Origin of the sequence: Pseudomonas sp. SWRI68, from assembly GCF_014269165.1 — a bacterium.
Lineage (GTDB): Bacteria > Pseudomonadota > Gammaproteobacteria > Pseudomonadales > Pseudomonadaceae > Aquipseudomonas > Aquipseudomonas capeferrum.
This window is the reverse complement of the sequence record NZ_JABWRU010000003.1, coordinates 224878-282045: the sequence shown is the minus strand read 5'-3', so window position 1 is coordinate 282045 and position 57168 is coordinate 224878. Positions and strand designations below refer to the sequence as shown.

At 63.2% G+C, this 57168-nt stretch carries 51 protein-coding genes and 2 pseudogenes (2 of these 53 cut by a window edge); 28 read left to right on the top strand and 25 right to left on the bottom strand.

Annotated elements, in window-relative coordinates:
- From bglX to HU770_RS07440, 7 genes and pseudogenes are all read left to right on the top strand, one after another.
- Positions 1–1338 carry the 3' portion of a beta-glucosidase BglX gene (bglX, locus tag HU770_RS07470; RefSeq protein ID WP_186663416.1) on the top strand. Its footprint begins 954 nt before the window's first position, so only the last 1338 of its 2292 coding nucleotides appear in the window; its start codon lies off the left edge, out of view; the stop codon is at positions 1336–1338.
- Positions 1339–1421: 83 nt separating this feature from the next.
- The gene (locus HU770_RS07465) at positions 1422–3179 is read left to right on the top strand and encodes an ATP-binding protein (RefSeq protein WP_186663415.1); all 1758 of its coding nucleotides are present in this window, start codon (positions 1422–1424) and stop codon (positions 3177–3179) included.
- Positions 3173–4504, top strand: coding sequence for a sigma-54 dependent transcriptional regulator (locus HU770_RS07460; RefSeq protein WP_047583609.1), 1332 nt, complete (start codon positions 3173–3175; stop codon positions 4502–4504). The genes HU770_RS07465 and HU770_RS07460 overlap by 7 nt, the downstream gene beginning before the upstream one ends.
- Positions 4505–4774: 270 nt before the next feature.
- Positions 4775–6076, top strand: a complete 1302-nt coding sequence (locus HU770_RS07455; RefSeq protein ID WP_167334471.1) for an MFS transporter — start codon at positions 4775–4777, stop codon at positions 6074–6076.
- Between the two features lie 159 nt (positions 6077–6235).
- Positions 6236–7111, top strand: a pseudogene (locus tag HU770_RS07450) (Fic family protein); the annotation flags it as partial.
- 277 nt (positions 7112–7388) lie between these two features.
- Positions 7389–7715, top strand: a complete 327-nt coding sequence (locus tag HU770_RS07445; RefSeq protein WP_047583608.1) for a hypothetical protein — start codon at positions 7389–7391, stop codon at positions 7713–7715.
- A gap of 118 nt (positions 7716–7833) precedes the next feature.
- Entirely contained in the window at positions 7834–8445 is a 612-nt protein-coding gene (locus HU770_RS07440) for a flavin reductase family protein (RefSeq protein WP_186656548.1), read from the top strand.
- On the opposite strand, the gene HU770_RS07435 is transcribed toward HU770_RS07440, so the two are convergent.
- Together HU770_RS07435 and HU770_RS07430 are read right to left on the bottom strand one after the other, a co-directional pair.
- Entirely contained in the window at positions 8446–8712 is a 267-nt protein-coding gene (locus HU770_RS07435; RefSeq protein WP_186656546.1) for a hypothetical protein, read from the bottom strand.
- A gap of 22 nt (positions 8713–8734) precedes the next feature.
- The gene (locus tag HU770_RS07430) at positions 8735–9028 is read right to left on the bottom strand and encodes an antibiotic biosynthesis monooxygenase family protein (protein ID WP_033702743.1); all 294 of its coding nucleotides are present in this window, start codon (positions 9026–9028) and stop codon (positions 8735–8737) included.
- 200 nt (positions 9029–9228) lie between these two features.
- Between HU770_RS07430 and HU770_RS07425 the strand changes: the two genes are divergently transcribed.
- Complete coding sequence (locus HU770_RS07425) at positions 9229–10149, top strand: AraC family transcriptional regulator (RefSeq protein ID WP_186656543.1); 921 nt, start codon at positions 9229–9231, stop codon at positions 10147–10149.
- Between the two features lie 50 nt (positions 10150–10199).
- Here the strand turns inward: HU770_RS07425 and HU770_RS07420 are convergent, their stop codons facing one another.
- Positions 10200–11837, bottom strand: coding sequence for a 5-guanidino-2-oxopentanoate decarboxylase (locus tag HU770_RS07420; RefSeq protein WP_033702745.1), 1638 nt, complete (start codon positions 11835–11837; stop codon positions 10200–10202).
- A 114-nt stretch (positions 11838–11951) separates the two neighbouring features.
- On the opposite strand from HU770_RS07420, the gene HU770_RS07415 reads away from it, so the two are divergent.
- Positions 11952–12836 (top strand): LysR substrate-binding domain-containing protein, encoded by an 885-nt coding sequence (locus tag HU770_RS07415; RefSeq protein WP_186656539.1) that lies wholly within the window; start codon positions 11952–11954, stop codon positions 12834–12836.
- 128 nt (positions 12837–12964) lie between these two features.
- Here the strand turns inward: HU770_RS07415 and HU770_RS07410 are convergent, their stop codons facing one another.
- Together HU770_RS07410 and HU770_RS07405 are read right to left on the bottom strand one after the other, a co-directional pair.
- Positions 12965–13579: an NAD(P)-dependent oxidoreductase gene (locus HU770_RS07410; protein WP_186663412.1), complete on the bottom strand. Its 615-nt coding sequence runs from the start codon at positions 13577–13579 to the stop codon at positions 12965–12967.
- Positions 13580–13606: 27 nt separating this feature from the next.
- Positions 13607–14482, bottom strand: coding sequence for an MBL fold metallo-hydrolase (locus HU770_RS07405; RefSeq protein WP_186663410.1), 876 nt, complete (start codon positions 14480–14482; stop codon positions 13607–13609).
- A gap of 103 nt (positions 14483–14585) precedes the next feature.
- Between HU770_RS07405 and HU770_RS07400 the strand changes: the two genes are divergently transcribed.
- Together HU770_RS07400 and HU770_RS07395 are read left to right on the top strand one after the other, a co-directional pair.
- On the top strand, positions 14586–15494 hold the full coding sequence (locus HU770_RS07400; protein ID WP_186659603.1) for a LysR family transcriptional regulator: 909 nt from the start codon (positions 14586–14588) through the stop codon (positions 15492–15494).
- A 68-nt stretch (positions 15495–15562) separates the two neighbouring features.
- Entirely contained in the window at positions 15563–15736 is a 174-nt protein-coding gene (locus HU770_RS07395; RefSeq protein ID WP_186659605.1) for a hypothetical protein, read from the top strand.
- A gap of 19 nt (positions 15737–15755) precedes the next feature.
- On the opposite strand, the gene HU770_RS07390 is transcribed toward HU770_RS07395, so the two are convergent.
- Positions 15756–16625, bottom strand: a complete 870-nt coding sequence (locus tag HU770_RS07390; protein WP_186663408.1) for an oxaloacetate decarboxylase — start codon at positions 16623–16625, stop codon at positions 15756–15758.
- Positions 16626–16972: 347 nt separating this feature from the next.
- Here HU770_RS07390 and HU770_RS07385 point away from each other — a divergent pair, with 347 nt between their 5' ends.
- Positions 16973–18424: a DHA2 family efflux MFS transporter permease subunit gene (locus tag HU770_RS07385; RefSeq protein WP_186663407.1), complete on the top strand. Its 1452-nt coding sequence runs from the start codon at positions 16973–16975 to the stop codon at positions 18422–18424.
- An 84-nt stretch (positions 18425–18508) separates the two neighbouring features.
- On the opposite strand, the gene ttgR is transcribed toward HU770_RS07385, so the two are convergent.
- Positions 18509–19141, bottom strand: coding sequence for an efflux transport transcriptional regulator TtgR (gene ttgR / locus HU770_RS07380; RefSeq protein ID WP_033702752.1), 633 nt, complete (start codon positions 19139–19141; stop codon positions 18509–18511).
- A gap of 254 nt (positions 19142–19395) precedes the next feature.
- Between ttgR and ttgA the strand changes: the two genes are divergently transcribed.
- The 6 genes and pseudogenes from ttgA (at position 19396) to HU770_RS07355 (ending at position 27496) form a co-directional block, all read left to right on the top strand.
- Complete coding sequence (gene ttgA / locus HU770_RS07375) at positions 19396–20550, top strand: toluene efflux RND transporter periplasmic adaptor subunit TtgA (RefSeq protein ID WP_033702753.1); 1155 nt, start codon at positions 19396–19398, stop codon at positions 20548–20550.
- A gap of 3 nt (positions 20551–20553) precedes the next feature.
- Positions 20554–23706, top strand: a complete 3153-nt coding sequence (gene ttgB, locus HU770_RS07370) for a multidrug efflux RND transporter permease subunit TtgB (protein ID WP_095064212.1) — start codon at positions 20554–20556, stop codon at positions 23704–23706.
- A complete protein-coding gene (locus HU770_RS07365) occupies positions 23703–25157 on the top strand; it encodes an AdeC/AdeK/OprM family multidrug efflux complex outer membrane factor (RefSeq protein WP_033702755.1) in 1455 nt (484 codons plus the stop codon). The genes ttgB and HU770_RS07365 overlap by 4 nt, the downstream gene beginning before the upstream one ends.
- A 256-nt stretch (positions 25158–25413) precedes the next feature.
- Positions 25414–26667, top strand: a complete 1254-nt coding sequence (locus HU770_RS07360) for an OprD family porin (protein WP_033702756.1) — start codon at positions 25414–25416, stop codon at positions 26665–26667.
- Between the two features lie 92 nt (positions 26668–26759).
- A pseudogene (locus tag HU770_RS27345) lies at positions 26760–26911 on the top strand (LysR family transcriptional regulator); the annotation flags it as partial.
- 75 nt (positions 26912–26986) lie between these two features.
- Positions 26987–27496, top strand: a complete 510-nt coding sequence (locus HU770_RS07355) for an Mpo1-like protein (protein ID WP_186663405.1) — start codon at positions 26987–26989, stop codon at positions 27494–27496.
- 128 nt (positions 27497–27624) lie between these two features.
- Here the strand turns inward: HU770_RS07355 and pcaC are convergent, their stop codons facing one another.
- The 7 genes from pcaC to pcaR form a co-directional block, all read right to left on the bottom strand.
- Entirely contained in the window at positions 27625–28017 is a 393-nt protein-coding gene (gene pcaC / locus HU770_RS07350; protein ID WP_047583944.1) for a 4-carboxymuconolactone decarboxylase, read from the bottom strand.
- A 10-nt stretch (positions 28018–28027) separates the two neighbouring features.
- A complete protein-coding gene (pcaD, locus tag HU770_RS07345; protein WP_033702760.1) occupies positions 28028–28819 on the bottom strand; it encodes a 3-oxoadipate enol-lactonase in 792 nt (263 codons plus the stop codon).
- Positions 28820–28830: 11 nt separating this feature from the next.
- Positions 28831–30195 carry a 3-carboxy-cis,cis-muconate cycloisomerase gene (locus tag HU770_RS07340; RefSeq protein WP_186663404.1) on the bottom strand — a complete coding sequence of 455 codons (1365 nt, stop codon included), beginning with the start codon at positions 30193–30195 and terminating at the stop codon, positions 28831–28833.
- Between the two features lie 9 nt (positions 30196–30204).
- On the bottom strand, positions 30205–31494 hold the full coding sequence (locus HU770_RS07335) for an MFS family transporter (protein WP_033702762.1): 1290 nt from the start codon (positions 31492–31494) through the stop codon (positions 30205–30207).
- Positions 31495–31712: 218 nt separating this feature from the next.
- Positions 31713–32918, bottom strand: a complete 1206-nt coding sequence (gene pcaF / locus HU770_RS07330) for a 3-oxoadipyl-CoA thiolase (protein WP_177326516.1) — start codon at positions 32916–32918, stop codon at positions 31713–31715.
- Positions 32919–33052: 134 nt separating this feature from the next.
- On the bottom strand, positions 33053–34399 hold the full coding sequence (locus HU770_RS07325) for an MFS transporter (protein WP_186663402.1): 1347 nt from the start codon (positions 34397–34399) through the stop codon (positions 33053–33055).
- A 325-nt stretch (positions 34400–34724) separates the two neighbouring features.
- Positions 34725–35600 carry a pca regulon transcriptional regulator PcaR gene (pcaR, locus tag HU770_RS07320; protein WP_186659612.1) on the bottom strand — a complete coding sequence of 292 codons (876 nt, stop codon included), beginning with the start codon at positions 35598–35600 and terminating at the stop codon, positions 34725–34727.
- A 547-nt stretch (positions 35601–36147) separates the two neighbouring features.
- Here pcaR and HU770_RS07315 point away from each other — a divergent pair.
- Both HU770_RS07315 and HU770_RS07310 read left to right on the top strand, forming a co-directional pair.
- Positions 36148–36348, top strand: a complete 201-nt coding sequence (locus tag HU770_RS07315; RefSeq protein ID WP_033702765.1) for a hypothetical protein — start codon at positions 36148–36150, stop codon at positions 36346–36348.
- Positions 36349–36662: 314 nt separating this feature from the next.
- Positions 36663–38135, top strand: a complete 1473-nt coding sequence (locus HU770_RS07310; protein WP_186659615.1) for an inorganic phosphate transporter — start codon at positions 36663–36665, stop codon at positions 38133–38135.
- Positions 38136–38187: 52 nt separating this feature from the next.
- Here HU770_RS07310 and HU770_RS07305 read toward each other — a convergent pair whose 3' ends face one another.
- The gene (locus tag HU770_RS07305; protein ID WP_186659618.1) at positions 38188–39663 is read right to left on the bottom strand and encodes a helicase HerA-like domain-containing protein; all 1476 of its coding nucleotides are present in this window, start codon (positions 39661–39663) and stop codon (positions 38188–38190) included.
- A gap of 167 nt (positions 39664–39830) precedes the next feature.
- Between HU770_RS07305 and HU770_RS07300 the strand changes: the two genes are divergently transcribed.
- From HU770_RS07300 to HU770_RS07285, 4 genes are all read left to right on the top strand, one after another.
- Positions 39831–41705, top strand: a complete 1875-nt coding sequence (locus HU770_RS07300) for a methyl-accepting chemotaxis protein (RefSeq protein WP_033702768.1) — start codon at positions 39831–39833, stop codon at positions 41703–41705.
- A 167-nt stretch (positions 41706–41872) separates the two neighbouring features.
- Positions 41873–42994, top strand: coding sequence for a glycosyltransferase family 1 protein (locus HU770_RS07295; RefSeq protein ID WP_033702769.1), 1122 nt, complete (start codon positions 41873–41875; stop codon positions 42992–42994).
- Positions 42987–43751: a DUF2334 domain-containing protein gene (locus tag HU770_RS07290; protein WP_186659620.1), complete on the top strand. Its 765-nt coding sequence runs from the start codon at positions 42987–42989 to the stop codon at positions 43749–43751. The genes HU770_RS07295 and HU770_RS07290 overlap by 8 nt, the downstream gene beginning before the upstream one ends.
- Complete coding sequence (locus HU770_RS07285) at positions 43748–44740, top strand: lysylphosphatidylglycerol synthase transmembrane domain-containing protein (protein ID WP_186659622.1); 993 nt, start codon at positions 43748–43750, stop codon at positions 44738–44740. The genes HU770_RS07290 and HU770_RS07285 overlap by 4 nt, the downstream gene beginning before the upstream one ends.
- Here HU770_RS07285 and HU770_RS27020 read toward each other — a convergent pair.
- On the bottom strand, positions 44646–44879 hold the full coding sequence (locus HU770_RS27020) for a hypothetical protein (RefSeq protein ID WP_077068743.1): 234 nt from the start codon (positions 44877–44879) through the stop codon (positions 44646–44648). The genes HU770_RS07285 and HU770_RS27020 overlap by 95 nt on opposite strands.
- 49 nt (positions 44880–44928) lie before the next feature.
- On the bottom strand, positions 44929–45780 hold the full coding sequence (gene purU / locus HU770_RS07280) for a formyltetrahydrofolate deformylase (RefSeq protein ID WP_033702772.1): 852 nt from the start codon (positions 45778–45780) through the stop codon (positions 44929–44931).
- Between the two features lie 284 nt (positions 45781–46064).
- Here purU and mvaT point away from each other — a divergent pair, with 284 nt between their 5' ends.
- The gene (mvaT, locus tag HU770_RS07275) at positions 46065–46442 is read left to right on the top strand and encodes a histone-like nucleoid-structuring protein MvaT (RefSeq protein ID WP_033702773.1); all 378 of its coding nucleotides are present in this window, start codon (positions 46065–46067) and stop codon (positions 46440–46442) included.
- A gap of 70 nt (positions 46443–46512) precedes the next feature.
- Here the strand turns inward: mvaT and sbcB are convergent, their stop codons facing one another.
- The 3 genes from sbcB to HU770_RS07260 form a co-directional block, all read right to left on the bottom strand.
- Positions 46513–47949 carry an exodeoxyribonuclease I gene (sbcB, locus tag HU770_RS07270; RefSeq protein WP_186663400.1) on the bottom strand — a complete coding sequence of 479 codons (1437 nt, stop codon included), beginning with the start codon at positions 47947–47949 and terminating at the stop codon, positions 46513–46515.
- A 68-nt stretch (positions 47950–48017) separates the two neighbouring features.
- Positions 48018–48377, bottom strand: coding sequence for a PilZ domain-containing protein (locus HU770_RS07265; RefSeq protein WP_033702999.1), 360 nt, complete (start codon positions 48375–48377; stop codon positions 48018–48020).
- A gap of 123 nt (positions 48378–48500) precedes the next feature.
- On the bottom strand, positions 48501–48887 hold the full coding sequence (locus HU770_RS07260; RefSeq protein ID WP_095064207.1) for a hypothetical protein: 387 nt from the start codon (positions 48885–48887) through the stop codon (positions 48501–48503).
- 180 nt (positions 48888–49067) lie between these two features.
- Here HU770_RS07260 and pyk point away from each other — a divergent pair, with 180 nt between their 5' ends.
- Positions 49068–50522: a pyruvate kinase gene (gene pyk / locus HU770_RS07255; protein WP_033702776.1), complete on the top strand. Its 1455-nt coding sequence runs from the start codon at positions 49068–49070 to the stop codon at positions 50520–50522.
- 143 nt (positions 50523–50665) lie between these two features.
- On the opposite strand, the gene HU770_RS07250 is transcribed toward pyk, so the two are convergent.
- Complete coding sequence (locus tag HU770_RS07250; RefSeq protein ID WP_156310244.1) at positions 50666–51586, bottom strand: iron-sulfur-binding ferredoxin reductase; 921 nt, start codon at positions 51584–51586, stop codon at positions 50666–50668.
- 249 nt (positions 51587–51835) lie between these two features.
- Between HU770_RS07250 and HU770_RS07245 the strand changes: the two genes are divergently transcribed.
- Positions 51836–53359: a fumarate hydratase gene (locus HU770_RS07245; RefSeq protein ID WP_033702778.1), complete on the top strand. Its 1524-nt coding sequence runs from the start codon at positions 51836–51838 to the stop codon at positions 53357–53359.
- A 51-nt stretch (positions 53360–53410) separates the two neighbouring features.
- Here HU770_RS07245 and HU770_RS07240 read toward each other — a convergent pair whose 3' ends face one another.
- On the bottom strand, positions 53411–54283 hold the full coding sequence (locus HU770_RS07240; RefSeq protein WP_186663398.1) for a carbon-nitrogen hydrolase family protein: 873 nt from the start codon (positions 54281–54283) through the stop codon (positions 53411–53413).
- On the bottom strand, positions 54280–54870 hold the full coding sequence (locus tag HU770_RS07235; protein ID WP_186659634.1) for a GNAT family N-acetyltransferase: 591 nt from the start codon (positions 54868–54870) through the stop codon (positions 54280–54282). Before HU770_RS07235 ends, HU770_RS07240 begins: the two co-directional genes overlap by 4 nt.
- Before the next feature lie 115 nt (positions 54871–54985).
- On the opposite strand from HU770_RS07235, the gene HU770_RS07230 reads away from it, so the two are divergent.
- Positions 54986–55384 (top strand): nuclear transport factor 2 family protein, encoded by a 399-nt coding sequence (locus HU770_RS07230; RefSeq protein WP_033702781.1) that lies wholly within the window; start codon positions 54986–54988, stop codon positions 55382–55384.
- A gap of 35 nt (positions 55385–55419) precedes the next feature.
- Here HU770_RS07230 and HU770_RS07225 read toward each other — a convergent pair whose 3' ends face one another.
- Positions 55420–55998: a DJ-1/PfpI family protein gene (locus HU770_RS07225; protein ID WP_033702782.1), complete on the bottom strand. Its 579-nt coding sequence runs from the start codon at positions 55996–55998 to the stop codon at positions 55420–55422.
- Positions 55999–56049: 51 nt separating this feature from the next.
- Positions 56050–57168: the 3' portion of a phosphatidylserine/phosphatidylglycerophosphate/cardiolipin synthase family protein gene (locus tag HU770_RS07220; RefSeq protein ID WP_186659636.1), read on the bottom strand. It continues 39 nt past the right edge of the window; the window shows 1119 of its 1158 coding nt (coding positions 40–1158); its start codon lies off the right edge, out of view; the stop codon is at positions 56050–56052.

Genomic DNA, 57168 nt, shown 5'->3' with positions numbered 1-57168 from the left:
TACGGCGAAGAGCTGCCAGGACTGCTGAAGGCCGGCGAAGTGACCCAGGGCGAGCTGGACCAGGCGGTGCGCGAAGTGCTGGGCGCCAAGTACGACATGGGCCTGTTCAAAGACCCGTACGTGCGAATCGGCAAGGCCGAAACCGACCTCAAGGACTACTACGGCAACGACCGCCTGCACCGCGACGCCGCGCGTGACGTGGCCCGCCGCAGCCTGGTCCTGCTGGAAAACCGCAACCAGACCCTGCCCCTGAAGAAGGCCGGCACCATCGCCCTCGTCGGCCCGCTGGCCGATGCACCGATCGACATGATGGGCAGCTGGGCCGCCGACGGCAAACCGGTGCATTCGGTGACCGTGCGCGAAGGCCTGCGCCGCGCCGTGGATGGCAAGGCCAAGCTGGTCTACGCCAAAGGCTCCAACATCACCGGCGACAAGGCGATCTTCGACTACCTGAACTTCCTCAACTTCGATGCCCCGGAAATCGTCGATGACCTGCGCCCAGCCGCCGTGCTGATCGATGAAGCGGTCAAGGCCGCCCAGCAGGCCGACGTGGTAGTGGCAGTGGTCGGCGAGTCGCGCGGCATGTCCCACGAGTCGTCGAGCCGCACCACCCTGGAGATCCCGGCCAGCCAGCGCGAGCTGATCAAGGCCCTGAAAGCCACCGGCAAACCGCTGGTACTGGTGCTGATGAATGGCCGGCCGCTGTCGATCGCCTGGGAGCGTGAGCAGGCCGACGCCCTGCTCGAAACCTGGTTCAGCGGCACCGAGGGCGGCAATGCCATCGCCGACGTGCTGTTCGGCGATTACAACCCGTCGGGCAAACTGGCCATCACCTTCCCGCGTTCGGTCGGGCAGATTCCGATGTACTACAACCACACACGCATTGGCCGGCCGTTCACCCCCGGCAAGCCTGGCAACTACACCTCGCAGTACTTCGAAGAGCCCAACGGCCCGTTGTATCCGTTTGGTTATGGTTTGAGCTACAGCAGCTTCGAACTGTCGGGCCTGACCCTGTCGGCCAAGGACCTCAAGCGTGGCGATACGCTGGAGGCCAAGGTCACGGTGAAGAACACCGGCAAACGCGACGGCGAAACCGTGGTGCAGCTGTATCTGCAGGACGTTTCGGCGTCCATGAGCCGCCCGGTCAAGGAGCTGAAGAACTTCCAGAAACTGCCGCTCAAGGCCGGCGAGTCACGGACATTGACCTTCCGCATCAGCGAAGAAGACCTGAAGTTCTACAATAGCCAACTGCAGCGGGTTGCCGAACCTGGCGAGTTCAACGTTCAGGTAGGGTTGGATTCCGAGTCGGTGCAACAGCAACGTTTCGAGTTGCTGTGACACGCCTGTGAACAGTACCGGCCCTTCGCGGGTTTACCCGCGAACAGGCCGGCCCTGCTATCCCTTTCATGCGGATCTGCCCCATGGCTTTTTCCTTTCGCGCCCTGCGTCTGGGGCTGATCATCCTGTTCATCCTGCTCGGCACTGCCCTCAGCGCGGGCTGGGCCATGCACCAGGCCAAGCGCCAGGCCATGGAGGACGACGCCCAGCGCGCCAGCCAGCAGCTCGGCCTCTATGCCAACGCACTGCACACCCTGATCGAACGCTACCGCGCCCTGCCTGCGGTGCTGGCGCTCGACCCGGAGCTGATCGAAGCTTTGCGCGGCCCGGTCAGCGAGCCGGTACAGGACGCCCTGAACCGTAAGCTCGAACGCATCAACGGTGCCGCCAACTCGTCCACCCTCGAACTGCTCGACCACACCGGGTTGGCCATCGCGGCCAGCAACTGGCGACTGCCGAGCAGCTACGTCGGCTCCAACTACGGCTTTCGCCCCTACTTCAAGCAGACCCGCAGCCAGGGCAGCGGGCGGTTCTACGCCGTCGGTGTGACCAGCGGCGTGCCGGGCTATTTCCTCGCCAGCGCGGTAACCGACGAGCATGGCCGCTTCCTCGGTGCCATGGTGGTCAAGCTCGAGTTCCCCGAGCTGGAACGCGAATGGCGCCAAGGCAGCGATATTCTGTTGGTCAGTGATGCCCGCGGTATCACCTTCATTGCCAACCAGGACGGTTGGCGCTACCGCGAGCTGCAGCCGCTCAGCGGCGCTGACCGTGCCGAACTGGCCGAGACTCGGCAATACGACAAACAGCCTCTGGTGCCTTTGCAGCACCAGGTGCTGACCCAGTTTGCCGACAACAGCCACCTGAGCCGCGTGCATGGCCCGCAGGGGGTCGCCGAATACCTGTGGGAAAGCCTGCCGTTGCACGGTGAGGACTGGACCTTGCACCTGTTGCGCAAACCGCAGGTCGCCGCCGACGGCCGCAATGCCGCCCTGGGGGCCGCCGCCGTGTGGCTGAGCCTGGTCTTCGCGGCGCTGTTCGTCAGCCAGCGGCTGCGCCTGGCACGCTTGCGCCAGCGCAGCCGCGAAGCCCTCAAACGCCAGGTCGAGGAGCGCACCCGTGAGCTGCGCACCGCACAGGAAGGCCTGGTGCAATCGGCCAAGCTGGCTGCACTGGGGCAGATGTCAGCCGCCATGGCCCACGAGATCAATCAGCCCCTGACCACCCAACGCATGCAACTGGAGACCCTGCGCCTGCTGCTCGACCATGGCCGCTACGACGAGGCCCGCCAAGCCCTGGAGCCGCTGGAGCAGATGCTCACGCGCATGGCCGCGCTCACCAGCCACCTGAAAACCTTTGCCCGCAACAGCCCGGTCGGGCTGCGCGAGCGGCTGGACCTGGCCTCTGTGGTCGACCAAGCACTGCACCTGCTGGACACGCGCATCCGCACCGAAGGCGTCGAGGTAGCGCTGTACCTGGCGCGCCCCGCCTGGGTCCGCGGTGATGCGATCCGCCTGGAGCAAGTGCTGATCAACCTGCTGCGCAACGCCCTCGACGCCATGGCCGACAAACGCTACAAGCGCCTGGAGGTCCGCATCGAGCGGGATAACGACCAGTGGCGCCTGAGCGTGCTCGATTCTGGGGGCGGTATAGGTGATGAGCACTTGGCCAAGGTCTTCGACCCGTTTTTCACCACCAAGCCGGTGGGTGAAGGGCTAGGCCTGGGCCTGGCCATTTCCTATGGCATCGTGCATGAGGCGGGCGGCCAATTGCAGGCCGACAACCTGCCTGGCGGCGCACGCCTGAGCCTTACCCTGCCCCGCGACCTGGAGCCTGTATGTTGAATTCAGTGATCGTTGTCGACGATGAAGCCAGTATCCGTACCGCCGTCGAGCAATGGCTGAGCCTGTCCGGCTTCAGCGTGCAACTGTTCGCCCACGCCGAAGCGTGCCTGGCGCAACTGCCAGAGCACTTTGCCGGGGTGATCATCAGCGATGTGCGCATGCCGGGCATCGATGGCCTGCAGTTGCTCGAACGCCTGCAAACGGCTGACCCCGACCTGCCGGTGATCCTGCTGACCGGCCACGGTGACGTACCGATGGCGGTGGAGGCCATGCGCAACGGTGCCTACGACTTCCTCGAAAAGCCCTTCACCCCGCAACACCTGCTGGGCAGCCTGCGCCGAGCCCTGGAAAAGCGCCAGCTGGTGCTGGAAAACCGCCGGCTGCACGAACAGGCAGACTTCAAGTCGCGCCTCGAAGGCACCCTGCTGGGCATGTCCCAAGGCCTGCAGCAACTGCGTCGGCAGGTACTGGACCTGGCCGGCTTGCCGGTCAATGTGCTGATCCGCGGCGAAACGGGCAGTGGCAAGGAGCGCGTGGCCCGCTGCCTGCACGATTTCGGCCCGCGGGCGGCTAAGCCCTTCGTTGCCCTCAACTGCGCGGCAATCCCCGAATCGCTGTTCGAGGCCGAGCTGTTCGGCCATGAGAGCGGTGCCTTCACTGGCGCCCAGGGCAAACGGATCGGCAAGTTGGAATATGCCAATGGTGGCACGGTGTTCCTCGATGAGATCGAGAGCATGCCCCTGGCCCAGCAGGCAAAACTGTTGCGCGTGATCCAGGAACAGAAGCTCGAACGGCTGGGCGCGAACCAGAGCATCAGCGTCGACTTGCGCATCATCGCCGCGACCAAACCCGACCTGCTGGAAGAAGCCCGTGCCGGGCGCTTTCGTGAAGACCTCGCCTACCGCCTGAACGTCGCCGAGCTGCGGCTGGCGCCGTTGCGTGAGCGGCGTGAAGACATCCCGTTGCTGTTCGAGCACTTTGCCCGTGCTGCCGCTGAGAAGCTGGGCCGAACAGCGCCGGTGCTCAGCGCCAGCCAGCTGGCGCAGCTGCTGTGCCATGACTGGCCGGGCAATGTGCGCGAGTTGGCCAACGCGGCAGAGCGGCACGCGCTGGGGCTGGGTTCGCCGAACAGTGAAGTGGTGCCGGCCGGGCAGTCGCTGGGCGAGCAGATGGAAGCGTTCGAAGCGCAGTGTTTGCGGGCGGCGTTGCGCCAGAGCAAGGGCGAGATCAAGGGGGTGATGGAGGCTTTGCAACTGCCGCGGCGGACGTTGAACGAGAAGATGCAGCGGCATGGGCTCGTGCGTGAGGATTATATCGAGCGGTAGGCGGTTTTCCGCTTATCTGATGTGCGGGGTAAGCGGATATTTGCTTATGGCGGCTCGTTTGGGGCTGCGCTGCAGCCCTTCGCGACGCAAGGCCGCTCCTGCACGGGCGCCTTGCCAGGCCTTGGTAAGCGGGCTGGGTGCCATGCGTGCCCGCAAATGAATCACTTCGCACCCGTTTGGCACACCTTCTGCAATCACCGTGGCAAGCAGCGCTCCGGCGCGCTCCACAAAAACAACGAGAAGGTATCCCTGATGGATAACGCCACCTCCCTGCCCACCGGGGCGGCCATTGCGCCGACCGCAGAAAAAACCACCGCCAGCCGCCTGAAGTCGATCTTCAGCGGGTCCATCGGCAACATGGTCGAATGGTACGACTGGTACGTCTACGCCGCATTCTCGCTGTACTTCGCCAAAGCGTTCTTCCCTGCCGGCGACACCACTGCACAACTGCTCAACACCGCCGCGATCTTCGCCGTGGGCTTCCTCATGCGCCCGATCGGTGGCTGGCTGATGGGCCTGTACGCCGACCGCAAAGGCCGCAAGGCCGCACTGATGGCCTCGGTGCTGCTGATGTGCGCAGGCTCCCTGGTCATTGCCCTGACCCCTGGCTATGAAACCATCGGCGTCGCCGCCCCAATTCTGCTGGTGCTTGCGCGCTTGCTGCAGGGCCTGTCGGTGGGCGGTGAGTACGGCACCTCGGCCACCTACCTCAGCGAGATGGCCAGCAAGGAACGCCGTGGCTTCTTCTCCAGCTTCCAGTACGTGACCCTGATCTCTGGCCAGCTCATCGCCCTGGCGGTGCTGATCATCCTGCAGCAGACGCTGACTACCGAGCAGCTGTATGCTTGGGGCTGGCGTGTGCCCTTCGTGATCGGCGCGCTGTGCGCGGTGGTTGCGCTGTACCTGCGTCGCGGCATGGAAGAGACCACCTCCTTCACCAAGAAGGAGAAGGCCAAGGAAAGCCTGATGCGCACCCTGATGCGTCATCCCAAAGAGCTGATGACCGTGGTCGGCCTGACCATGGGCGGCACCCTGGCCTTCTACACCTACACCACCTACATGCAGAAGTACCTGGTCAACACGGTGGGCATGAGCATCACCGACTCGACCACCATCTCGGCCGCCACGCTGTTCCTGTTCATGTGCCTGCAACCGCTGGTCGGCGGCTTGTCCGACAAGATCGGCCGACGCCCGATCCTGATCGCCTTCGGTGTGCTCGGCACCCTGTTCACCGTGCCGATCCTCAGCACCCTGCACACCGTGCAAAGCTGGTGGGGCGCGTTCTTCCTGATCATGGCTGCGCTGATCATCGTCAGCGGCTACACCTCGATCAACGCAGTGGTCAAAGCCGAGTTGTTCCCAACCGAAATCCGCGCCCTGGGCGTTGGCCTGCCATACGCCCTGACCGTATCGATCTTCGGTGGCACCGCCGAATACGTGGCCCTGTGGTTCAAGAGCAACGGCATGGAAACCGGCTTCTACTGGTACGTCACCGGCTGCATCGCCTGCTCGCTGCTGGTGTATGCCACCATGAAAGACACCAAGCAGCATTCGCGGATCACCACTGACTGATTCAGGTCCGCGGGTCTTGAACAGGGGCGCTCCTTCATGGGGGCGCCCCTTTTTTGCGGTGGGTCACCGTACGTGAGCCGAATAGCGCTATTATTCGGCTCACATAATGAGCCGAATAGACAGCTCATTCGGCTCACGGGTGGAGTGAAACGATCACATGAACAAGGCCCGACCACTGTCCGCAGCGAAGGGCTCGCGCAACTGATGCTGGATGCGACGCAAGGGTACGACCAGCCGCTGACCTTGCAGCGTCTGTTCACCTGGCATCACTGGTTGTTCCCTGCGGTGGAAGAAAGCCTGAGCAAAGCGATACGGGTGGGCCAGCTGCGTGCCGAGGCACCGATGCAGGTGATTTCAGGACGCCTCGACAAGCCCACGGTACATTTCCAGGCACCGCCCTGTGACAGCCTGGAAGGACAGGTCGATGCTTTTCTCGACTGGTTTGCCAGCAGCCGCCAAGCAACCAACCTGGACCCGCTGTTACGTGCAGGCATCGCGCATTTCTGGTTCGTCACGCTGCACCCTTTCGACGATGGCAATGGCCGCCTGACCCGGGCCATCACCGACTTGGCGCTGGCTCAGGCAGAGCGGCAGGCGATTCGTTTCTATGCCATGTCTGCAAGCATCCTCGAAGACCGGAATGGCTATTACCAGATATTGGAGAGCAGTCAGAAAGGCGACCTTGATATCACCCGCTGGCTGACCTGGTTTCTCGAAACCCTGCTACGCAGTCTCGAACAGGCTTTGCTGAATATCGACCGGATACTCAGCAAAGCCAGGTTCTGGCAAACACACCGCGCGGACGGCCTGTTGCCCGAACAGGTCAAGGTACTTAACAGGCTGCTCGACGGAGGCCCACGCGGCTTCGAAGACGGTATCAATGCCGCGCAGTACCAGGCCGTGGCGAAAGTCTCCAAGGCCACCGCAACCCGTCACCTCACCGACCTGCTCGACAAGGCTTGCCTGACCCGCCTGCCAGGTGGAGGGCGCAGCACACGTTATCGCATCAATACTCAGGACATCCCAAGCGCCTGACGGGGTTCACGCCGCTGGTAATAGGTGGCCATAAAGACTGATTTTCGATCTTAACGCCCCATTAATTTCACGCCGTCATTCTGCAAGGGCTGACGAAGCGATGATCCGCGCCCTGACAATACACCTCAGGTCCACTGCCTGATTCACCGTCAGCACGGGCTAACCAATCGATAAAAACGATATTTAGACGCTATTTTTTGCGCTTTTTAATCAATTTTATCAGCGTAGGATTAAACCCATAGAAACAACAACCCCTCGCCACCCTGGAGCAACGACCATGAAAAACAAACTGATCCTCACCCTGGCCCTTTCGGTTTTCGCTGCTGGCGCCTTCGCCGAAGACGGCTTCGATCGTACCAATGCCCATACCTTCGCAGCGGTGCAAACCCAAGCCGCCACTTACGCCGAAGACGGTTTTGACCGCACCGGCGGCCAACGCTTCACCGAAGACGGCTTCGACCGCACCGGCGGCCAACGCTTCGCCGAGGACGGCTACGACCGCACTGGCGCCCAACGCTTCGCTGAAGATGGTTTCGACCGCACCGGCGGCCAACGCTTCGCCGAAGACGGCTTCGACCGCACCAACGCTCACCGCATCAGCTGATCGCTGATGCGCGCACCCAGCCCGGCTTCGGCCGGGCTTGATCATTTTCAGGCGGGCACAGGCTTGGCACACTAGAGGCCTTCGTCCCCAAGAGGTAGGGCAAGCAAGCCCAGCACCGATGTATTACTACGAACCTGCCAAAGGCCACGGCCTGCCCCACGACCCCTTCAACGCCATCGTCGGCCCCCGCCCCATTGGCTGGATCTCGTCCCACGACCGCGAAGGCCGCCTGAACCTGGCGCCCTACAGTTTTTTCAACGCCTTCAACTACATCCCGCCGATCATCGGTTTCTGCAGTGTCGGGCGCAAAGACAGCCTGAACAACATCGAGCAGACCGGCGAGTTTGTCTGGAACCTGGCGACCCGGCCTTTGGCCGAGGCGATGAACCAGAGCTGTGCGGCGGTAGCGGCAGACATCGATGAGTTCGCGTTGAGCGGCCTGACGCCAGCACCGTCGCGTGTGGTGCAGGTGCCCCGCGTAAGCGAAACGCCGGTGGCGTTCGAGTGCAAGGTCAGCCAGATCGTCCAGCTGCAGCGGGCGGACCAGGCGCTGGTGCCCAGCTGGCTGATCCTGGGTGAAGTGGTGGCGGTGCACATTGCCGAGCACCTGCTCAAGGACGGCATCTACGATACCGCTGCCGCCGAGCCGATCCTGCGTGGTGGCGGCCCGGCGGATTACTTCGAACTGGGCAACCTGTTCAAGATGGCCAGGCCGCAGGCGGGCAACTGATCACCAGATCAGCTCGCCCTCATCACTGACGCCCTGCAGGCGTTCGAGTTCGGCGCAGGCGGCCTCGTCGGCCGCCATGGCGCCCTTGAACACCTGGCCGTCCAGTACCTTGTGAAAGCGCGGGGCGCCGCCCAGGCCCAGCGCTTTCACCGCAATGGCCGCGTTGTAGCCACCCCCTTCCACCGGGACCATCGCCGAAACCGCTTCGAACTGCGGGAATTCTCTACGTGCCATGCTGCGCTCCGCGCCATTGATCGAGGGCGGCATTCTAACCTGCACACACCTGCGATCAATCGAAGGTATGCAAATCCAGGCTGCTGACCACCTGAGCCTGCACCAGCTCACCGAACACCTCCAGGGTCGGTGACGCGAAGTAGCCGCTCATCGCCTGCTGGTCGCGCCAGCTGCCGCTGAGCAACCAAAGGTCGGCGTCGGCCTGCGAGCGCTGGACCGTGAAGCTAAGGCAACCCGGTGTACGCAAAGAAGGCTCGAGCAGATCGCGCAGGCGCGCGCCCAGCTCTGCCGAACGTCCGCTGCTGGCACGAATGAAAGCCAAGTGGGTGACCGGTTGTCGTTGGGTCATTGCACGATCTCCTTGAAGCAGGCGGACGAAAAACCAGGCTGCCAAGGTTAGAGGCTGGCGCGCGCGACGCGTTAGGCTATTACTGCACGGCGATTGCCTGATCCTGCAGCACGGCAGGATCAGGCAATCGCCGTGCAGCTTTCGACTAGCGCCCGCCATTGCCCAAACCTATGCTGCGTCAGTCAGTAGAGGAAGCCATCATGACCACCGCCACGCCCATCGAGCCGTCCCTGGAAGTGCAACGCCAGGAGCTGGCCGAGCTGATCCGCCGCCATGCCGGCGAGCCCCAAGGCACGGTGTCGGCCATCGACGACCTGTATCTGGTGCGCTACACGGAAAACATCCGCGCCATGCCTACCTTGGCGTTGCCGGCGTTGTGCATCCTGGCACAGGGCAGCAAAAGCCTGTTCCTCGGTGACGAGCAGTACGCCTATGACCCGCTGCACTACATGGTGGTGTCGGTGACCTTGCCGATCAGCGCAGCCAAACTCGATGCCAGCCCCGAAAACCCCAGCCTGGGCTTGCGACTGGACCTGGACCCGGCCGAAATCAGCCAGCTGATCGCCGAAAGTGGGCCGATGTTGGTGCCCAACCTGCCGTCCGGCCGAGGGCTGTATGTGGAGAGGACCGACGCACAGTTGCTCGACGCGCTGCTGCGGCTGATCCGCCTGCTGGATACGCCCCGGGACATTGCCATGCTGGCGCCGCTGTTCCGCCGCGAAATTCTCTACCGCCTGCTGCGTGGCCCGCAGGGCTATCGGCTGTATGAGATCGCCTTGGCCAACAGCCAGACCCACCGAGTCTGCCAGGCCATTACCTGGCTCAACCAGAACTTCCAGCAGCCGTTGCGCATCGAGGACCTGGCCCGGGAGGTCAACCTCAGCACCTCGACCTTGCACCATCGGTTCAAGGCCGTGACGTCCATGAGCCCACTGCAGTACCAGAAGCAGTTGCGCCTGCAAGAGGCACGGCGGTTGATGCTCAATGACGGGCTTGAAGCCGCAGTGGCGGGCTATCGGGTCGGGTATGAAAGCCCGTCGCAGTTCAGCCGCGAATACAGCAGGCTGTACGGCGCGCCGCCGATTCGCGATGTGGCGCGGCTGCGGGCCCCGGCCGGGTAAGTTGTGCACGGCCTGTACCGGCAAAGGGGTCGGTACAGGCCGGCAGCTTTTTACGCGACCACCGCCGCCTGCCACTGATTCTGGTCAACCTGAATCAAGGTCGGCCCCTTGCGCTCCACCGCACGCCCCAACGCCGCCTGCAACTGCGCGACATCAACCACATGCTCCGCTTCGGCGCCCAAGGCCCGTGCTACGCCGATGAAGTCTGGGGTATGGATATCCACGCCGACCGGTTCGATGTCGCGATTGACCATGTACTTCTTGATTTCCTCGTACCCTTGGTTGTTCCACAACAGCACGATCAGCGGTACCTGGGCCTCCACCGCACTGGCCAGCTCCGGCAGGGTGAACTGCAAGCCACCATCGCCGATCAGGCAAACCGACGGCGCACGCTCGGCGATTTGCGCGGCGCTCCCCAGCCAGGCGCCCATCGCCGCTGGCAATGCATAGCCCAGTGTGCCGTAACCGGTCGAGGCATTGAACCAACGGCGCGGCTGGTCCATGTCCAGCGTGAGGTTGCCGGAGTACACCGGCTGGGTCGAATCGCCGACCAGAATGGCGTTGGGCAGGCGCTCTAGGATACTGCTCAGCAGGCGGGTCTGGCTCAGGGTCGGCTGGTCCCAGCCGCTCGCCAGGGCCTGGCGCAGCTGCTGCACGCGCGGCTGCCCCCAGCCACCGTCACGCGCTGGCAGCGGCTGCCCCTGCAAGGCCGCGCACAGCGCCTCGGCGGCCAGTTCGGCATCGGCGACCAACGCCAGCTCGGGCAGGTAGTTGCGCACTGTCTGGTCCGGGTCGATGTCGATCCGCAGCAGACTGCCCGGGATCTCGAAGCCGCCCTTGAAGGTCACGTCATAGTCGGTTTCGGCAAGTTCGGTACCGATGGCCAGCACCACGTCCGCCTCGGCCACCAGCGCCCGCGTGGCCGGCAGCGACTGGGTGGAGCCGATTTGCAACGGGTGATCGGATGCCAGCAACCCCTTGGCATTGATGGTCAATGCTACCGGTGCCTGCAGCAGCTCTGCCAGGCGGGCCAAGGGGGCGCCAGCGCTCAACGCACCACCACCCGCCAGAATCAGCGGGCGCTTGGCCTTGGCCAGGCGCTCGGCCATCAAAGCGACGGCCTGGGGGGCGGCACCTGCGCGGCTGCTGCGCACCGGGCGGCCTGGCAGCAAGTGATCGGCTGGCTCGACCAGCACGTCCAGTGGGATCTCGATATGCACAGGGCGCGGGCGGGCGCCCTCGAACACGGCAAAGGCGCGGGCCAGTACCTGTGGCAGGTCGTTGGCGCTCATCAGGGTCTGCGAGAAGGCTGCCACGCCCGACACCAATGCAGCCTGGTTCGGCAACTCGTGCAGCTTGCCGCGGCCGCCGCCCAGTTGATCGCGCGATTGCACGCTGGAAATCACCAGCATCGGGATCGAATCGGCATAGGCCTGGCCCATGGCGGTGGTGATGTTGGTCATCCCAGGGCCGGTGATGATGAAGCACACCCCTGGTTTGCCCCGGGTCCGGGCATATCCGTCGGCCATGAACCCGGCGCCTTGCTCGTGGCGCGGGGTGATATGACGAATGGAAGAAGCCGCCAGGCCGCGATAGAGCTCGACGGTATGCACGCCTGGAATGCCGAAGACATGGTCCACACCATAGCCTTCAAGGAGTTTGACCAGTACTTCGCCGCAGGTTGCCATGTGTTTTTACCTTGAGTCTTGTTGGAATCTGCCCGTATTGGACCCAAGCCAACGCTATCGCCACAATGCAAAAAAACACATACTAGCCATGTCTCCAAGTCATGGCTTAATGCAATGAAACGGCTACCGCCCCTGCCCGCCCTGTACACCTTCCTGGTCACAGCCCAGCACTGCAACTTCACCCGTGCGGGGCAGCAGTTGCACATCACCCAAGGCGCCGTCAGCCGGCAGATCGGCGCACTGGAGGCGCACCTCGGTTACGCCCTGTTCCAGCGCCAGGCCCGCGGCCTGAGCCTGACGCGTGAAGGCCAGGACTGGTTGCCGCGGGTGCAGCAGGTGTTTGCGCTAGTCGAACAAGGCGTGCGTGAAGTGGGTGGGCATCGCGCCACCTTGCAGCTCAAAGCGCCGACCTGCGTCATGCGTTGGCTGCTGCCACGCCTGATGGAATGGCAGGCGCTGCGCCCCGACGTACCGGTAGAACTGACCACCACGGTGCAGCATGGCGTGGACTTCCGCCGCGAAGGCTTCGATGCGGCGGTGGTGTACGGCAGCCTGCCGAACCATGGCCTGCAGGTTCGCAAATTGTTCGACGAGCAGCTGACACCTGTCTGCGCGCCTTCACTGCTGGAAGGCGCCTTGCCGCTGGCGCAGATCGACGACCTGATGCGCCACATGCTCCTGCACCCCTCGCGTGACGAGCACGACTGGCGGCTATGGCTGCAGGCAGCTGGCGCGACGTTTGCTGCTCAAGGGCCGAAACAGCACTTCGAGACCTTGGACATGGCAATGGCCATGGCATCGCAGGGCACCGGGGTGGCCATTGGCGATTGGTCGCTGATCGGCGATGACCTGCACGGCGGACGGCTGTGCATGCCTTTTGGCTTGAAGGTGACGACTGGCAAAGGCTATTACCTGGTCAGCCAGGCCAAGCACCTGCCCGCCGGCCTGGTCGAGCTGATGGACTGGCTGCAGGCGCGCGCCAACCGCGAGCCCTTGTAGGAGCGGCCTTGCGTCGCGAAAGGGTCGCGGAGCGGCCCCCTACGTTCTTGCTGGCACCCGAAAACCCGGGGCCGCTCCGCGACCCTTTCGCGACGCAAGGCCGCTCCTACACGAGGCCGTGCTGCGGCTCAGTACCCGACGGTAAACCGCGCCCGCGAATGCGCCGGCTTTTCCAGCTCATCGAGCATGGCAATCGCATAGTCGGCAAAGGTGATCCAGCTCTTGCCGTCGGCACCGATCAGGAGATGATCCTTGCCCAGCGTGTAGTGCCCGCTCCGCTCGCCCTCGACAAACTCCGCCGAAGGCGACAGGAACGTCCAGTCCAGATTCTGCTCCTGGCGCAGCACCTCGAGAAAGCGCACGCCGGCACTCGCCTCGGCTTTGTAGGCCTCGGGGAAGTCCGGGCTGTCGATCACCCTGTGCCCGGAAGGCAGCAGCAGGCTGCCGGCCCCGCCCACCACCAGCAGGCGCCTGACCCCAGCGCGCTTGACCGGCTCGATGATCGCGTGCGCGTCGAGAGTTGCAAAGTGCGCAGCGCTCAACACCGCGTCCACACCGGCGACAGCCGCTTGTAGCGCCACACTGTCCTTGACGTCCAGCGCCTTGACCGTCACCCCATCACGCCCCTGCAGCCGCGACGGGTCGCGGGCAATGGCCACGACACTGTGGCCACGGCGCAGGGCCTCTTCCAGCAACTGGCTGCCGGCTCGGCCGGTGGCACCAATGATTGCGATCTTGCTCATGGGAAACACTCCATCAATTGAACGGAATTACCACTTCATCTCGCCCTTGGCGACCTTGGCACCGAGCTCCAGCGAGCTCTCGTCAGCCAGGCCCGGGTAGCGTTTTTTCATCGCCGCGATCAACGTAGCGGCATCTTTCGCCTTGGCGGCTTCGGCATCGAACGCCTCAACATAATTGGCCGTGAAGCGCACAGCGGCGAGCGAACGGCTGCTCTGGCCCAAGTAATGCCCAGGCACCACGGTGCGCGGCGCCAGCTGCTCGATGTGCTTGAGCGTGCCCAGCCAGTCGGCATGCGACTGGGCCGACTGGGTATCGGCCATCCACACGTGGATATGCTCCGCAACCACCACGCCGCCGACGACTGCCTTGATCGACGGAATCCAGACAAAACTGCGATCAGGCTGCGGCCAGTCCAGGCCGACCACCTCGAGCGTCTGGCCTTCCAGGGTCAGGCGATCGCCCGCGAGGACCTGTGGCACGACCAGCCGCGCCGGTTTGTCCGCGCCCATTTGCGGGCCCCAGTAAGCCAGCTTTGCGTCCATGGTCTGGCGAATGTGCGCAACCGTGGGCGCCGAGGCGACCACCTTGGCGGCGGGGAACGCCTGGGTCAGCGTGTCGAGGCCGAAGTAGTAGTCCGGGTCGCCATGGCTGATGTAGATGGTGGTCAGCCGCTTGCCGCCGGCACGCAAGCGCTCGACCACCTGTTCAGCCTGCGCCTTGCCGAACTGGGCGTCGACCAGGATGGCATCGTGGGCGCCGCTGACAATCACCGAACTGACCGGGAAAATGGCCTCGTGCCCAGGGTTGTAGACCTCCAGCTGCAACGGCTCGGCAGCCAGGGCCGGGCCGGTCAACGCAACACAGGCCAATAACAGGCCACGCAAGGGAGTGAATAGCGACATCGCAACGGTCCGTCTGTAGAAGAATGGTCAACAGCTTAGTTGCCAAATCCATGACAAAAAATGCGATGCTCGAACATAGTTTGTTTCTAAAATCGGGCAAATCATGGACCGTCTCAACGCCATGCGCGTTTTTGTCACTGTTGTCGACCTGGGCAGCCAGTCTGCGGCAGCGGATCACCTGCAACTGTCGCGGCCAGTGGTTTCACGCTACCTGGCAGAACTCGAGGAGTGGGTCGGGGCGCGGCTGATGCAGCGCACCACGCGCAAGCTGAGCCTGACCGCCGCTGGCCAGGAGACACTGCCCCGCTGCCGCCAACTGCTGGAACTTGCCGGCGACCTGCAGGTTGCCGTACGCCAACCGGACGACGCGCCCCGCGGCGCGCTGCGCATCAGCGTCAGTACGTCATTCGGCCAGGCGCAACTGGTGGATGCCGTGGCCGCGTATGTTCGGCGCTATCCCGGGGTGAAGGTTGAACTGCAGATGCTCGATCGCACGGTCAACCTGGTGGATGAGCGCATCGACCTGGCCATCCGCACCAGCAACGACCTGGACCCGAACCTGATCGCCCGGCGCCTGACCGTGTGCCGCTCGGTGGTGTGCGCGGCACCGGGCTACCTGCACGAACATGGGACGCCGCAGCGGGTTGAGGAACTGAGCGGGCACAATTGCCTGACCCATGCCTACTTCGGCCACAGCCTCTGGCATTTCGAGGTGCAGGGCCACGCCATTGCCGTCCCGGTCGAGGGCAACATCAGTGCCAATGAGGCCATGACGTTGCAAAAGGCGGCACTGGCCGGTGCGGGCATTGCCATGCTGCCAACCTACCAGGCTGCCGCTGCGCTGCGCACGGGCGCACTGGTGCGCCTGCTGCCCGAGGCACGGCCGCGCGAGCTCAACCTGAATGCGGTGTATACCTCGCGCAAGCACATGCCGGCGACCTTGCGCAGCATGCTGGACTTTCTCGCACAGCGGTTCCGGGACGAGCCGGAATGGGACAAGCACCTGATGTAAGCCCATGGCGCCGCGAATTGGCCTACGCTTACCGGTATCACCTGGCGCGGTAACAGGAGGTGAGCACCATGGGCATCAAGACAAGAAGGTTCGCAGTGGTGATGGCGCTGTTTGCCGTTGCCGGGCTTTACGGCTCAGCCTGCTGGCGGGTCGAACTGCTCCGCGACCAACCCGGCTCGGCAGCCAATTGTCAGCACGCGCACTGCGTGCCGCAAAGCGCAACCTTGAGCGCCGTCCGTTGAGCTGACGGCGCCCTGCCGGTCACTCCTCGACGCTCATGTATTCCTTGGCCCAGCGGATGTAATCCTCGGGCTGGGTGTAGGTGTGCGAGAGTTCGGTGGCGTTGAGGTTCTCGGACCTGTTCTGCTGGCCGCGCTGCAGGCGCAGGCAGTCGTAGGTGGCCTTGATGGCAGCAAAGTACGCCGCATGGCCATCGACCACGATGCGCACGCCCAGGCGTGCCAGGCGTTCGTCATCACGCAGGTTGGGGTTGGCGTAGGTCACCAGCATCAACGGCACGTTCAGGTGCTCGGCAATCTGCTCGAGCTGCTCGAAATCCTTCACCCCCACCATGCAGATCCCGTCGGCACCGGCTTTCTGATAGCTCTGGGTGCGCACGATGATTTCTTCGGTGCTCAGCACGCCGGCGTTGGTGCGGGCGATGATCGACAGCGACGAATCGACCCGTGCTTCAAGCGCCGCGCGAATCTTGCCGACGCCTTCATCGACTGGAATCAAATCGGTGGACTTGCGCCCGAACTGGGCCGGCAGCAGCGTATCTTCGATGGTCAGTGCCGCAACGCCGGCACGCTCCAGTTCGATGACCGTGCGCATGACATTCAGCGCGTTGCCGTAGCCGTGGTCGGCATCGGCCAGCACCGGCAGTTGCGCCACACGGCCAATGCGTGTGGCCTGTTCGACGAACTCGCTGAGCGTGATCAAGGCAAAATCCGGTGCGGCCAGCACCTGCAGCGAAGCCACCGAACCACCAAGAATACCGACTTCGAAACCCAGGTCAGCGGCAATGCGCGCCGACATCGGGTCGAACACGGACGCTGTGTGGTAACAGGAACCTGAAGCGAGCAGCTCGCGGAAGGCAAAACGCAAATCTTGGTGGGAAGCCCTGGGCATGATCACTCCGCAATAACGTGAAATTGAACGGTTGCTACCAACCCCTGAATCGGGTCTACCTGACCTGTTCCAACCGTCGCCATCCGGGCGGTCATGCTCGACATGCAGGCAGAGGAATAAAAGGTATGGGATACAGCGACACGAAAACCCTGCGGCAATTAGCTGCACCAAGCTGGTGCAGGCCACGGATCACAGCCCCTGCGGTCCAGCCACGATATCACGCGGCCATGCCTCACTGGATGAATGCGCCAATGCCGATCTTGCATAGGGGATGCAGATAGTACATAGGAAGCTACCTAAGTCAGGTTACACTTCATCGGCCTCATTGCCATGCCTAAGGTAATTTCGTGACTGCCGCCCTGCCCCCGACCGTCTTGCGCAACGTGCTCACCGCTCTGATGCTGGCCATCTTCCTCGGCGCGTTGGACCAGACCATTGTCGCCGTCTCGCTGCCGGCCATTTCCGCACAATTCAACGATGTCGGCCTGCTGGCCTGGGTGATCTCCGGGTACATGGTAGCGATGACGGTGGCGGTGCCGATCTACGGCAAACTCGGTGACCTGTATGGCCGGCGGCGCATGATACTTACCGGCATCAAGCTGTTCACCCTGGCGTCGATTGCCTGCGCCCTCGCCCAGGACATGCAGCAACTGGTGCTGGCCCGCGTGCTGCAAGGGGTCGGTGCAGGGGGCATGGTGTCGGTCAGCCAGGCGATCATCGGCGACTTCGTGCCACCGCGCGAACGTGGCCGTTACCAGGGCTATTTCAGCAGCATGTACGCAGTGGCCAGCGTCGCCGGGCCGGTGCTCGGCGGCTGGCTGACCGAGTACCTGTCCTGGCGCTGGGTGTTCTGGATCAACCTGCCACTGGGAATGGTCGCGTTGTGGGCGATCCATCGGGCACTGCGCGACATGCCGGTCAAGCGCCGCGAGGCGCAGGTCGATTACCTCGGCGCCGTGTTGCTGATTGTTGGCCTGGGTAGCCTGCTGCTGGGCATTACCCTGGTCGGCCAGGGCCACGCCTGGGCAGCGCCATCCGTACTGGCGCTGTTCGCCTGCGCGGTGCTTGGCCTGGCGCTTTTCATTGGCCATGAACGGCGCTGCCCGGAGCCGCTGCTGCCCCTCGACCTGTTCGGCAACCGCGTCGCCGTGCTGTGCTGGGGGGTGATATTTTTCGCCAGTTTCCAGTCGATTTCCCTGACCATGCTCATGCCCTTGCGCTACCAGGGCATCACCGGTGCAGGTGCCGACAGCGCGGCATTGCACCTGCTGCCACTGGCCATGGGCCTGCCGATGGGGGCCTTCACCGGCGGCCGCATGACCAGCCTCACCGGGCGCTACAAACCGCAGATACTCACCGGCGCGCTGCTGATGCCGGTGGCCATCTTCGCCATGGCCATGACACCGCCGCAGTCGGCGCTGCTCAGCGCCGTGTTCATGTTGCTGACCGGCATTGCCTGCGGGCTGCAGTTTCCGACGTCGCTGGTGGGCACGCAAAGCGCGGTGGCCAGCAAGGACATTGGCGTGGCCACCAGCACCACCAACCTGTTCCGCTCGCTTGGGGGGGCCATGGGGGTGGCGTGCATGTCCAGCCTGCTGCTGGCGTTGCTGCACCAGGGTGGGTTCGAGCTGCTGGGCAACCCCTTGCTGGGCAGCCTGAAGGCAGGCGAGGCCGACCCACTGACCCAGGCAAGGTTATTGGAGACGTTCAAGCATTTGTTGATGGGCAGTGGTGTGGTTGCACTGCTGGGGTTGGTGGCGGCGCTGGCGTTGCCGGACCGGCAATTGCGCGGGCACTAATAAAGCAGGGCCGCAACGCGACCCCGCCTTTAATGCCCCGTTAATACAATGGGGCAACACTCCCTCACAATCCTTAACAAAGTGTCATTTGCGCAGCGCTGGGCTCAAGCGCAGCATATCCAGCCCGGTGTCGACCCATTTTTCGACATCACGCAGCAGGTCGAAACTGTCCGGCAGCAATAACCAGCGCCCGATCAGGCCATCGACATAGGCAAACATGGCCACCGCCGCGCGCTCGACATCCAGCTCGACAGGCAACTGGCCCCGGCGCGCGGCATTGGCAAGCGCCAGGGCAATGCCCTTGTGGCAATCCAGCACCGTGCTCTGGCGCTGCTGGCGAATTTCACACATGTCATCGGTGAACTCGCACTTGTGATGCAGAATTTCATTGATACGCCGGGTTCGGGCATCGAGCACCAGCTCGTTGAACACTTGCAGCAGCAGCTTGCGCATGCAACCCAGCGGGTCCAGTTCGTCCTCGCTTTCGCTCGCGCGTGCAAGGTGGTCATGGGCTTCATGCAGGCTGTCGAGCAGCGCTTGCACCAGTTCGGCCTTGTTGTTGAAGTGCCAGTAGATCGCACCTCGGGTCACGCCCGCCAGTTCGGCGATGTCGGCCAAGGTGGTTCGCGCAACCCCGCGCTTGTAGAAGGCCTTTTCCGCTGCCTCGATGATCTGGGCGCGGGTTTCCTGGGCTTCTTCTTTGGTTCTACGGACCATGGCAGTACAACCTCATCTGGGCCCGAGCACGCGGCGTGCTCGGGGGAACCGCCGGGGTCGCCTCTGCAGGGCGTCTCCCGAATGGGCTAATCAAGGGCTGCTGCAGTCACCAAGTACTGCGCAGCGGTATTTACAAACAACCATGAATGTAAGTATATTCCTTAGCAAGCTATTTATCCACCGGATAGCATTTTTCCGATCAGACTCTTCCATTACTCTTGAGCGTCTCCTGCTCCAGCGCCCCGAGGATCCTCATGCAATTCAAGCCAGCCGTTACCGCTCTGGTTTCCGCCGTCGCCCTGGCAACTCTGCTCAGTGGCTGCAAGAAAGAAGAAGCAGCGCCTGCCGCGCAGGCTCCTCAGGTCGGCGTCGTGACCATTCAGCCGCAAGCCTTCACCCTGACCTCGGAATTGCCGGGGCGCACCAGTGCCTACCGGGTTGCCGAAGTGCGACCACAGGTCAATGGCATCATTCTCAAGCGCCTCTTCAAGGAAGGCAGCGACGTCAAGGAAGGCCAGCAGCTGTACCAGATCGACCCTGCCGTCTACGAGGCCAACCTGGCCAATGCCCAGGCCAACCTGCAGGCCACCCGCTCGCTGGCCGAGCGCTACAAGCAGCTGATCGATGAACAGGCTGTGTCCAAGCAGGAATACGACGACGCCAATGCCAAACGATTGCAGGCAGAGGCTGCACTCAAGAGTGCCCAGATCGACCTGCGCTACACCAAAGTCCTGGCACCGATCAGCGGCCGCATCGGCCGTTCCGCGTTTACCGAAGGCGCGCTGGTGAGCAATGGTCAGACCAACGCCATGGCCACCATCCAGCAACTCGACCCGGTCTACGTCGACGTCACCCAGTCCACCGCCGAGCTGCTCAAGCTGCGCCGTGACCTGGAAAGCGGCCAGTTGCAAAAGGCCGGCGAAAACGCCGCCTCGGTGCAACTGGTGCTCGAAGACGGCAGCCTGTTCAAGCAGCAAGGCCGCCTGGAGTTCTCCGAAGTCTCGGTCGACGAGACCACAGGCTCGGTGACCCTGCGTGCGATCTTCCCGAACCCCGACCACACCCTGCTGCCAGGCATGTTCGTGCATGCCCGCCTGCGCGCCGGGGTCAACGCCAACGCCATCCTGGCCCCACAGCAGGGCGTGACCCGCGACCTCAAGGGCGCGCCAACCGCACTGGTGGTCAACCAGGAAAACAAGGTCGAACTGCGCCAGCTCAAGGCCAGCCGTACCCTGGGCAGTGACTGGCTGATCGAGGAAGGCCTGAACCCGGGCGATCGCCTGATCACCGAAGGGCTGCAATACGTGCGTCCGGGCGTCGAGGTCAAGGTCAGCGAAGCCACCAACGTCAACAAGCCGGCCAGCCCTGATCAGGCCAACGCGGCGAAAGCAGACGCCAAAGCGGAGTAAACCATGTCGAAGTTCTTTATCGATCGCCCGATCTTCGCCTGGGTGATCGCCTTGGTGATCATGCTGGTCGGGGCCCTGTCGATCCTGAAGTTGCCGATCAACCAGTACCCAAGCATCGCGCCACCGGCCATCGCCATCGCCGTGACCTACCCGGGCGCCTCGGCGCAGACGGTGCAGGACACCGTGGTGCAGGTCATCGAGCAGCAGCTCAACGGTATCGACAACCTGCGTTATGTGTCTTCGGAAAGTAACTCCGACGGCAGCATGACCATCACCGCCACCTTCGAGCAAGGCACCAACGCCGACACCGCGCAGGTTCAGGTTCAGAACAAGCTGAACCTGGCCACACCGCTGTTGCCGCAGGAAGTGCAGCAACAGGGTATCCGTGTCACCAAGGCAGTGAAGAACTTCCTGTTGGTGATCGGCCTGGTGTCCGAAGATGGCAGCATGACCAAGGACGACTTGGCCAACTACATCGTCTCGAACATGCAGGACCCGGTTTCGCGGACCGCCGGCGTGGGTGACTTCCAGGTATTCGGTGCCCAGTACGCCATGCGTATCTGGCTCGATCCGGCCAAGCTGAACAAGTTCCAGCTGACCCCGGTCGACGTGAAGACTGCGGTCGCTGCGCAGAACGTGCAGGTATCGTCCGGCCAGCTCGGCGGCTTGCCTGCCCTGCCGGGTACCCAGCTGAACGCCACCATCATCGGCAAAACCCGTCTGCAGACCGCCGAGCAGTTCGAAAAGATCCTGCTCAAGGTCAACAACGACGGTTCCCAGGTACGCCTGGGTGATGTCGCCGAGGTTGGCCTGGGCGGCGAGAACTACGCGGTCAGTGCCCAGTTCAACGGCAAACCGGCTTCGGGCCTGGCGGTCAAGCTGGCCACCGGCGCCAACGCCCTGGACACTGCCAAGGCGCTGCGCCAGACCATCAGCGACCTCGAGCCGTTCTTCCCGCCGGGCGTGAAGGCCGTGTTCCCGTATGACACCACGCCAGTGGTCACCGAATCGATCAGTGGGGTGATCCACACCCTGATCGAAGCCGTGGTCCTGGTGTTCCTGGTGATGTACCTGTTCCTGCAGAACTTCCGCGCTACCATCATCACCACCATGACCGTACCGGTGGTGTTGCTGGGTACCTTCGGCATCCTTGCCGCTGCGGGCTTCAGCATCAACACCCTGACCATGTTCGCCATGGTCCTGGCCATCGGCTTGCTGGTGGACGACGCCATCGTCGTGGTGGAGAACGTCGAGCGGGTGATGTCCGAGGAGGGTTTGCCACCCAAGGAAGCCACCAAGCGTTCCATGGAGCAGATCCAGGGTGCATTGGTGGGTATCGCCCTGGTGCTGTCGGCGGTATTGCTGCCCATGGCCTTCTTCGGCGGCTCTACCGGTGTGATCTACCGCCAGTTCTCCATCACCATCGTCTCGGCCATGGGCCTGTCGGTGCTGGTGGCACTGATCTTCACCCCGGCACTGTGCGCAACCATGCTCAAGCCGCTGAAGAAGGGCGAGCACCACACCGCCAAAGGTGGTTTCTTCGGCTGGTTCAACCGCAACTTCGACCGCAGCGTAAACGGCTACGAGCGCAGCGTGGGCACCATCCTGCGCAACAAGGTGCCCTTCCTGCTGGGCTACGCACTGATCGTGGTTGGCATGATCTGGCTGTTCACCCGCATCCCGACGGCGTTCCTGCCTGAAGAAGACCAAGGCGTGTTGTTTGCCCAGGTGCAGACCCCGGCAGGCTCCAGTGCCGAACGCACCCAAGTGGTGGTCGACCAGATGCGCGAGTACCTGCTCAAGGACGAAGCCGATACCGTTTCGTCGGTGTTCACCGTCAACGGCTTCAACTTTGCCGGCCGCGGCCAAAGCTCGGGCATGGCGTTCATCATGCTCAAGCCGTGGGGCGAGCGCTCCCAGGAGAACAGTGTGTTCGCCCTGGCCCAGCGTGCGCAGCAGCACTTCTTCACCTTCCGCGATGCGATGGTGTTCGCCTTCGCCCCGCCTGCGGTACTCGAACTGGGTAACGCCACCGGCTTCGACGTGTTCCTCCAGGACCGCGGCGGTGTCGGCCATGCAAAACTCATGGAAGCACGCAACCAGTTCCTGGCCAAGGCTGCGCAGAGCAAGATACTCAGTGCCGTGCGCCCTAACGGCCTGAACGATGAACCGCAGTACCAGCTGACCATTGATGACGAACGTGCCAGCGCCCTGGGCGTGACCATCGCCGACATCAACAACACCCTGTCGATTGCCTTGGGTGCCAGCTACGTCAACGACTTCATCGACCGTGGCCGGGTCAAGAAGGTGTACATCCAGGGTGAACCCAATGCCCGGATGAGCCCGGAAGACCTGCAGAAGTGGTACGTACGCAACGGTAAGGGCGAGATGGTGCCGTTCTCTTCCTTCGCCAAGGGCGAATGGACCTACGGCTCGCCGAAGCTGTCCCGTTACAACGGCGTCGAGGCGATGGAAATCCTTGGTGCGCCAGCGCCGGGCTACAGTACCGGTGAGGCCATGGCTGAAGTGGAACGCATCGCTGGCGAGCTGCCGGACGGTATCGGCTTCTCCTGGACGGGCATGTCCTACGAGGAAAAACTCTCCGGCTCGCAGATGCCGGCACTGTTCGCCCTCTCGATTCTGTTCGTGTTCCTGTGCCTGGCAGCGCTGTACGAAAGCTGGTCGATCCCGATCGCCGTCGTGCTGGTGGTACCGCTGGGTATCATCGGTGCCCTGATCGCCGCCAGCCTGCGCGGTTTGTCCAACGACGTGTACTTCCTGGTCGGCCTGTTGACCACCATCGGCCTGGCGGCGAAGAACGCGATCCTGATCGTCGAGTTCGCCAAAGAGCTGCACGAGCAGGGCCGCAGCCTGTACGACGCTGCGATCGAGGCGTGCCGCATGCGTCTGCGCCCGATCATCATGACCTCGCTGGCGTTCATCCTCGGCGTGGTACCGTTGACCATCGCCAGCGGCGCAGGCGCCGGCAGCCAGCATGCGATCGGCACCGGCGTGATCGGCGGCATGATCAGTGCGACCGTGTTGGCAATCTTCTGGGTACCGCTATTCTTCGTCGCAGTGTCGTCGATGTTCGGCAGCAAAGAGCCGAAAAAAGACGACACCCCTGAAACTCCACGTTATGAGGCTGGGCAATGACCAAGTCTTTGTTGTCCCTGGCGGTAACCGCTTTCATTCTTGGCGGTTGCTCGCTGATCCCTGATTACCAGACCCCGGAAGCGCCGGTGGCAGCGCAGTGGCCGCAAGGCCCTGCGTATTCGCCGACCCAATCGGCAGACGTTGCCGCCGCCGAACAGGGCTGGCGCCAGTTCTTCCACGACCCGGCGCTGCAGCAGCTGATTCAGACCTCGCTGGTGAACAACCGCGACCTGCGTGTCGCGGCGCTGAACATCGACGCCTACCGCGCGCAGTACCGCATCCAGCGGGCCGACCTGTTCCCGGCGGTTTCGGCCACTGGCAGCGGCAGCCGCCAGCGGGTACCGGCAGACATGTCGCAGACCGGCCAAGCCGGTATCACCAGCCAGTACTCGGCCACTCTCGGCGTCAGTGCCTATGAGCTGGACCTGTTCGGCCGTGTGCGCAGCCTGAGCGAGCAAGCGCTGGAAACCTACCTGTCCAGTGAACAGGCACGGCGCTCCACGCAGATCGCCCTGGTGGCCAGCGTGGCCAACGCCTACTACACCTGGCAGGCGGATCAGGCGCTGTTCAAGCTGACCGAAGACACCCTGAAGACCTACCAGGAAAGCTACAACCTGACCCGTCGCAGCAATGAAGTCGGTGTCGCCTCGGCGCTCGACCTCAGCCAGGCACGCACCGCCGTGGAAGGCGCGCGGGTCAAGTACTCGCAGTACCAGCGCCTGGTTGCCCAGGACCTCAACAGCCTGACTGTGCTGCTGGGTACCGGCGTACCGGCCAACCTGCCCCAGCCGCTGGAGCTGAACGCCGACCAGCTGGCCGAAGTACCGGCCGGCCTGCCGTCGGACATCCTTCAGCGTCGCCCGGACATCCAGGAAGCCGAGCACCTGCTCAAGGCCGCCAACGCCAACATCGGCGCGGCCCGTGCAGCGTTCTTCCCGAGCATCAGCCTGACCGCCAACGCCGGCACCTTGAGTACCGACATGGACGGCCTGTTCAAAGGCGGTTCGGGCACCTGGTTGTTCCAGCCGCAGATCAACCTGCCGATCTTCAACGCCGGCAGCTTGAAGGCCAGCCTGGACTACTCGAAGATCCAGAAGGACATCAACGTCGCCAAGTACGAGAAGACCATCCAGACCGCCTTCCAGGAAGTCTCCGATGGCCTGGCGGCGCGCAAGACCTTCGAAGAGCAGTTGCAGGCCCAGCGTGACCTGGTGCAGGCGAACCAGGACTACTACCGCCTGGCCGAGCGTCGCTACCGTATCGGTATCGACAGCAACCTGACCTTCCTCGACGCCCAACGTAACCTGTTCAGCGCCCAGCAGGCACTGATCGGTGATCGCCTGTCGCAGCTGACCAGTGAGGTCAACCTGTACAAGGCGCTCGGCGGCGGCTGGTACGAGCAGACCGGGCAGGCCAATCAGCAGGCTTCGGTGGCAACACCGAAAGGCTGAATGCCCTGGTAGCAACATCAAGCCCACCCTCGCGGTGGGCTTTTTGTTGTCGCTTGCCTGGGCAGGCAAACAATTAACCACCTGGAACATTCCGTTCGATTATCGCCCCATACCGTCTGCGACGAATTGCCTCGCCCCTTCCCTTCCCCGCACCATCCGCTCACGCAACGTTGCCCACGTTCATCAAAGACCCGCACCTGCAGGCCGCATCCTGCAGCGCAACGGCTCGCCCATAAAAACAAGAGATCCACGACAGATGAGCACTTCGCATACCGCACGCCAGCTGCTGCCCGGCCTGTTGGCCATGTCCTGCACCCTCCCCGCGTTTGCTGCGGACGGCGGCTTCATGGAAGACGCCAAGGCCACCCTCAACCTGCGCAACTTCTACATCAACCGCAACTTCGTCGACCCAGCCCACCCCCAGAGCAAGGCCGAGGAATGGACCCAGAGCTTCATCCTCGATGCCCGCTCCGGCTTCACCCAGGGCACTGTGGGTTTCGGCGTGGATGTGTTGGGCATGTACTCGGTCAAGCTCGATGGCGGCAGAGGCACCACCAACACCCACCTGTTGCCGGTGCACGATGACGGCCGCCCCGCAGACGATTTCGGCCGCCTGGGCGTGGCCCTGAAAGCCAAGCTCTCGCAGACCGAACTGAAGGTCGGCGAATGGATGCCAGTGCTGCCGATCCTGCGTTCGGACGATGGCCGCTCGCTGCCACAGACCTTCCGCGGCGGCCAGCTCACCTCCAAGGAAATCGACGGCCTGACCCTGTATGCCGGCCAGTTCCGCGGCAACAGCCCGCGCAACGACGCCAGCATGGAAGACATGTCGCTCAATGGCCGTGCAGCCTTCACCTCGGACCGCTTCAACTTCGGCGGTGGTGAATACACCTTCAACGACAAGCGCACGATGATTGGCCTGTGGGATGCCCAGCTCAAGGACATCTACCGCCAGCAGTACCTCAACCTGGTACACAGCCAGCCACTGGGCGACTGGACCCTGGGCGCCAACCTCGGCTACTTCATCGGCAAGGAAGACGGCGCCGAGCGCGCCGGGGAACTGGATAACCGCACGGCCTCGGCACTGCTTTCGGCACGCTACCAGGGCCATACCTTCTACGTCGGCCTGCAAAAGGTCAGTGGCGATGACGCCTGGCTGCGGGTCAACGGCACCAGCGGCGGCACCTTGGCCAACGACAGCTACAACGCCAGCTTCGACAATGCCAAGGAGCGTTCCTGGCAGGTGCGCCATGACTTCAACTTCGCCACCGTCGGGGTACCGGGGCTGACCTTGATGAACCGCTATATCAAGGGTGACAACGTGACGGCGGGTGGCGTCGACGATGGCAAGGAATGGGCACGTGAGACCGAACTGGCCTACGTGGTGCAGTCGGGGTCGTTCAAGGACCTGTCGGTGAAATGGCGCAACTCCACCATGCGCCGGGATTTCAGCACCAATGCCTTCGATGAGAACCGGCTGATAGTGAGTTACCCGTTGAATCTGCTGTGATCTGGCCACCCTCGTCGCGGTCAAACCCGTGACGAGGGTTTAAATAACCCAAAAGAATAACTAACGAAACAAACCATTCTTGAAGGCATCGCGGGCGCAGCGACTTCACCCCACACCTGCAGACCGAGCACCTGGCGGGGGCCCGGTCAGCCGCAGCGGCTATCGCTTGTCGCCGGCGACGCGGGCCATGATCGAGACGCTGGTGGGGCTGGATGCGCACCTACGCAGTGCCGCCATTCGCTGAACTGATGAAGATGGTGCGTGCGGGCTATCCTGAGCTATATGGGGGCCTGTACCGGCCAACCAGGGAGGCACAACAATGAAAAACCTCGTCGAACACCTGAGCCAATACGCCAACTACCACCGCGACCCACGCAACATCGCCACCCATTTCCTTGGCATCCCACTGATCGTGCTGGCCGTGTCCATCCTGCTGTCGCGCCCAGGCTGGGACGTTGCCGGTATCTGGCTATCCCCTGCCCTGCTGGCGGCGGCGGCTTCGGTGTGGTTCTACCTGCGCCTGGACCTGCGCTTCGGGCTGGTCATGGGGCTGCTGCTGGGTCTGTGCCTGTGGCTTGGCCAGGTACTGGCGGTACAAAGCACCGGGCTGTGGCTCGGTGCGGGGCTGGGGGCATTCGTGGTGGGCTGGATCATCCAGTTCGTCGGCCACTATTACGAAGGCCGCAAGCCGGCGTTCGTCGACGATATCAGCGGGCTGATCATCGGGCCGCTGTTCGTGGTGGCGGAAGCGGCATTCATGCTGGGGTTGTGCCCAGCGCTCAAGCAAGCCGTGGAGGCCAATGCCGGCCCAGTGGCCCTGCGGTCGTAGTAGGAGCGGCCTTGCGTCGCGAAAGGGGCGCGCAGCGGCCCCTCGATTTCAGCGTCACCGCACATATCCGGGGCCGCTCCGCAGCCCTTTCGCGACGCAAGGCCGCTCCTACCAAGAGCCCACGGGGCTTAAGAGCGCGACTCGACGCCCAGCTCATCCCACACCGATTCCGCCAGGTGGAAGGTGGCATTGGCCGCCGGGATGCCGCAGTAGATCGCGCTCTGCATCAGCACTTCCTTGATCTCGTCACGGGTCACGCCGTTGTTGGCAGCAGCCCGCAGGTGCAGCTTGAGCTCGTCGTTGCGGTTCATGCCGATCAGCATGGCGATGGTGATCAGGCTGCGGGTGTGACGCGGCAGGCCGGGGCGAGTCCAGATATCACCCCAGGCATGCCGGGTGATCATCTCCTGGAACTCGCCATTGAAGTCGTTGAGCTTCTCCAGGCTGCGGTCCACGTGCGCATCGCCAAGCACCGCGCGGCGCACCTGCATGCCTGCGTCGTAGCGTTGTTTCTCATCCATGGCGTTATCCTCAGTGAGCCAGCAGGAAGTCGAGCACTCGGCGGCTGAAGCGCTCGCCAATCTCGACGTTGGACAGGTGCGCAGCCGGGAAGTCGACATAGTCGGCGCCCTGGATGGCAGCCTGCATGAAGCGGCCATGCTCAGGGGTGGTCACCACGTCTTCGGTACCGGCAACGATCAAGGTCGGCACCTGGATACGCTGCACGTGCTCGCGGTAGTCGGCGTCGCGCACCGCAGCGCAGTTGGCTGCATAGCCCTCAGGCGTGGTCTGCGCCAGCATCTGGCAGATACGCTGGGCCTGCTCGGGCTGCGTCTGGGCGAAGCCTGGGGTAAACCAGCGCGCAATGGAGGCATCGCGCAGGGCAACCATGGCCTGCTGGCCGCCCTTGAGCACGGTGTCGATGCGCGGGTTCCAGACCTCGTCACTGCCGATCTTGGCCGCGGTGTTGCACAGGGTAAGGCTGTGCAGGCGCTCGCCTGCGTTGATCCCCAGCCACTGGCCGATCAGGCCGCCCATCGACAGCCCGACGAAGTGCGCTTTCTGGATGTCCAGGCCATCGAGCAGGGCAAGCACATCGCGGCCCAATTGCTCGATGCTGTAAGGGCCTGCGGTGACCAGCGAGGCACCATGGCCGCGGGTGTCATAACGCAACACGCGCAAGTGCTCGCTCCACAGCGGAATCTGCGTGTCCCACATACCCAGGTCGGTACCCAAGGAATTGGACAACACCAGCACCGGAGCATCCGCCGGGCCATCGATTTGATAGTTCAGTACGCCATCGGCCAGTTGCAAATGCGCCACAGCAGTCTCCTTCAGGCAGTGAAACGTTGATGTTCAGCCACGGCGCGCGCCACCCAGACGCGGGCCTGGCCGAGGTAATGGGCAGGGTCGAGCAAACGATCGAGTTCTTCCGCCGACAGTTCGGCGCTGACATGCGGCTCGTCACCAAGCACCGCGCGCAGGTGGCGCTGCTCGGCGACGGCACGCTGGCAGCACTGCTCGAGCAGATGGTGGGCGCGGTCACGGCCCAGGCGCTGGGCCAGGACGATGCTGACGGCTTCGGCCAGCACCAGGCCCTGGGTCAGGTCGAGGTTGCGGCGCATGCGCTCGGCGTCCACCTGCATGCCTTCGGCGATCACCTGGGCCTGGCGCAGGGCGCCGGACACCAGGCAGCAGATATCCGGCAGGGTTTCCCATTCGGCATGCCACAGGCCGAGGCTGCGTTCATGTTCTTGAGGCATGGCGGCAAACAGCGTCGACACCAGGCCAGGCACACGGGTGGCGGCACCGATCAGCACGGCGGCGCCCACCGGGTTGCGCTTGTGCGGCATGGTCGACGAGCCACCTTTGCCCGGCGCGGAAGGCTCGAACACCTCGCCCGCCTCGGTCTGCATCAGCAGGCTGATATCGCGGCCGAATTTGCCCAGGCTGCCGGCGATCAGGCCCAACACCGAGGCAAATTCCACCAGGCGGTCGCGCTGGGTGTGCCAAGGCTGCTCAGGCAAGTGCAGCTTGAGCTGCTCGGCCAAGCCCTCGGCTACCGGCATGGCCTTGCTGCCCAATGCCGCCAAGCTGCCCGAAGCACCGCCAAACTGCAGGCACAGCAGGCGCGGGCGCAGTTCCTGCAGGCGTTGGCGATGGCGGGTCAGCGCGCCCAGCACACTGGCCAGCTTCATGCCCAGGGTGACCGGCGTGGCGTGCTGCAGCCAGGTGCGCCCCACCAGGGGCGTATCGGCATGCTGCAAGGCCTGGCGCGACAGGGTCTCGGCCAGTTGGCCAAGGTCCGCTTCGATGAGGTCGAGGGCATCGCGCAGTTGCAGTACCAGCCCGGTGTCCATGGCGTCCTGGCTGGTGGCGCCCAGGTGCACATAGCGCTCGGCCTCGGGTACGCCGCTGGCGATCACCTTGCCCAGCGCCTTCACCAGTGGGATGGCCGAGTTGCCAGCGCTGGCGATGGCATCAGCCAGGGCGCGGGTGTCGTAGCGCTCGGCCTTGCAGGCGGCCTCGATGGCCGCCACCGCGCTGTGCGGCACCAGCCCGGCGGCCGCTTCGGCGCGGGCCAGGGCAGCCTCGAAATCGAGCATGCCCTGCAGGCGGCCGCGGTCGGAGAAGATCTCGCGCATGGCCGGCGCGGTGAAGTAGGCATCGAACAGCTGGTTGTCCGCACGGTACGTCATTGCAGGTCCTTAATCGTCATGGTGCAGGTACGCGGCCTGCTTCGGCAGGCGCAGGCTGAACAGGAAGGCTATCGCCATCATGCCCGTCACGTACCAGTAAAAGGTGTTTTCCATGCCCAGCGTCTTCAGGCCCAGCGCCACGTATTCGGCAGACCCCCCGAACATCGCGTTGGCCACTGCATAGGCCAGGCCGACACCCAGCGCGCGCACCTGCGGCGGGAACATCTCCGCTTTTACCAGGCCGCTGATCGAGGTGTAGAAACTGACGATACACAAGGCCAGGCTGATCAGCACGAAGGCCAGGAACGGGCTGGTCACGGTCTTCAGCGCCATCAGCAGGGGCACGGTGAACAGCGTGCCCAAGGCGCCGAACAGCAGCATGGAATTACGCCGGCCAATCCGGTCGGACAACATGCCGAAGAACGGCTGCAGGATCATGAACAGGAACAGCGCGCCGGTCATCACGTAGCTGGCGTTCTTGGCGTTCATGCCGGCCGTATTGACCAGGTACTTCTGCATGTAGGTGGTGAAGGTGTAGAAAATCAGCGACCCGCCCGCGGTGTAACCCAGCACGGTGATGAACGCTGCGGTGTGGTTGCGGAACAGCCCGCTGATCGAACCGGCATCTTTGTCATTGCGGGTTTCGGCATTGCTGGTTTCGTGCAGCGAGCGGCGCAGCATCAGCGAGATCAGTGCGGCCACGGCGCCGACCACGAACGGAATGCGCCAACCCCAGGCACGCAACTCGTCCTCTGTCAGCAGTTGCTGCAGGATCACCACCACCAGCACGGCCAGCAACTGGCCGCCGATCAAGGTCACGTACTGGAAAGAGGCGAAGAAGCCGCGCTGGCCGCGCAGCGCCACTTCGCTCATGTAAGTGGCGGTGGTGCCGTACTCGCCACCCACCGAAAGGCCCTGGATCAGGCGGGCGAGCAACAGCAACGCGGGTGCCCAGGTACCAATGCTGGCGTAGGTGGGCAGGCAGGCGATCATCAAGGACCCGGCGCACATCATCAGCACCGAGATCATCAGCGAGTTCTTGCGGCCATGGCGGTCGGCCAGGCGGCCGAAGATCCAGCCACCGATGGGGCGCATCAGGAAGCCCGCGGCAAACACGCCGGCGGTGTTGAGCAATTGTACGGTGGGGTCGTCGGAGGGGAAGAAGGCCGGGGCGAAGTAGATCGCGCAGAAGGCGTAGACGTAGAAGTCGAACCATTCCACCAGGTTGCCCGAAGAGGCACCGACGATAGCGAAGATGCGCTTGCTGCGCTCTTCGCCGGTGTAATAGGTTGAGGTCATGGTGGTTTTACTCCTGGAGGGTCCTAGGTAAGTCTAGACATACCTAGTAACACACTCGTTCCGCTCGCAGGCTGGCAATTGGCCTTGTGTCTTACAGTACCGGCCCCTTCGCGGGGCAAGTCGGATCGCTGCACCGCCGCTCCCACAGAGAATGCGTGGTCCGCTGTGGGGGCGGCGGTGCGGCGATCCGACTTGCCCCACGAAGAGGCCGGTAGTGGTCAAACTCGTTCGATAGCCAGCGCCAAACCTTGGCCCACGCCCACGCACATGGTGGCCAGGCCTTTACGTCCGCCACTCTTCTCCAACTGATGCAGCGCCGTCAGCACCAACCGCGCACCGCTCATGCCCAGCGGGTGGCCCAGGGCAATCGCGCCGCCATTAGGGTTCACCTGCGGCGCATCGTCCGCCACACCCAGCTCGCGCAGCACCGCCAGGCCCTGGCTGGCAAACGCCTCGTTGAGCTCGATCACATCGAAATCAGCCACCGCCACGCCCAGGCGCTCGGTCAGCTTGCGCACCGCCGGTACCGGGCCGATGCCCATCACCCGTGGCGCCACACCGGCGCTGGCCATGCCCAGTACCCGGGCGCGTGGGGTCAGGCCATGTTTTTTTACCGCCTCGGCCGAGGCCAGAATCAACGCCGCCGCGCCATCGTTGACGCCCGACGCGTTGCCAGCGGTGACCGTCTTGTCCGGGCCATTGACCGGTTTGAGCTTGGTCAAGGCTTCAAGGGTGGTTTCCGGGCGAAGGTGCTCGTCGCGCTCGACCACGGTCTCGCCCTTCTTGTGGGCAATGCGCACCGGCACGATCTCTTCGGCAAAGAACCCAGCTGCCTGGGCCGCTGCGGCCTTCTGCTGGCTGCGCACGGCAAAGGCATCCTGGTCAGCGCGGGAGACCTGGTAATCGTCGGCAACGTTGTCGGCAGTTTCCGGCATCGAGTCCACGCCATACTGGCTTTTCATCAACGGGTTGATGAAGCGCCAGCCAATGGTGGTGTCCTCAAGCTTCATGTTGCGCGAGTAACCGCTCTCGGCCTTGCCCATGACGAAGGGGGCACGCGACATCGACTCGACACCACCGGCGATGGCCAGCTCCATTTCGCCACTGGCGATGGCGCGGAACGCCGTGCCGATGGCATCCATGCCCGATGCGCACAGGCGGTTGAGGGTCACGCCTGGGATGCTCTCGGGCAGGCCTGCCAACAGCAGCGCCATGCGCGCCACGTTGCGGTTATCTTCGCCGGCCTGGTTGGCGCAACCAAAGAACACTTCGTCGACCTGGTCCCACTGCACCGACGGGTTGCGCTCGATCAGCGCCTTCAGCGGCACAGCCGCCAGGTCATCGGCGCGCACGCCGGCCAGGGCGCCGCCGAAGCGCCCGATCGGGGTGCGGATGGCATCACAGATAAATACGTCACGCATGATTTTGGAGACTCCTGGTCAGGGTGCATCAGTGAGTTCAGATTAAGGAGGCTGACAGGTCGGTGACAATCCGATAATCGACTATCCGTGCGATTATCGAACCATTTGTCACCCTGCCCCTCCACTTCCAGCGCTGCTCAGGTCGCGTCCGCGTGGCTGACCAGCCCTTTCACAATCACCCCCACCGTTGCCAATGCAGCCGGCACCAGCAATGCCGTCAGCACCTGCTCGAAGTTCCAGCCCAGGCCCAGCAGCGTCGCACCACTCCAGGCGCCGAGAATTGCGCCAAAGCGGCCGATGCCCAGCATCCACGAGACGCCCGTGGCACGCCCTTGGGTCGGGTAAAAGCGTGCTGCCAACGACGGCATCGCCGACTGGGCGCCGTTGACGCACATGCCTGCGATCAGCACCAAGGTGGCGAGTAAGGTGATGTTGCCCAGGCTCTGCCCAACGGCGTAGGCGAATACCCCGGCCAGCAGGTAGAAAATGCCAATGACCTTGTGCGGGTTGAAGCGGTCCATGGCCCAGCCCACGCCCACCGCACTCAGCACGCCACCGAACTGGAACAACGCGCCGATGAAGGCCGCCTCTTCCATGCTGGCACCACTGTCACGCATCAGCGTCGGCAGCCAACTGGTCAGCAGGTAGACAATCACCAAGCCCATGAAATAGGTCAGCCACAACAGCATGGTGCCCAGCCCGTAGGTACCGGAGAAGATCACCGCAAACACGCTGCGCGCAGCCACCGCCTTCTGCTCCGGCACGCTGAAGCTGGCCGCCTGGGCCACTACCTGCGGCGCAATCGGCGCCAGGGTCTTGCGCACCTTGTCCGTGCCACGGTTACGCACCACCAGGAACCGCGCCGACTCCGGCAGCCAGACCATCAGCACCACCGCCAGCAGCAGCGGCAGCACGCCACCGATCACCAGCAGGCTGTGCCAACCGTAGGCCGGGATCATCTTCGCGGAAATGAAGCCACCACCGGCCATGCCCAGGTTGAAACCACAGAACATGCTGGTCACCAGCAGCGACTTGAGGCGCTCAGGGGTGTACTCGGAAAGCAGCGTGGTGGCATTGGGCATGCCCGCGCCCAGCCCGAGCCCGGTCAAGAAGCGCAGGATCAGCAACTGGTCGACATTGGTCGCGTAGGCCGAGGCCAGGCTGAAGCCACCGAACACCAGCACTGCGCCAACCAGCACGCCCTTGCGCCCGAAACGGTCGGCCAGCGGCCCAGAGCCCAAGGCACCGAACACCATGCCGATCAACGCGGCACTCATGACCGGGCCGAGGCTGGCGCGGTCGATACCCCACTCCTGCGACAGGGCCGGGGCGATGAAGCCCATGGCGGCGGTGTCCAGGCCATCGAGGAAGACAATCAGAAAGCACAGCAACACCACCCGCCATTGATAGCGGGACAGCGGCTGATCGTTGATGAACGACTGAACGTCGAGGCAACTGCCGACGTGGGTGTGTGGTTGGTTCATTGTTGTTATCCAGAATTAGGGCACAGCCATGCCACTGCACTCAGGGCGCAAGTACAGGGTTGGGTAATAGGATGATGGTGGCCTGCTTCAGCCTGGATACAACAGTACTGCGTGCGGGTGCGGCCGCAGCAGCGATGGGACAGCAGTCATGGTGTGTGCCTCTCGAGTTTTTCTTGTTCGGTCGGCACAGCCGACCGTTGCGAGAGACATTAATCAGCAGACGGGGCGGACGCAATTCGCTGGGAGCGACATTGTGCGTTTATCGAACAGGAAACGGCGGGCGTGTTCGATAATGGGGCATGCAGGGGGTGCCCCCCTGCGCGCGTCAACCAAACAACTGGTGGCAAAGATCTCGACTGGCCGCCAACAGGATCGGCAAGAAGCGCTGTTCCAGCTCGCTACGCGTTACCCGCCCGACATGGGTACTGACATTCAATGCTGCCAGCACCTGCCCCGACGCGTCATAGATCGGCACGGCAATGGAGCGTAGCCCTTGTTCCAGCTCCTGGTCCACCACGCACCAGCCCTGGGCACGCACTTGCTGGATGCAGGCAAACAATGATTCGGCATCATTCAAAGTGCGGCTGGTGCGCGCCTTGAGATCAGCCCGGTCCAGGTACTCGCGCAGGCTGGTGTCATCCATCGCCGCCAGCAGGATACGCCCCATCGATGTGCAATACGCCGGCAATCGCCCGCCTACCGACAGGTCGACCGAGATCAGCCGCTCCACGGTTGCCGAGCGGGCTATATAAAGGATGTCGTCGCCTTCAAGAGTGGCCATGTTGGCCGCCTCGTGCAGTTGGTCACTGATGCGGTCCAGGTACGGCTGGGCGGAAATCGCCAAGGGCGTCGACGAAAGGTACGCATGGCCCAATGTCAGCACCTTGGGCAACAGCGAATAGGTGCGCCCGTCGGTCGTCGCATACCCCAGCTTCATCAGCGTGTGCAGGCAGCGGCGTACCGCCGCCCGAGGAATCTCGGTGCGGTGGCTGATCTGAGCGATGGTCAGGTGGCGCTTGCGCTCCTGGAACGCCTGAATCACCGCAAGCCCCCGGGCGAGCGAGGTCATGAAGTCCGGGTCGCCGGTAAACGCCTGAATACGCTTGGCCGGCGATGCCACGATCGGCGGCGCCAGCGCCGGGGCGGCAGGGCGTGCCGACTCTGGGTTGGCAGATTCGTTGGCCGGTGTTTCGTCGCTCATCGCTCACCTCAAAAAAATCGCTGGTTCGTGCGATTATCGAACGAACGGCCGATAATCGCAATTGACCGCTGACACTTTTGCTTATACCTTTCTCCTGCCACTTGTGGCTTCTTTGGAGAGACTGGTCAGGTACCCACCGTAGAAGTCCCAGGCAACGGCCTCGCCCTGTGCGAGGCCGTTTTTACTTCCCCTCCTCGCGTGTGCGTGGCAACGAAACTTTTGCCCTTGCCGCCCTTCAAAGTTATACGCACGGCGTCAGACATTGCCGAATGAAACCGACAACTTCGACCGGCATTGTCAGGCCCGCATAAATACCCCTGTTCGAAGAAGGGTCGGTTGCTATAATCAATTTGGTTGAATGCCCGATGCTGGGGTAATGGAACACACCGCTGTAATCAGCACTTCGCTTCAACCCATGTGTGTGTGTGTGTGTGTGCAGGCCCTGTATGGCATCCCCGCAGCTTTTCCATGTGCCGTCTTTGTATGCACAGGGGCACGCTGTACAGCAAACAACAACAGTCTTAACTCAACTTACTCAGGTACTACTGTGACGAAAGATGAACTGCGCGCAGAGCTCGAGCGCCAGGCTGAACGTTACAAGGATGTTTACGGTGGTGAAGTCACCACGTACGCCGCTCAACCGGACCCGGAGCGCAAACCGTGGCGCAAGCGTGCCAGCGTGCGCGACCAGGCGTTCAACCAGGAACTGGAAAAAATGGAAAAGGACCTGCGCAGCGACAAGCCCTGAGCGCCAGGCTCACGCTATCCGCGTCGTCGCCCGGCAAGCCCGGGCGCGGTCGATCTTTACCCAGAGGTCGTAGATGAAATGGAATTACACAAATTTCATACGACCGTTTGAATGAATGCCACGCCGTACGTTTTCCAGATATTTGCCGATTTTAGTGATATTTCTCGTTTTTTATCGGACAGTTCTTTGCCAGATAGCGCGGTATTGCGCTTGCTGATCGCACCTGGATGCCTGCCATCGGTCTGTCGCAGGTGCATCGATTGCCAATGTTTTCTGGCATAATCGCGCCCCCCTATGACCGCCAGACAACCTTCATGATCGATTTATTCAGCGGACTGGATGCCTGGGTGTTGGTGAGCCTGCTGCTCGCCTTGACCTTCGTACTCGCCTTCGAGTTCATCAATGGCTTTCATGACACCGCCAACGCGGTAGCTACCGTCATCTATACCAAAGCCATGCCGCCGCACCTCGCCGTGTTCTTCTCCGGCGTGTTCAACTTCCTCGGCGTTCTGCTCGGTGGTGTCGGGGTGGCCTATGCCATCGTTCACCTGTTGCCGGTAGAGCTGCTGATCAATGTGAACACCGGACACGGCCTGGCCATGGTCTTCTCGCTGCTGGCTGCGGCCATCACCTGGAACCTGGGCACCTGGTACTTCGGTATCCCTGCGTCCAGCTCGCACACCTTGATCGGCTCGATCCTCGGTGTTGGCCTGGCCAATGCCCTGATCAACGACATCCCGCTGGGCGATGGCGTCAACTGGCAGAAGGCGATCGACATCGCCATGTCGCTGGTGGTCTCGCCCATGGCCGGCTTTGCCGTCGCGGCGCTGGTGCTGCTCGGCCTGAAATGGTGGCGCCCGCTGTCGAAGATGCACAAGACGCCCGAACAGCGTCGCAAGCTCGACGACAAGAAGCACCCTCCTTTCTGGAACCGCCTGGTACTGGTGATTTCGGCCATGGGCGTGAGCTTCGTGCACGGCTCCAACGATGGTCAGAAAGGTATCGGCCTGATCATGTTGGTGCTGATCGGTATCGTACCGGCCAAGTTCGTACTCGACCTGAACAGCACCACTTATCAGATCGAGCGCACCCGCGACGCCACCTTGCACATGAGCCAGTTCTACCAGCGCAACGCCGCCACCCTGGGTGAGTTCCTGGCACTGGGCAAGGCCAAGTCGACCGACCTGCCAGAGCAGTTCAGCTGCAACCCGCAGCAGACCGAGCCGACCATCGCGGCCCTGCAGGCTTCGCTCAAGGGCGTGACCGACTACCACACCCTGGAAGCCGACAAGCGCGTTGAAGTGCGCCGCTACCTGCTCTGCCTGGATGACACGGCGAAAAAGGTCGGCAAGCTGCCAGGCTTGGATGCCCGTGAAAAGGCCGACCTGGAGAAGCTGCGCAAAGACCTCACCGCCACCACAGAATACGCACCGTTCTGGGTGATCGTGGCCGTTGCCCTGGCCCTGGGCCTGGGCACCATGGTCGGCTGGAAGCGCGTGGTACTGACGGTTGGCGAGAAAATCGGCAAGCAGGGCATGACCTATGCCCAGGGCATGTCGGCGCAGATCACCGCAGCCTGCGCCATCGGCATGGCCAACGTGTTCAGCCTGCCGGTATCGACCACCCATGTGTTGTCATCCGGCGTCGCCGGCACCATGGTCGCCAACAAGAGCGGCCTGCAAGGCGGCACCGTGAAGACCATCCTGCTGGCCTGGGTATTGACCCTGCCAGCCTCGATGGGCTTGGCAGCTGGCCTGTTCTGGCTGGCGTCCAAGGCGATCGGCTGAGCGGTACCGCTGTAGAAAAAGGCGCCTTCGGGCGCCTTTTTCATGCGCCTCACTAGCGCTTCTTGCCACCCAGCAACGACCCCATCAACCCGCGCACCAACTGCCGCCCCAACTGATTGGCCGCTTGGCGCACCGCAGACTTGATCGCCTGCCCTGCCGCACTCTGCAAGAAGTCACCGGCCTTGTCGGCAAAGCTCTCCTCATCGGCCTTAGGTACGGGCGCAGGCTCCACAGGCTCGCCTTTGCGCTGGGTGAGCATTTCGTAGGCCGACTCACGATCAACCGGCTTGTCATAGCGCCCAACCAGCGGCGACGAAGCAATCAATGCACTGCGCTCAGCGGCACTCAGTGGCCCGATGCGCGATTGCGGCGGTGCGATCAGCACCCGCTGCACCATCGCGGGCGTGCCCTTATCCTCCAGCGTACCCACCAAGGCCTCACCGATACCCAGCTCGGTCAGCACCGCCAGGCTGTCGAACGCGGGGTTGGGGCGAAAGCCATCGGCCACGGCCCGCAGCGACTTCTGCTCTTTGGCGGTGAATGCACGCAACCCATGCTGGATACGCAGGCCCAACTGGGCCAGCACCGCATCGGGCAGGTCGCCCGGCGACTGAGTGACGAAGTAGACGCCCACGCCCTTGGAGCGAATCAGCCTGACCACCTGCTCCAGGCGGTCCTGCAACGCCTTGGGCGTGCCATTGAACAACAAGTGCGCTTCATCGAAGAACAGCGCCAATACCGGCTTGTCGGCATCGCCACGCTCGGGCAACTGTTCGAACAACTCCGCCAACAGCCACAGCAGGAAGGTGGCATACACCTTCGGTGCCTCATGCACCAGCCGGCTGGCATCGAGCAAGTGGATACGCCCACGGCCGTCGCTGCCAGGGCGCAACAAGTCTTCGAGCTGCAACGCAGGCTCACCGAACAGCGCCTCGGCGCCTTGCTGTTCCAGGGTCGCCAGGCGACGCAGCAAGGCCTGGGTGGACGCGCTGGTCATCAACGCGCTGTCTTCACCCAGCATCTGCGGGTTGTCCTTCAGGTGCGCAAGCAGCGCCTTGAGGTCCTTGAGGTCGAGCAACAGCAAGCCTTCTCGGTCCGCCACCTTGAAAGCTGCATACAAGGCTGCCTGCTGGCTGTCGGTCAGCTCAAGCAGGTTGCCCAGCAGCAGCGGCCCCATTTCGCTGAGGGTGGTGCGCAACGGGTGGCCGGACTGCCCGGCGATATCCCACAAGCTCACCGGGTAAGCCTGCGGTGCATGCCCCAACCACGGCATGCCGGCAATGCGCTCGGCCACCTTGCCCTGCGGCGCGCCCGCGGCGCCCAGGCCACACAGGTCGCCTTTGACGTCGGCCGCGAACACCGCCACGCCGGCATCACTGAACACTTCGGCAAGGTGCTGCAAGGTGACGGTCTTGCCGGTGCCGGTGGCCCCAGCGACCAGGCCATGGCGGTTGGCGAGGCGCATGGCTTGATGGACAGGCTGGCCATCAAGGCCCGCTCCTACAACAATTTGCGAAGGATCTGACATCTTCTTTCATCCTCTTCTCAAGCTTTGCCGCGTATCGGCCGATACCTCGGGGTGATATTCGCCTAGAACACAGTAACAACCCAACTAGGACTTCCCGGGATGTTGCACTGTCTTGCAGATGTATTCGTGCGAACGCCCGATAAAACCTTAGCGGAACCGATTACACCATGAACAAAAGCCTTCGTTTCAGCCACAAGATTCTCGTGGCCGCGTCACTGATCGTGATGCTCGCCTTCAGCCTCTTCACCCTCTACAACGATTATCTCCAGCGTAATGCGATCAGGGAGGACCTGGAGAACTATCTGGCTGAAATGGGCGAGTCCACTTCGACCAATATTCGCAACCTGTTCGAAGGCCGTATCAAGCTGGTAGAGAACCTGGCACAGAACATTGCCCAGGCCCCCAACGACGCTGAAACCCTGATGGGGCAAAATGCCCTGATCACCAGCTTCCTCACGGTGTACCTGGGCAAGGTCGACGGTGGTTTCAGCGTGCGCCCCGACGCGAAGATGCCCGACGGCTACGACCCACGTACACGCCCCTGGTACAAGGACGGCATGAACGCCTCCGGTGCAACCCTGACCGAGCCGTACATCGACATGACCACCAACAAGATGGTCATTGGCATCCTCAGCAAAGTGTCCAACAGTGTGGGCGTGGTCGGTGGCGACCTGGCCCTCGACGGCCTGGTCGAGATCATCAACTCGCTGAACTTCGGCGGCATGGGCTATGCGTTCCTGGTCAACGACCAAGGCAAGATCCTGGTTCACCCGGACAAGGACCTGGTGATGAAATCGCTGTCGGACCTGTTCCCGCAGCACACACCGACGCTGTCCGGTGAGCTGACCGAAGTCCAGGCCCAGGGCCAGACCCGCCTGCTGACCTTCACCCCGATCAAAGGCCTGCCGTCGGCCAACTGGTACATCGGCCTGTCGGTGGACAAGGACAAAGCCTTCTCCATGCTCAGCACCTTCCGCACCTCGGCGGTGATCGCCACGCTGGTTGCGGTGGTCATCATCATCGGCCTGCTCGGCCTGCTGATCCGCGTGCTGATGCAACCGCTGCTGACCATGACCCGCGCCATGGAAGACATCGCCGAAGGCGAAGGTGACCTGACCAAACGCCTGCGCATCCACAACCACGACGAGTTCGGCATCCTGGGCACCGCTTTCAACCGCTTCGTCGAGCGCATCCACGGCTCGATCCGCGAAGTGTCGTCGGCCACCGAACAGGTCAATGAAGTGGCCCTGCGCGTGATCAGCGCCTCGAACTCGTCGATGACCAACTCCGACGAGCAATCCAACCGCACCAACAGCGTCGCCGCCGCCATCAACGAACTGGGCGCCGCCGCCCAGGAAATCGCCGGTAACGCCGCCCAGGCTTCGCAACATGCCAGCTCCGCCCGCTTGCTGGCCGAAGAAGGCCAGCAAGTGGTGGAACGCAACATTGCGGCGATGAACCGGCTGTCCGACCTGATCGTCACCTCCAGTGCGCACATCGAGACGCTCAACAGCAAGACCGTCAACATCGGCCAGATTCTCGAAGTCATCACCAGCATCTCCCAGCAGACCAACCTGCTGGCCTTGAACGCGGCGATCGAAGCCGCCCGCGCCGGTGAAGCCGGGCGTGGCTTTGCCGTGGTCGCCGACGAAGTGCGAAACCTCGCGCACCGCACCCAGGAGTCGGCGCAGCAGGTGCAGACCATGATCGAAGAGTTGCAGGTTGGTGCCCGCGAGTCGGTCGACACCATGGGCCAGAGCCAGCGCCACAGCCAGGACAGCGTGCAGATCGCCAACCAGGCCGGCGAACGCCTGGACAGCGTGACCGTGCGCATCGGCGAGATCGACGGCATGAACCAGTCGGTGGCCACCGCCACCGAAGAACAGACTGCCGTGGTCGAGGCGATCAACATGGACATCAACGAGATCAACATGCTCAACCAGGAGGGCGTGGAGAACCTGCAGGCCACCCTGCGCGCCTGTTCGGACCTGGAGCAACAGGCTTCGCGCCTGAAACACCTGGTTGGCAGCTTCCGCATCTGATCCGCCTGCTTCGCGAGTGAACCCGCTCCCACTGCAACCTGATGGGAGCGGGTTCACCCCCAGCCAACCCCGATCGAACAAACTATCCTTCTGAAAGGTCAACCTTTAGGCGTGTCATCGCCGGCCCATTACGGCCGGATGACAGACCCGAAGACGATCCCGGAGGGATGCTGATCGTGCACATCGCCGACATCACCATGTTCTATGCCCCCGCCAGCGGCGGCGTACGTACCTATCTTGATGCCAAACACCGCCGCCTCGATGCCTTGCAAGGCGTGCGCCACAGCCTGTTGATCCCCGGCGCCAGCGCGCAACACGCCGATGGCATCTACCAGGTGCCCGCGCCGCCCCTGCCCTTCGGCAACGGCTACCGCTTCCCGGTGCGTCTGGCGCCCTGGTGCAATGTGCTGCGTAACCTCAAACCCGACCTGATCGAAGTCGGCGACCCTTACCTGACCGCCTGGGCTGCCCTGGAGGCACGCCGCCAACTCGACGTACCGGTGATCGGTTTCTACCACTCCGACTTGCCGCTGCTGGTCAGCAACCGCATGGGCAACTGGTTCACGCCCAATGTCGAGGCCTATGTCAGCAAGCTGTACGGCAACTTCGACCGGGTGCTGGCGCCCAGCCAGGTGATGGCCGACAAACTGCGCCGCCTGGGCATCCGTGACGTGCACGTGCAACGCCTGGGTGTGGACCTGGCCACCTTCAACCCCGAGCACCGCGACCCGCACCTGCGCGCCGAACTGGGGATTGCCGACACCAGCCGCCTGTTGATCTACGCCGGCCGTGGCTCGCGGGAGAAGAACCTGCCGGTGCTGCTCGACTGCATGCAGCGCCTTGGCCGCCCTTATCACCTGCTGCTGGTCGGCTCCAACATGCCAGTCAATGTGCCGGATAACGTCAGCGTGATCGACCACTTCTGCCCACCGCAGGAGGTCGCCAGGCTGATGGCCAGTGCCGACCTGCTGGTGCATGCCGGCGACCAGGAAACCTTCGGCCTGGTCATCCTCGAAGCCATGGCCAGCGCCACGCCGGTGGTGGCGGTGCGCGCCGGCGCCTTTGGCGAAATCGTCAACGAACAGTGCGGGCGGCTGTGCCAGGCCAACGACGGCACAGCCATGGCGCAGGCCGTGCGCCAGGTGTTCGAAGAGGGCGTGCGCACGCTCGGCAGCCAGGCCCGCCGCCATGTCGAGCAGCATTATTCATGGGACAACGTGGTGGCCGGCTTGCTGCAGCATTACCAGGCGGTGCTCGGCCACCAACCGCTGGTGCGCGCCCATGGCTGAAAGCGCCAGCGCCCCCCGCAGCCTGATGCTGGTGCTGCACGACATCGCGCCCGAGACCTGGCCCGACTACCAACCCTTCGTCCAGGCCATCGATGAGATGGGCGGTGTGCCCATGACCTGGCTGGTGGTGCCGGACTTTCACCACCGCAACCCCCTGCACCGCTCGCCAACCTTCTGCCGCCTGCTCGAACGGCGCCTGGCGCTGGGTGACGAGCTGGCGCTGCATGGTTTCTACCATGCCGACGACGGCACGCCACCGCGCAGCCCCAGCGCGTTCTTCATGCGCCGCATCTATACCCACGAGGGCGAGTTCTATGGGCTTGATCAGCAGCAGGCCCTGCAGCGCCTGGAGCAAGGGCTGGCAGTTTTCGACCGGCAAGGCTGGCCGGTTGCCGGCTTCGTCGCCCCGGCCTGGTTGATGAGCGAAGGCACGCGCCAGGCATTGCGCCAGCTGCCGCTGCGCTATACCAGCACACCGCAGCACCTGTACCGCCTGCCGGACTTCACCGCCATCGAAGCCCCCGGGCTGGTCTGGAGCGCCCGCAGTGCCTGGCGTCGAGGGCTATCGAAGATGCTTTGCGACTGGCAATGCCGGCGTTGGCGTGAAGCCGGCACCGTGCGCCTGGGCCTGCACCCGGTGGACATGCGCCACAAGGCGTCGCGCGAATACTGGCTACGCACCTTGCGCGCACTGTTGGCACAGGGCCGTGTGCCGTTGACCAAGTCCGCCTGGCTGGACGGCCAGGCCAGCGCATGAACCGCCTGGGCTGGCTGGGCCTGGCACTGCTGGGCGCCGTGCTGGTGCCGATAGTGCTGGGCGGTAGCGAATTGCTGCCCAGGCTTCAACGCTTCGACCCCGGCCTGTTGCTGACGCTGCTGGGCATGATCCTGCTGTGCTGGGTGATAAATGCCCTGCGCCTGCGCCTGCTGCTCGGCCAGCAAGGTGCTCAGCTCAAGTACCTGCGCAGCCTCGGCGTGGTCATGGCCACCGAGTTCGCCATCTGCACCACCCCGGGCGGCAGCGGCGGCCCGCTGACCCTGATGGCCCTGCTGGCGCGGGACCGCATCGGCCCGGCGCGCAGCGGCGCGGTGTTCGCCATGGACCAGCTGAACGACCTGCTGTTCTTCTTCTGCGCGATGCTGGCGATTGCCGGCTATGCGTTGTTTCACCGCCTGGGGCACAGCCAGCAAAGCATGTTGCTGGGCAGCGCGCTGCTGCTGTGCTCGGCGTTGGTCGTGGTGCTGGGGCTGCTGCGCTACCGGCGCGCCATGATGCGCTTCAATGGGCGGCTGTTGCGCCGCCTGGGCATGTCCGAATGCCGTAAACGCCGCTGGGCGCGCAAGCTGCTGCACTTCATCGACGCCCTGGCCCAGACCTGGCGCCTGCCCAAACGCACCCTGGCGCTGGTGTTCACGCTGACCTGCGTGCATTGGGGCCTGCGCTACAGCGTGCTGTACTTGGTGCTCAAGGGTTTAGGCGTGGAACTGTCGTGGATCCCCAGCTTTCTGGTGCAGATGCTCTCGCTCAGTGCTGGCCAGTTCAGCCTGCTGCCAGGCGGTGCGGGGGCTGCCGAGCTGACCTCGGCAAGCCTGCTGACGCCCTTGGTGGGCAGCTCGACAGCGGCTGCGGCGATCGTGATCTGGCGTGCGGTCACTTACTACTTTTATCTGCTGGCGGGGGGGCCGGTGTTTGCCTGCCTGCTGGCGCGTCCGTTGCTGGAACGCTGGCGGCGTCAGGCGGGTTGAGCTGGCGCCAGAGCTCGGCAGCGCCGGGGAAGTCGGTGCCGTCGGCGTCGCTCAGGGCCTCGGGATCATAGCGAGCCAGGCAGCCCTCGCCGAGGGTTGGCGGGGGTGAGGCGGTGGCTTTGTCGCGGGGGTCGGCCATGGCGTTTCACTCGGGATTGCCGGGGCTGCTGCGCAGCCCCGTGTCGCTGTCAGTCGAACACCACCGTCTTGTTGCCATGCACCAGCACGCGGTCTTCCAGGTGATAACGCAGGCCGCGGGCCAGCACCATCTTCTCGACATCACGGCCGAAGCGCACCATGTCTTCGATGCTGTCGGCATGGCTGACACGTACCACGTCCTGTTCGATGATCGGGCCGGCATCCAGCTCTTCGGTCACGTAGTGGCAAGTTGCACCGATCAGCTTCACGCCGCGCAGGGCCGCTTGATGGTAGGGCTTGGCACCGACGAACGACGGCAGGAAGCTGTGGTGGATGTTGATCACTTTTTCAGCGTAGTCCTGGCACAGCTGCGGCGGCAGGATTTGCATGTAGCGGGCCAGCACCACCACATCGGCAGCGTGCTCCTGAACCAGGCGCGACACTTCGGCGAAAGCTGGCGCCTTGTCCTTGGGGTCGACCGGCACATGGAAGAACGGAATGCCGTGCCACTCGACCATGCTGCGCAGGTCATTGTGGTTGGACACCACGCATGGGATATCGCAATCCAGCTCGTCGGTGTGCCAGCGGTGCAGCAGATCGGCCAGGCAATGGGATTCGCGACTGGCCATCAGCACCACGCGTTTTTTCTGCGCCGAGTCGGTCACCCGCCAGGTCATGGAGAACTCTTCGGCGATCGGCGCAAACGCCTCGCGAAATGCCTCGATACCGAATGGCAGGGATTCGGCACGGATTTCATGACGCATGAAGAACCAACCACTCTGTTCATCGGAGTGGTGGCTGGCTTCGTTGATCCAGCCATTGTACAAGGCCAGGAAATTACTGACTTTCGCCACGATGCCAACACGGTCGGGGCAGGCGATCACCAGACGATAGGTGCGCATGAATGAGACTCCAGAACTTCGCAAAGGCGCTCATTCTAGCGGCCCGCCAGAAAAAACGCAGTATGGATTGCACGGCGCGTCTTGTGCGCACCTGCCCACACACACGGCAAGCCGCCGCGCATCGCCATGACAAAATGCAGGGGCTTATGTAAATTTTTGTTCACGTGGAGAAATGTTGTCACAGCTTAATTAACAGTTAATTGCCCAATTCCATGTTTACTTGCGAGTATGGCCTGTCTATTATTGGCCCACACATTTCTGAACACGTATTAAAGGAACACTCCATGTCCCTGATTAACGAGTACCGCGCCACCGAAGAAGCCATCAAGGAACTTCAGGCCCGCCTGGCCAACCTGTCCCAGGATGACAAACTGAAGCAAGAGCTGGAGTTCGAAGGCAAACTGCGCACGCTGATGGGCGAGTACTCCAAGTCGCTGCGTGATGTGATTGCCCTGCTCGACCCAGAGTCGAAACTGAGCAAGGCGCCACGTGGCGCGGTCAAGGTCACCGCCACTAAGCGTGCGCGCAAGGTCAAGCAATACAAGAACCCGCACAATGGTGAAGTGATCGAAACCAAAGGCGGCAACCACAAGACCCTGAAAGAATGGAAAGCCAAGTGGGGTGGTGACGTGGTTGAAAGCTGGGCGACCCTGCTGGACTGATAGTCCGCACGCTCACATTGCTTGACGCAACAAAAACGCCGGCTCGATGCCGGCGTTTTTGTTTGTCCGTTCAGGGCGCAATTGCAAATTGTGTCTTCAGTTTACCGGCGTGTTCCTGCCAGGCGTTCAATACCTGGCGGCCCGCCTCGTCGGCGCTTTCCCAGGCACGCTGGCGCGCCTGCTCGAAATCACCCAGGGTATTCGGCGCGCCCCACTGCGGGTCGCTCAGACGTTGCTGACAGAATGCATACCAGCGCTGGCGCTCTTCGCTATTCAAGGTGTCAGGGAAGTTGCGTGCCCGATAACGGAACAACAGTTCAGGCATGCGCGGGTCATCGAACATCCAGTGCCCCTGGCCCAACTGCGCGGGTTCCAGCGTGCGAACTTGCTCGCACAAACGGCGGTCGCGGTCCCCTAGAAAACCGTCATACAACTGTTGTTCAGGGTCTTCACTTGGCGTGAAATCATCGTTGCCATAAATGTGCGCCAGCTTGTCTTGCCAGTCCGCCTGTTGATTGGCCAATTGCTCGCCGCGCCATTGTAACAACGTCAAGTCCACACCCAAGCGCTGTTGATCGGCCGGGCGCAATACCGAGAGCGGTGCCAGCACCGGGCAACGGTTGATCTGCACCAATTTAAGCGGAACGGGTAATTCACCTTCGGCCAGATCTTCATGCCGGGTATACAAGCGCTGGCGAAGAACTTCGGCACTTTCCCGTATTAACGGTAGGGTTTCCTGATGCAGGTCGCAGACAATCAGGGCATTGCGATTGCGCGGGTGCCACGCCAGCGGCAGGACCACCCCCAGGTAATTACGCGCCGCCGAAAATCGCCCAGAGATATGGACCAGTGGCTGCAACAAACGAACCTGCTCCATCACTTTATGTTTGCTGCGCAACTGAAACAGCCACTCATACAACTTCGGTTGTTTTTGCCGAATCAAGCGCGCCAGGGCAATAGTGGCCCGCACGTCGGAAAGTGCTTCGTGGGCATGGCCATGGTCGATGCCATTGGCTTTGCTGAGCAGTTCAAGGCGCAGGCTGGTGCGGCCATCCTGCTGCGGCCACTCGATGCCTTCAGGGCGCAGTGCATAGGCCGTGCGCACGATGTCGATCAGGTCCCAGCGGCTGTTGCCGCCCTGCCATTCACGGGCGTAAGGGTCAAAAAAGTTGCGGTACAGGCTGTAACGCGTCACCTCATCGTCGAAACGCAAGGTGTTGTAGCCGGCACCACAGGTGCCAGGGCGCGCCAGTTGCTCGTGCACGCGGGTCATGAACTCGGCTTCGCACAGCCCCTGGGCTTGCAGTTGCTGCGGGGTGATACCGGTTACCAGGCAGGCGGCCGGGTGCGGCAGGATGTCGTCGGAGGGGTTGCAAAAGAGGCTGATCGGTTCTTCGATCTCGTTGAGGTCGAAATCGGTGCGTACACCGGCCACCTGCAGTGGCCGGTCGCAGCGCGGGTTGATGCCAGTGGTTTCGTAGTCGTGCCAGAAAATGCTGGAGCTCACGGGGTCGTCCTGTATCAAGGTCGACCCGATTCTAGCGCGATTCTCGCGCGCCAAGGCTCAGGGGGGGGTCAGGCGGATGCGTTGGCGGGGCGGAAACTGAAATAGTCGCGCAACGAGCGGACGAATTCATCGTACTCGCGGGGCGCCTGCAGCAACATGAAGCCAGAATCGTAGTTGCCGGGCGTCTGGTCTTCGCGGCACCACAGGCAACTGGCGGTGAGATTGATGAACTGATACCCGCCACCGGCCAGCGGCAAGCGCAGTTGCAGTTCGTAGTCTGGCCCGACCAGTACCGGCAGCTGGCTGATCAGCATCAGCCCATCTTCGGAGGCATTACCCAGCTGGCCGATCGCCTGATCGGTAAAACGGTTGAAGACCTTGAGAACGCAGGGCAACTGATGGCGTTCGATATGCCGCTTGTTGAACATGATCACAAGTGCAGTCCGTACCCGGTGCCAGGAATGCGAGGTACTGGCGGTTGTTGTAACAACTGAGTTACAGATTAGCGCAGCGCGCACGGTAAATCCCGTGAAATAAATCACACCTTCGCATTAACGCCAAGGGGTGGCCTTCACCGGGTTGGCCACGGCCGCTTCGGCACCGCGGTAATGGCCAAGCTGCTCCAGTGTTTGCAGGCGAGCCTGGGCACGGTACGCGTATTCGTTGCCGGGGTACTGCTGGATCAGGTACTCGTAGGTCTGCGCTGCATCCACGAACAACTTCTGGCGCTCCAGGCACTGGCCGCGTAACAGCGACACCTCCGGGTGGACGAACGGTCGCGCGCGGCTGGTGCGGTCAACCTGCGACAGCTCCAGCATGACCCGCTGGCAATCGCCGCGGTCATAGGCACGGTAGGCGTTGTTCAAGTGGTGGTCCATGGACCAGCGGGTGCAGCCGACGGCGCTGGCCGCCAAGGCTAAAACGATCAGGGCTCGCATGGGGGGTCTCCTTTGATGCCAGTGTATCGGCCTTTGCCGATAAATCTTCACACCCTTTTGCAAGGATGGCCTGACCGTTCAAACGCCACCCTGCCTCGCTCGCAGGTAGTGCAACGGAACAATGACTACAGCGCGATTCAGGAGTAGCCTTTCGCTGCGCTTCACTATAGGAGTCTGTGCATGACCATCCGCCGTACCAAAATCGTCGCCACCCTTGGCCCCGCCAGCAACTCGCCGGAAGTGATCGAACAACTGATCCTTGCCGGCCTGGACGTGGCACGTCTGAACTTCTCCCACGGCACCCCGGACGAGCACAAAGCGCGCGCCCGCCTGATCCGTGACATCGCCGCCAAGAACGGCCGCCATGTCGCTTTGCTGGGCGACCTGCAAGGTCCGAAGATCCGCATCGCCAAGTTCAGCAACAAGCGCATTGAATTGAAGATCGGTGACACGTTCACCTTCTCCACCGCCCACCCGCTGACCGAAGGCAACCAGGACATCGTCGGTATCGACTACCCCGACTTGGTCAAGGACTGCGGCGTTGGTGACGAACTGCTGCTCGACGATGGCCGTGTGGTCATGCGCGTCGAGACCGCTACCGCTGATGCACTGCACTGCGTGGTGATCATCGGTGGCCCGCTGTCGGACCACAAAGGCATCAACCGCAAAGGTGGCGGCCTGACCGCGCCGGCCCTGACCGAAAAAGACAAGGCCGACATCAAGCTGGCCGCGGAAATGGACCTGGACTACCTGGCCGTATCGTTCCCGCGTGACGCCAGCGACATGGAATATGCCCGCAAGCTGCGTGACGAGTCCGGCGGCAGCGCCTGGCTGGTGGCCAAGATCGAGCGTGCCGAAGCCGTTGCCGACGACGAGACCCTCGACAAGCTGATCGCCGCCTCCGACGCAGTGATGGTTGCCCGTGGCGACCTGGGTGTGGAAATCGGCGACGCCGAGCTGATCGGCATCCAGAAAAAGATCATCCAGCACGCCCGCCGCAACAACAAGGCGGTGATCGTGGCGACCCAGATGATGGAGTCGATGATCCAGAACCCGATGCCGACCCGCGCTGAAGTGTCCGACGTGGCCAACGCCGTGCTCGACAACACCGATGCGGTGATGCTGTCGGCCGAAAGTGCTGCCGGTTCCTACCCGATCGAAGCCGTACAGGCCATGGCGCGGATTTGCCAAGGTGCCGAAAAGCACCCGACCAACCAGAAATCCAGCCACCGCCTGCACACCACCTTCGAGCGTTGCGACGAAAGCATCGCCCTGGCGGCCATGTACACCGCCAACCACTTCCCGGGCGTCAAGGCGATCATTGCCCTCACCGAAAGTGGCTACACCCCGCTGATCATGTCGCGCCTGCGTTCGCACGTGCCAATCTTCGCCCTGTCGCCGCACCGCGCTACCCAGGCTCGCGCCTCGATGTTCCGTGGTGTCTACCCGATCGCCTTCGACCCGGCTTCGCTGCCGGCCGACAAGGTGAGCCAGGCGGCGGTCGACGAACTGCTCAAGCGTGGCCTGGTGCAACAGGGTGACTGGGTGATCCTGACCAAGGGCGACAGCTACCACACCATCGGTGGCACCAACGGCATGAAGATCCTGCATGTCGGTGATCCGCTGGTCGGCTGATAGCCTTCCTGGGGGGGCCGCTCTGCGGCCCCTTCGCGGGGCAAGCCCGCTCCCACAGTTACCCTTCTGAACTCAGGCGCAGTCAGGTCCCTGTGGGAGCGGGCTTGCCCCGCGAAAGGGTCGGCATAGGCGCGCAACATTCCTCAGGCATGCTCGACAAACACATCGGCAAACACCTGGTTCCTCGGCACACCCGCAATAAACAGCCGCCGCGCAAACCGCTCGACACTCCCCGGCGAGCCACACAGCAGCGCGATGGTCTGCCGTGATGACGGCCGCAACGCCGCCAGCGCTTCATCCAGCTGCTCCGCCAGCACCTGCTCGACACGCACCCCGTCCATTGCCAGCAACGGCTCAGCCAGGTAATGCCCGGCGTGCTCACGCGCCACATGCAGCACCCTGATCTCACCCCGATGCCCCTGGCGCAGCGCCTCGCGCAAGATGCCCCACAATGGCGCAAGCCCCGTCCCGGCCGCCAGCAACCACAGCGCACGGTCCTGCCAGTCCGGGTCATAATGCAACGCCCCGCCCCTCAGCTCGCCCAGACGCAGTTCATCGCCAACCCGCAAGGCCCGGGCCTGGTCACAGAAAGCCCCTGGCCGCTGGCAATCGACATGAAACTCCAGCAAGGCGTCTTCACCCGGCAGGCTTGCCAAGGAATACGGTCGCGCGACCGCACCGTTCCACAGCACCAGATGCTGGCCGGCCTGATACCGCAGCGCCCGCTCCGGCCGCAGGCGCAAGCGCAACACATCGCCAAACCAGTCCAGTTCACACACCGTTGCGGGCACCCCTTCGAGCTGCGGGTCGTACACCGCCACGCGCAGGTCGTCCACCACCCGGCACTGGCAGGCCAGGCGCCAGCCCTGTGCGTGCTTGTCCAGCGCCAACGCCTCGGGCAGGGCATCCACCGGTTGCCCATCCAGGCAATGCACCAGGCAGGCGTGGCAACTGCCCGCACGGCAGCTGTAGGGCACATTCAAGCCTGCCTCGTTCAAGGCATCGAGCAGGTTACTGCCGGTGGGCACCGTCCAGCGGCGCTCGCCCACACAGAGTTCAGGCATGGTCATTACTTCCTTGGTCTACATCGCCACTCTAAGGCAAGCCGCTATCGGCAGCAAAAAGGATGCCCGCCGCACTGCCGACCATGGTCCAGACCACGCGCAGGTGTTTCGCACGGTGAGGCGCGCTATACTGCCGCGCCTTTTTACGTCGGCCTGACCTGCCGACGCCTTGCCAGGCGTTTCGACACACAGGTGTGCAGTGTCGGAAAGCCTTTACGAATGTTCCCGTCTTTAAGAGGAGCGCGCTGCATGACCGTGATCAAGCAAGACGACCTGATTCAGAGCGTCGCCGACGCCCTGCAATTCATTTCGTACTACCACCCCGTCGATTTCATCCAGGCGATGCACGAGGCCTACCTGCGTGAAGAGTCGCCTGCCGCGCGCGACTCCATCGCCCAGATCCTGATCAACTCGCGCATGTGCGCCACCGGCCACCGCCCGATCTGCCAGGACACCGGTATCGTCACCGTGTTCGTGCGTGTGGGCATGGACGTGCGCTGGGACGGCGCCACCCTGAGCGTCGACGACATGATCAACGAAGGTGTGCGTCGCGCCTACAACCTGCCTGAGAACGTCCTGCGCGCCTCGATCCTGGCCGACCCGGCCGGTGCCCGCAAGAACACCAAGGACAACACCCCGGCCGTCATCCACTACTCGATCGTCCCTGGCGACAAGGTCGAAGTCGATGTCGCAGCCAAAGGCGGTGGCTCGGAAAACAAGTCGAAGATGGCCATGCTCAACCCGTCCGACTCGATCGTCGACTGGGTGCTGAAGACCGTCCCGACCATGGGCGCCGGCTGGTGCCCACCTGGCATGCTCGGCATCGGCATCGGCGGCACCGCCGAAAAAGCTGCGGTCATGGCCAAGGAAGTGTTGATGGAGTCCATCGACATTCATGAACTCAAAGCCCGTGGCCCGCAGAACCGCATCGAAGAGATCCGCCTGGAGCTGTTCGACAAGGTCAACCAGCTGGGCATCGGCGCCCAGGGCCTGGGCGGCCTGACCACCGTGCTCGACGTCAAGATCATGGACTACCCGACCCACGCCGCCTCCCTGCCGGTGTGCATGATCCCGAACTGCGCCGCCACCCGTCACGCGCACTTCGTGCTCGACGGCAGCGGCCCGGCCGAGCTGGAAGCGCCATCGCTGGACGCCTACCCGGAAATCGTCTGGGAAGCTGGCCCAAGCGCCCGTCGCGTCGACCTCGACTCGATCACCCCGGAAGAAGTCGCCAGCTGGAAGCCAGGCGAGACCATCCTGCTCAACGGCAAGATGCTCACCGGCCGCGACGCCGCGCACAAGCGCATGGTCGAGATGCTCAACCGTGGCGAAGAACTGCCGGTCGACCTGAAAGGCCGCTTCATCTACTACGTCGGCCCGGTCGACCCGGTCGGTGACGAAGTGGTAGGCCCAGCCGGCCCGACCACTGCTACCCGCATGGACAAGTTCACCCGCCAGATCCTCGAGCAGACTGGCCTGCTGGGCATGATCGGCAAGTCCGAGCGTGGCCCGACCGCTATCGAAGCGATCAAGGACAACAAGGCCGTGTACCTGATGGCCGTCGGCGGCGCCGCCTACCTGGTGGCCCAGGCGATCCGCAAGTCCAAGGTCCTGGCGTTCGCCGAGCTGGGCATGGAAGCGATCTACGAGTTCGAAGTGAAGGACATGCCGGTCACTGTCGCGGTGGACAGCAACGGTGAGTCGGTGCACATCACCGGCCCCGCGCTGTGGCAGAGCAAGATCGCCGAAAGCCTGGCGGTTGAAGTGAAGTGATTCACCCTCCGGCCTGATCGAAAACGCCCGGCATCTGCCGGGCGTTTTCATTTACAGGCTGCGCTCGAACTGCGCTGGCCAGTCGCGCCGGGTAAACACCTGCCCCTGCTCCCTTACCCGCCGCACCGCCGCCAGGTCCACGTCACAGATCAGCCACTGGCTGCCGGCCGGGTCAAGCTCGGTACTCAGGGCCACCACTCCGTCCTTCGGCATGCCATGGTCCGGCGGCACAAACAACCCGGCGCGCCCAATGTTCTCATCCAGCGCCTGCGACCACGCGGCCAACCCCACCGTGGGGCTCTGCAACACGGCAATCTGGTTTTCCAGGGCCCGCGCCTGGGCACCAATGCGCACCCGGTGGTAACCGGCTTCGGTATCGGTGCAGCTCGGTGCCAGAATCAGGTCGGCGCCCCCTTCTGCCAGGCGCCGTGCCAGCATCGGGAATTCGTTGTCGTAGCAGATCAGAATGCCCAGCCGCCCCAGCTGGGTGTCGAACACCTTCAGGCCATCGCCCGGGGCAATGTCCCATTGTTCCCGCTCGAAGCGCGTCATCATCTGCTTGTCCTGATGCCCCAGTTCACCCTCGGGGCCAAACAGCCAGGCACGGTTGCGATAGCGGCCATCGCTGTCCTGCACCGGCAGGCTGCCGGGCTGCAGGTAGACGCCCCAGCGCCGGGCAATGCGCTCGCACAGCGCTTTCCAAGGTTCGATCAAGGGCTGGATACCGGCGATAGAAGCCTTCAAATCACCCCGCTGCTGCGCAGGTAACAGCCCGCTGAGTACCAGGCCCGCGTACTCCGGCAACAGCAGCAGCTGAGCGCCGGCCTCGGCCGCTTCGGCGCACAGGCCCTGCAGATGATCGACGTAGGCATCCCAGGTCTTGTGCAGCTCGATGGCGTACTGGCAGGCCGCGAGGCGGATCATATCGGCAGTTCCTTGAGCCAGAACGACATGATCTTTTCAGACGATTCCTGTTCATCCAGGTCGCGCCAGGCGTAGTGGGTGCGCAACGAGGGGTCGTGCAGGAACCCACGATTGCGCCAGAACCCCTGCAAGGGCTTGTAGTGCGCCGGGCGCAGCGGGTGCACGCCCGGCCGTTCCACGGCACAGAAGGCGCAATAATCGAACTCGGCGAGTTTGTGGGCGTAGGACTCGCGCTCGATGAAAAAACGCACCCCCAGCCCTTGGCCACGGTATTCCGGCAGCACCACCGACTCACCGAAGTAGTACACGCTGGCCGGGTCACGCCCCTGGGCCAGGAACGGCTGCTGGAACTCGGCGGCAACGTCCACCAGCGGCAGGCTGGTGGCGGCACCCACCACCTGGCCGGCGTCCAGCGCCAGTACCACCAGGCTGCGCCCGGAGCGGGCATAGGTAGATAAGTAGTCGGCCTCGTACTCCGGCGTACCGTCGTACAGGTAGGGAAACTCGCGGAACACGGTCAAGCGCAGGCGAGCGAGGTCATCGATGTAAGGCGCGATAGCGGCGCCGTGCAACAGGCGGATTTCCATGCTTGGCGGTCGTTTTGTCGATGTGGATGACGCGCTCGGCTAAGCCGGGCTTGAGGGGAAACCCTATCATCCAAGCCAACGCACCGCCTTTTCCCAACACGACAGGAATTGTTCCATGACCGCTACCGAACTGGTAAATGCCTACTACGCCGCCTTCAATGCCGGTGACATGCCCGGCTTTCTCGCACTGCTGAACGAAGATGTGATCCACGACATCAACCAGGGCGAGCGGCAGATGGGCAAGGCCAGGTTTGCCGCGTTCATGGACAAGATGAACCGCTGCTACCGCGAGCGCCTGGCCGATATCGTGGTCATGCAGAATGCCGACGGCAGCCGCGCAGCCGCGGAGTTCACCGTGCATGGCGAGTACATCGCCGATGACGAAGGCCTGCCCGCGGCCAACGGGCAGACCTATGTGCTGTCGGCGGGGGCGTTCTTCTATATCCACTGCGGCAAGATTGCCCGGGTGACCAACTACTACAACCTCAATGACTGGGTCGAGCAGGTCGGCTGAATCTGCGTACGCTTTTGTAGGAGCGGCAGTGTAGATCAGGCGATACGTGTACCCAGCACCTTGAGGAAAGCCGCCAGCCAGGCCGGGTGGGCAGGCCATGCCGGCGCTGTCACCAGGTTGCCTTCCACATGCGCCTGGTCCACCGCGATATCGATGAACGTCCCGCCCGCCAAACGCACCTCCGGCGCACAGGCAGGGTAGGCACTGCATTCGCGACCTTCCAGCACACCCGCCGCTGCCAGCAACTGCGCGCCATGGCACACCGCCGCAATCGGTTTGCCTGCCTGGTCGAACGCCTTGACCAGCTCCAGCACCCGCTCATCCAGGCGCAAGTATTCCGGGGCACGGCCACCGGGGATCAGCAAGGCGTCATAGCTTTCGGCACGCACCCGCACAAAGTCATAGTTCAGGGCAAAGTTGTGCCCCGGCTTTTCGCTGTACGTCTGCTCACCCTCGAAATCATGGATCGCGGTGCGCACGGTCTGGCCCGCAAGCTTCTCGGGGCAGACAGCGTGCACCGTATGGCCAACCATGCTAAGGGCCTGGAACGGCACCATCGCTTCGTAATCCTCGACGTAGTCGCCAACCAGCATGAGAATTTTCTTCGCCGTCATCGCATCCACTCCTTCCATTGCTTGTGAACAGTCACTGCACGATAGTCGCTCTCAGTCACGCCGGTCGAGCAGGTTGACCACCAGACGGTCGAGCCAACCCCATACCCGCTGCTTCACCCGTCGCCACAGCGGCCTGGCGTTCCAGTGGTCGAGGTCGACCTCTTCGCTCAAGGCGAAGTCACGCTCGAAACTGGCCACCACGGCAGCGGTCAGCGGCGGGTCCAGGGCCTCGATATTGGCCTCAAGATTGAAACGCAGGTTCCAGTGGTCGAAGTTGCACGAACCAACGCTCACCCAGTCGTCCACCACGGCCATCTTCAAGTGCAGGAAACACGGCTGGTACTCGAAAATCTTTACCCCGGCGCGCAGCAGGCGCGGGTAGTAACGATGCCCGGCATAGCGCACCGAGGGGTGATCGGTGCGCGGCCCGGTCAGCAGCAGGCGCACGTCCAGGCCCTTGCTGGCCGCGCGGCGCAACGAGCGGCGCACACTCCAGGTCGGCAAGAAATAAGGCGTCGCCAGCCACACCCGCTGCTTGCCGCTGTTGAGCGCGCGCACCAGCGAATGCAGGATGTCCTGATGCTGCCGGGCGTCGGCATACGCTACCCGGCCCATGCCTTGCCCCTGCGCAGGCACCTTGGGCAGGCGCGGCAGGCCGAAACCTTCAGCTGGGCGCCAGGCGGTGCGCCGGTTGTTGGCGTGCCATTGGCGGTCGAACAGCAACTGCCAGTCGCTGACCACCGGCCCCTGCATCTGCACCATTACCTCGTGCCATTCGCTGGTAGCGCTGGCCGGCGTCCAGAACTCGTCGGTGACGCCCGTGCCCCCCACCACTGCCCAGCGCTCGTCCACCAGCAGCAGTTTGCGGTGATCGCGATACAGGTTGCGCAAGCCACGCTTCCAGCGCAGGCGGTTGTACCAGCGCAGGTACACGCCTGCTTCCAGCAGCCGCTGGCGCAGGGCACTGTTGAAGGCCAGCGAGCCATAGTCATCGAACAGGCAGCGTACCCGCACACCGCGCCGGGCGGCGTGCTCCAGCGCTGCGACGACCGCTTCGGCGCAGGCGCCAGCCTCGACCAGATACAGTTCGAGGTCGACCTGGAACTCGGCGCGGGTGATCGCCTCGAGCATGCGAGGGAAGAATTCGGGGCCGTCGATCAGCAGTTCGAA

Excerpts from the sequence above, each read along its gene's own strand:
- HU770_RS07465 (WP_186663415.1), top strand. The coding sequence starts at position 1,422 with ATGGCTTTTTCCTTTCGCGCCCTGCGTCTGGGGCTGATCATCCTGTTC.
- HU770_RS07460 (WP_047583609.1), top strand. The coding sequence starts at position 3,173 with ATGTTGAATTCAGTGATCGTTGTCGACGATGAAGCCAGTATCCGTACC.
- HU770_RS07445 (WP_047583608.1), top strand. The coding sequence starts at position 7,389 with ATGAAAAACAAACTGATCCTCACCCTGGCCCTTTCGGTTTTCGCTGCT.
- HU770_RS07440 (WP_186656548.1), top strand. The coding sequence starts at position 7,834 with ATGTATTACTACGAACCTGCCAAAGGCCACGGCCTGCCCCACGACCCC.
- HU770_RS07435 (WP_186656546.1), bottom strand. The coding sequence starts at position 8,712 with ATGCCGCCCTCGATCAATGGCGCGGAGCGCAGCATGGCACGTAGAGAA.
- HU770_RS07430 (WP_033702743.1), bottom strand. The coding sequence starts at position 9,028 with ATGACCCAACGACAACCGGTCACCCACTTGGCTTTCATTCGTGCCAGC.
- HU770_RS07425 (WP_186656543.1), top strand. The coding sequence starts at position 9,229 with ATGACCACCGCCACGCCCATCGAGCCGTCCCTGGAAGTGCAACGCCAG.
- HU770_RS07420 (WP_033702745.1), bottom strand. The coding sequence starts at position 11,837 with ATGGCAACCTGCGGCGAAGTACTGGTCAAACTCCTTGAAGGCTATGGT.
- HU770_RS07415 (WP_186656539.1), top strand. The coding sequence starts at position 11,952 with ATGAAACGGCTACCGCCCCTGCCCGCCCTGTACACCTTCCTGGTCACA.
- HU770_RS07410 (WP_186663412.1), bottom strand. The coding sequence starts at position 13,579 with ATGAGCAAGATCGCAATCATTGGTGCCACCGGCCGAGCCGGCAGCCAG.
- HU770_RS07405 (WP_186663410.1), bottom strand. The coding sequence starts at position 14,482 with ATGTCGCTATTCACTCCCTTGCGTGGCCTGTTATTGGCCTGTGTTGCG.
- HU770_RS07400 (WP_186659603.1), top strand. The coding sequence starts at position 14,586 with ATGGACCGTCTCAACGCCATGCGCGTTTTTGTCACTGTTGTCGACCTG.
- HU770_RS07395 (WP_186659605.1), top strand. The coding sequence starts at position 15,563 with ATGGGCATCAAGACAAGAAGGTTCGCAGTGGTGATGGCGCTGTTTGCC.
- HU770_RS07390 (WP_186663408.1), bottom strand. The coding sequence starts at position 16,625 with ATGCCCAGGGCTTCCCACCAAGATTTGCGTTTTGCCTTCCGCGAGCTG.
- ttgR (WP_033702752.1), bottom strand. The coding sequence starts at position 19,141 with ATGGTCCGTAGAACCAAAGAAGAAGCCCAGGAAACCCGCGCCCAGATC.
- ttgA (WP_033702753.1), top strand. The coding sequence starts at position 19,396 with ATGCAATTCAAGCCAGCCGTTACCGCTCTGGTTTCCGCCGTCGCCCTG.
- ttgB (WP_095064212.1), top strand. The coding sequence starts at position 20,554 with ATGTCGAAGTTCTTTATCGATCGCCCGATCTTCGCCTGGGTGATCGCC.
- HU770_RS07365 (WP_033702755.1), top strand. The coding sequence starts at position 23,703 with ATGACCAAGTCTTTGTTGTCCCTGGCGGTAACCGCTTTCATTCTTGGC.
- HU770_RS07360 (WP_033702756.1), top strand. The coding sequence starts at position 25,414 with ATGAGCACTTCGCATACCGCACGCCAGCTGCTGCCCGGCCTGTTGGCC.
- HU770_RS07355 (WP_186663405.1), top strand. The coding sequence starts at position 26,987 with ATGAAAAACCTCGTCGAACACCTGAGCCAATACGCCAACTACCACCGC.
- pcaC (WP_047583944.1), bottom strand. The coding sequence starts at position 28,017 with ATGGATGAGAAACAACGCTACGACGCAGGCATGCAGGTGCGCCGCGCG.
- HU770_RS07340 (WP_186663404.1), bottom strand. The coding sequence starts at position 30,195 with ATGACGTACCGTGCGGACAACCAGCTGTTCGATGCCTACTTCACCGCG.
- HU770_RS07335 (WP_033702762.1), bottom strand. The coding sequence starts at position 31,494 with ATGACCTCAACCTATTACACCGGCGAAGAGCGCAGCAAGCGCATCTTC.
- HU770_RS07325 (WP_186663402.1), bottom strand. The coding sequence starts at position 34,399 with ATGAACCAACCACACACCCACGTCGGCAGTTGCCTCGACGTTCAGTCG.
- pcaR (WP_186659612.1), bottom strand. The coding sequence starts at position 35,600 with ATGAGCGACGAAACACCGGCCAACGAATCTGCCAACCCAGAGTCGGCA.
- HU770_RS07310 (WP_186659615.1), top strand. The coding sequence starts at position 36,663 with ATGATCGATTTATTCAGCGGACTGGATGCCTGGGTGTTGGTGAGCCTG.
- HU770_RS07305 (WP_186659618.1), bottom strand. The coding sequence starts at position 39,663 with ATGTCAGATCCTTCGCAAATTGTTGTAGGAGCGGGCCTTGATGGCCAG.
- HU770_RS07300 (WP_033702768.1), top strand. The coding sequence starts at position 39,831 with ATGAACAAAAGCCTTCGTTTCAGCCACAAGATTCTCGTGGCCGCGTCA.
- HU770_RS07295 (WP_033702769.1), top strand. The coding sequence starts at position 41,873 with ATGCTGATCGTGCACATCGCCGACATCACCATGTTCTATGCCCCCGCC.
- HU770_RS07290 (WP_186659620.1), top strand. The coding sequence starts at position 42,987 with ATGGCTGAAAGCGCCAGCGCCCCCCGCAGCCTGATGCTGGTGCTGCAC.
- HU770_RS07285 (WP_186659622.1), top strand. The coding sequence starts at position 43,748 with ATGAACCGCCTGGGCTGGCTGGGCCTGGCACTGCTGGGCGCCGTGCTG.
- HU770_RS27020 (WP_077068743.1), bottom strand. The coding sequence starts at position 44,879 with ATGGCCGACCCCCGCGACAAAGCCACCGCCTCACCCCCGCCAACCCTC.
- purU (WP_033702772.1), bottom strand. The coding sequence starts at position 45,780 with ATGCGCACCTATCGTCTGGTGATCGCCTGCCCCGACCGTGTTGGCATC.
- mvaT (WP_033702773.1), top strand. The coding sequence starts at position 46,065 with ATGTCCCTGATTAACGAGTACCGCGCCACCGAAGAAGCCATCAAGGAA.
- HU770_RS07265 (WP_033702999.1), bottom strand. The coding sequence starts at position 48,377 with ATGTTCAACAAGCGGCATATCGAACGCCATCAGTTGCCCTGCGTTCTC.
- HU770_RS07260 (WP_095064207.1), bottom strand. The coding sequence starts at position 48,887 with ATGCGAGCCCTGATCGTTTTAGCCTTGGCGGCCAGCGCCGTCGGCTGC.
- pyk (WP_033702776.1), top strand. The coding sequence starts at position 49,068 with ATGACCATCCGCCGTACCAAAATCGTCGCCACCCTTGGCCCCGCCAGC.
- HU770_RS07250 (WP_156310244.1), bottom strand. The coding sequence starts at position 51,586 with ATGCCTGAACTCTGTGTGGGCGAGCGCCGCTGGACGGTGCCCACCGGC.
- HU770_RS07245 (WP_033702778.1), top strand. The coding sequence starts at position 51,836 with ATGACCGTGATCAAGCAAGACGACCTGATTCAGAGCGTCGCCGACGCC.
- HU770_RS07240 (WP_186663398.1), bottom strand. The coding sequence starts at position 54,283 with ATGATCCGCCTCGCGGCCTGCCAGTACGCCATCGAGCTGCACAAGACC.
- HU770_RS07235 (WP_186659634.1), bottom strand. The coding sequence starts at position 54,870 with ATGGAAATCCGCCTGTTGCACGGCGCCGCTATCGCGCCTTACATCGAT.
- HU770_RS07230 (WP_033702781.1), top strand. The coding sequence starts at position 54,986 with ATGACCGCTACCGAACTGGTAAATGCCTACTACGCCGCCTTCAATGCC.
- HU770_RS07225 (WP_033702782.1), bottom strand. The coding sequence starts at position 55,998 with ATGACGGCGAAGAAAATTCTCATGCTGGTTGGCGACTACGTCGAGGAT.